This is a genomic window from Lentzea chajnantorensis, from assembly GCF_054300775.1.
In genome coordinates, this window is sequence record NZ_JBSDZT010000002.1 from 1,861,288 (window position 1) to 1,915,620 (window position 54,333).

Annotated in this window: 61 protein-coding genes and 1 pseudogene (2 of these 62 cut by a window edge); 29 read left to right on the plus strand and 33 right to left on the minus strand. The window is 70.2% G+C overall.

Annotated elements, in window-relative coordinates:
- Positions 1-693, plus strand: the 3' portion of a protein-coding gene (yhjD, locus tag ACVDFE_RS09925; RefSeq protein ID WP_458430249.1) for an inner membrane protein YhjD. The gene continues 294 nt to the left of window position 1, outside the view; only the last 693 of its 987 coding nucleotides appear in the window; the start codon falls outside the window, past its left edge; it ends in the stop codon at positions 691-693.
- Positions 694-697: 4 nt separating this feature from the next.
- Here the strand turns inward: yhjD and ACVDFE_RS09930 are convergent, their stop codons facing one another.
- Positions 698-1,633 (minus strand): hypothetical protein, encoded by a 936-nt coding sequence (locus tag ACVDFE_RS09930; protein WP_458430250.1) that lies wholly within the window; start codon positions 1,631-1,633, stop codon positions 698-700.
- A 40-nt stretch (positions 1,634-1,673) separates the two neighbouring features.
- The gene (locus ACVDFE_RS09935; RefSeq protein WP_458430251.1) at positions 1,674-1,895 is read right to left on the minus strand and encodes an LPXTG cell wall anchor domain-containing protein; all 222 of its coding nucleotides are present in this window, start codon (positions 1,893-1,895) and stop codon (positions 1,674-1,676) included.
- Here ACVDFE_RS09935 and ACVDFE_RS09940 point away from each other — a divergent pair.
- Complete coding sequence (locus ACVDFE_RS09940; protein WP_458430252.1) at positions 1,873-2,367, plus strand: hypothetical protein; 495 nt, start codon at positions 1,873-1,875, stop codon at positions 2,365-2,367. The genes ACVDFE_RS09935 and ACVDFE_RS09940 overlap by 23 nt on opposite strands.
- A 96-nt stretch (positions 2,368-2,463) precedes the next feature.
- Here ACVDFE_RS09940 and ACVDFE_RS09945 read toward each other — a convergent pair whose 3' ends face one another.
- Positions 2,464-2,814: a hypothetical protein gene (locus ACVDFE_RS09945; RefSeq protein WP_360395969.1), complete on the minus strand. Its 351-nt coding sequence runs from the start codon at positions 2,812-2,814 to the stop codon at positions 2,464-2,466.
- A gap of 9 nt (positions 2,815-2,823) precedes the next feature.
- A complete protein-coding gene (locus ACVDFE_RS09950; RefSeq protein WP_053737542.1) occupies positions 2,824-3,051 on the minus strand; it encodes an SCO4848 family membrane protein in 228 nt (75 codons plus the stop codon).
- Positions 3,052-3,112: 61 nt separating this feature from the next.
- On the opposite strand from ACVDFE_RS09950, the gene ACVDFE_RS09955 reads away from it, so the two are divergent.
- Positions 3,113-4,375 carry a D-alanyl-D-alanine carboxypeptidase family protein gene (locus ACVDFE_RS09955; protein ID WP_360395971.1) on the plus strand — a complete coding sequence of 421 codons (1,263 nt, stop codon included), beginning with the start codon at positions 3,113-3,115 and terminating at the stop codon, positions 4,373-4,375.
- Positions 4,376-4,499: 124 nt separating this feature from the next.
- Here ACVDFE_RS09955 and ACVDFE_RS09960 read toward each other — a convergent pair whose 3' ends face one another.
- From ACVDFE_RS09960 to sdhC, 4 genes are read right to left on the minus strand one after another with little or no spacing between them, the layout of a single operon-like run.
- Positions 4,500-5,279, minus strand: coding sequence for a succinate dehydrogenase iron-sulfur subunit (locus ACVDFE_RS09960; RefSeq protein ID WP_360395973.1), 780 nt, complete (start codon positions 5,277-5,279; stop codon positions 4,500-4,502).
- On the minus strand, positions 5,279-7,033 hold the full coding sequence (gene sdhA, locus ACVDFE_RS09965) for a succinate dehydrogenase flavoprotein subunit (protein ID WP_360395975.1): 1,755 nt from the start codon (positions 7,031-7,033) through the stop codon (positions 5,279-5,281). Before sdhA ends, ACVDFE_RS09960 begins: the two co-directional genes overlap by 1 nt.
- Positions 7,034-7,055: 22 nt before the next feature.
- The gene (locus ACVDFE_RS09970) at positions 7,056-7,463 is read right to left on the minus strand and encodes a succinate dehydrogenase hydrophobic membrane anchor subunit (RefSeq protein ID WP_360395977.1); all 408 of its coding nucleotides are present in this window, start codon (positions 7,461-7,463) and stop codon (positions 7,056-7,058) included.
- A 1-nt stretch (position 7,464) separates the two neighbouring features.
- Complete coding sequence (sdhC, locus tag ACVDFE_RS09975; RefSeq protein WP_053737536.1) at positions 7,465-7,887, minus strand: succinate dehydrogenase, cytochrome b556 subunit; 423 nt, start codon at positions 7,885-7,887, stop codon at positions 7,465-7,467.
- Positions 7,888-8,391: 504 nt separating this feature from the next.
- On the opposite strand from sdhC, the gene ACVDFE_RS09980 reads away from it, so the two are divergent.
- The 6 genes from ACVDFE_RS09980 (at position 8,392) to ACVDFE_RS10005 (ending at position 15,163) form a co-directional block, all read left to right on the plus strand.
- A complete protein-coding gene (locus ACVDFE_RS09980) occupies positions 8,392-9,525 on the plus strand; it encodes a BMP family lipoprotein (RefSeq protein ID WP_360396071.1) in 1,134 nt (377 codons plus the stop codon).
- 81 nt (positions 9,526-9,606) lie between these two features.
- Positions 9,607-11,187, plus strand: coding sequence for an ABC transporter ATP-binding protein (locus ACVDFE_RS09985; protein WP_360395978.1), 1,581 nt, complete (start codon positions 9,607-9,609; stop codon positions 11,185-11,187).
- Positions 11,187-12,260 carry an ABC transporter permease gene (locus tag ACVDFE_RS09990; protein ID WP_360395979.1) on the plus strand — a complete coding sequence of 358 codons (1,074 nt, stop codon included), beginning with the start codon at positions 11,187-11,189 and terminating at the stop codon, positions 12,258-12,260. Before ACVDFE_RS09985 ends, ACVDFE_RS09990 begins: the two co-directional genes overlap by 1 nt.
- Positions 12,257-13,510, plus strand: coding sequence for an ABC transporter permease (locus tag ACVDFE_RS09995; protein WP_360395981.1), 1,254 nt, complete (start codon positions 12,257-12,259; stop codon positions 13,508-13,510). The genes ACVDFE_RS09990 and ACVDFE_RS09995 overlap by 4 nt, the downstream gene beginning before the upstream one ends.
- Positions 13,503-13,892, plus strand: coding sequence for a cytidine deaminase (locus ACVDFE_RS10000; RefSeq protein WP_360395982.1), 390 nt, complete (start codon positions 13,503-13,505; stop codon positions 13,890-13,892). The genes ACVDFE_RS09995 and ACVDFE_RS10000 overlap by 8 nt, the downstream gene beginning before the upstream one ends.
- Positions 13,889-15,163, plus strand: a complete 1,275-nt coding sequence (locus tag ACVDFE_RS10005; RefSeq protein WP_458430253.1) for a thymidine phosphorylase — start codon at positions 13,889-13,891, stop codon at positions 15,161-15,163. Before ACVDFE_RS10000 ends, ACVDFE_RS10005 begins: the two co-directional genes overlap by 4 nt.
- A 77-nt stretch (positions 15,164-15,240) precedes the next feature.
- Here ACVDFE_RS10005 and ACVDFE_RS10010 read toward each other — a convergent pair whose 3' ends face one another.
- Both ACVDFE_RS10010 and ACVDFE_RS10015 read right to left on the minus strand, forming a co-directional pair.
- Entirely contained in the window at positions 15,241-16,674 is a 1,434-nt protein-coding gene (locus tag ACVDFE_RS10010; protein WP_458430254.1) for a serine/threonine-protein kinase, read from the minus strand.
- 187 nt (positions 16,675-16,861) lie between these two features.
- Positions 16,862-18,241, minus strand: coding sequence for a hypothetical protein (locus ACVDFE_RS10015; RefSeq protein ID WP_458430255.1), 1,380 nt, complete (start codon positions 18,239-18,241; stop codon positions 16,862-16,864).
- Between the two features lie 358 nt (positions 18,242-18,599).
- On the opposite strand from ACVDFE_RS10015, the gene ACVDFE_RS10020 reads away from it, so the two are divergent.
- Positions 18,600-19,697: an adenosine deaminase gene (locus tag ACVDFE_RS10020; RefSeq protein WP_360395988.1), complete on the plus strand. Its 1,098-nt coding sequence runs from the start codon at positions 18,600-18,602 to the stop codon at positions 19,695-19,697.
- On the opposite strand, the gene ACVDFE_RS10025 is transcribed toward ACVDFE_RS10020, so the two are convergent.
- Genes ACVDFE_RS10025 through ACVDFE_RS10040 form a run of 4 tightly spaced genes read right to left on the minus strand, consistent with a single transcriptional unit; the run spans position 19,673 to position 22,320 of the window.
- Positions 19,673-20,230, minus strand: coding sequence for a GDP-mannose 4,6-dehydratase (locus ACVDFE_RS10025; protein ID WP_458430256.1), 558 nt, complete (start codon positions 20,228-20,230; stop codon positions 19,673-19,675). The two genes, ACVDFE_RS10020 and ACVDFE_RS10025, sit on opposite strands and share 25 nt — an antisense overlap.
- A 32-nt stretch (positions 20,231-20,262) precedes the next feature.
- Positions 20,263-21,474, minus strand: a complete 1,212-nt coding sequence (locus ACVDFE_RS10030; protein WP_360395992.1) for a primosomal protein — start codon at positions 21,472-21,474, stop codon at positions 20,263-20,265.
- A gap of 55 nt (positions 21,475-21,529) precedes the next feature.
- Positions 21,530-21,967, minus strand: coding sequence for a hypothetical protein (locus ACVDFE_RS10035; RefSeq protein WP_458430257.1), 438 nt, complete (start codon positions 21,965-21,967; stop codon positions 21,530-21,532).
- Positions 21,964-22,320, minus strand: coding sequence for a hypothetical protein (locus ACVDFE_RS10040; protein ID WP_458430258.1), 357 nt, complete (start codon positions 22,318-22,320; stop codon positions 21,964-21,966). The genes ACVDFE_RS10035 and ACVDFE_RS10040 overlap by 4 nt, the downstream gene beginning before the upstream one ends.
- A 31-nt stretch (positions 22,321-22,351) precedes the next feature.
- On the opposite strand from ACVDFE_RS10040, the gene ACVDFE_RS10045 reads away from it, so the two are divergent.
- The gene (locus ACVDFE_RS10045; RefSeq protein ID WP_458430259.1) at positions 22,352-22,678 is read left to right on the plus strand and encodes a YnfA family protein; all 327 of its coding nucleotides are present in this window, start codon (positions 22,352-22,354) and stop codon (positions 22,676-22,678) included.
- A gap of 10 nt (positions 22,679-22,688) precedes the next feature.
- Positions 22,689-23,123: a limonene-1,2-epoxide hydrolase family protein gene (locus ACVDFE_RS10050; protein ID WP_458430260.1), complete on the plus strand. Its 435-nt coding sequence runs from the start codon at positions 22,689-22,691 to the stop codon at positions 23,121-23,123.
- On the opposite strand, the gene ACVDFE_RS10055 is transcribed toward ACVDFE_RS10050, so the two are convergent.
- Positions 23,105-24,304 (minus strand): C40 family peptidase, encoded by a 1,200-nt coding sequence (locus tag ACVDFE_RS10055; RefSeq protein WP_458430261.1) that lies wholly within the window; start codon positions 24,302-24,304, stop codon positions 23,105-23,107. The genes ACVDFE_RS10050 and ACVDFE_RS10055 overlap by 19 nt on opposite strands.
- Positions 24,301-24,627 carry a type VII secretion target gene (locus ACVDFE_RS10060; protein WP_360396001.1) on the minus strand — a complete coding sequence of 109 codons (327 nt, stop codon included), beginning with the start codon at positions 24,625-24,627 and terminating at the stop codon, positions 24,301-24,303. Before ACVDFE_RS10060 ends, ACVDFE_RS10055 begins: the two co-directional genes overlap by 4 nt.
- A gap of 91 nt (positions 24,628-24,718) precedes the next feature.
- Here ACVDFE_RS10060 and ACVDFE_RS10065 point away from each other — a divergent pair, with 91 nt between their 5' ends.
- Positions 24,719-25,255, plus strand: coding sequence for an SMI1/KNR4 family protein (locus tag ACVDFE_RS10065; protein ID WP_360396003.1), 537 nt, complete (start codon positions 24,719-24,721; stop codon positions 25,253-25,255).
- Here the strand turns inward: ACVDFE_RS10065 and ACVDFE_RS10070 are convergent.
- Together ACVDFE_RS10070 and ACVDFE_RS10075 are read right to left on the minus strand one after the other, a co-directional pair.
- Entirely contained in the window at positions 25,218-25,742 is a 525-nt protein-coding gene (locus ACVDFE_RS10070; protein WP_360396005.1) for a VanZ family protein, read from the minus strand. The genes ACVDFE_RS10065 and ACVDFE_RS10070 overlap by 38 nt on opposite strands.
- Before the next feature lie 77 nt (positions 25,743-25,819).
- Positions 25,820-27,574, minus strand: a complete 1,755-nt coding sequence (locus ACVDFE_RS10075; protein WP_458430262.1) for an FtsX-like permease family protein — start codon at positions 27,572-27,574, stop codon at positions 25,820-25,822.
- Positions 27,575-27,578: 4 nt separating this feature from the next.
- Between ACVDFE_RS10075 and ACVDFE_RS10080 the strand changes: the two genes are divergently transcribed.
- Positions 27,579-28,010, plus strand: coding sequence for a hypothetical protein (locus tag ACVDFE_RS10080; RefSeq protein WP_458430263.1), 432 nt, complete (start codon positions 27,579-27,581; stop codon positions 28,008-28,010).
- Here ACVDFE_RS10080 and ACVDFE_RS10085 read toward each other — a convergent pair.
- A pseudogene (locus ACVDFE_RS10085) lies at positions 27,995-28,682 on the minus strand (ABC transporter ATP-binding protein). The gene ACVDFE_RS10080 and the pseudogene ACVDFE_RS10085 sit on opposite strands and share 16 nt — an antisense overlap.
- Positions 28,683-28,791: 109 nt before the next feature.
- Between ACVDFE_RS10085 and ACVDFE_RS10090 the strand changes: the two are divergent.
- From ACVDFE_RS10090 to ACVDFE_RS10100, 3 genes are all read left to right on the plus strand, one after another.
- Positions 28,792-29,922 carry a sensor histidine kinase gene (locus ACVDFE_RS10090; protein ID WP_458430264.1) on the plus strand — a complete coding sequence of 377 codons (1,131 nt, stop codon included), beginning with the start codon at positions 28,792-28,794 and terminating at the stop codon, positions 29,920-29,922.
- Positions 29,919-30,548: a response regulator transcription factor gene (locus ACVDFE_RS10095; RefSeq protein WP_360396012.1), complete on the plus strand. Its 630-nt coding sequence runs from the start codon at positions 29,919-29,921 to the stop codon at positions 30,546-30,548. Before ACVDFE_RS10090 ends, ACVDFE_RS10095 begins: the two co-directional genes overlap by 4 nt.
- Before the next feature lie 391 nt (positions 30,549-30,939).
- On the plus strand, positions 30,940-31,146 hold the full coding sequence (locus tag ACVDFE_RS10100) for a helix-hairpin-helix domain-containing protein (RefSeq protein ID WP_360396014.1): 207 nt from the start codon (positions 30,940-30,942) through the stop codon (positions 31,144-31,146).
- A 4-nt stretch (positions 31,147-31,150) separates the two neighbouring features.
- Here ACVDFE_RS10100 and ACVDFE_RS10105 read toward each other — a convergent pair whose 3' ends face one another.
- The 6 genes from ACVDFE_RS10105 to ACVDFE_RS10130 form a co-directional block, all read right to left on the minus strand.
- Positions 31,151-32,014 (minus strand): aldehyde dehydrogenase family protein, encoded by an 864-nt coding sequence (locus ACVDFE_RS10105; protein ID WP_458430265.1) that lies wholly within the window; start codon positions 32,012-32,014, stop codon positions 31,151-31,153.
- The gene (locus tag ACVDFE_RS10110) at positions 32,007-33,434 is read right to left on the minus strand and encodes an aldehyde dehydrogenase family protein (RefSeq protein ID WP_360396017.1); all 1,428 of its coding nucleotides are present in this window, start codon (positions 33,432-33,434) and stop codon (positions 32,007-32,009) included. The genes ACVDFE_RS10105 and ACVDFE_RS10110 overlap by 8 nt, the downstream gene beginning before the upstream one ends.
- A 3-nt stretch (positions 33,435-33,437) precedes the next feature.
- Positions 33,438-34,394: a deoxyribose-phosphate aldolase gene (gene deoC, locus ACVDFE_RS10115; RefSeq protein ID WP_360396019.1), complete on the minus strand. Its 957-nt coding sequence runs from the start codon at positions 34,392-34,394 to the stop codon at positions 33,438-33,440.
- Positions 34,395-34,495: 101 nt separating this feature from the next.
- Complete coding sequence (locus ACVDFE_RS10120; RefSeq protein ID WP_360396021.1) at positions 34,496-35,140, minus strand: DUF1707 SHOCT-like domain-containing protein; 645 nt, start codon at positions 35,138-35,140, stop codon at positions 34,496-34,498.
- 19 nt (positions 35,141-35,159) lie between these two features.
- Entirely contained in the window at positions 35,160-35,354 is a 195-nt protein-coding gene (locus ACVDFE_RS10125) for a hypothetical protein (RefSeq protein ID WP_360396023.1), read from the minus strand.
- Positions 35,355-35,525: 171 nt separating this feature from the next.
- Positions 35,526-36,518, minus strand: a complete 993-nt coding sequence (locus tag ACVDFE_RS10130; RefSeq protein WP_458430266.1) for a Gfo/Idh/MocA family protein — start codon at positions 36,516-36,518, stop codon at positions 35,526-35,528.
- 100 nt (positions 36,519-36,618) lie between these two features.
- Between ACVDFE_RS10130 and upp the strand changes: the two genes are divergently transcribed.
- Entirely contained in the window at positions 36,619-37,242 is a 624-nt protein-coding gene (gene upp, locus ACVDFE_RS10135; protein WP_360396027.1) for a uracil phosphoribosyltransferase, read from the plus strand.
- A 95-nt stretch (positions 37,243-37,337) separates the two neighbouring features.
- Positions 37,338-38,636, plus strand: a complete 1,299-nt coding sequence (locus ACVDFE_RS10140; protein WP_458430267.1) for a glycoside hydrolase family 18 protein — start codon at positions 37,338-37,340, stop codon at positions 38,634-38,636.
- A 101-nt stretch (positions 38,637-38,737) separates the two neighbouring features.
- Here ACVDFE_RS10140 and ACVDFE_RS10145 read toward each other — a convergent pair whose 3' ends face one another.
- On the minus strand, positions 38,738-39,337 hold the full coding sequence (locus ACVDFE_RS10145; RefSeq protein ID WP_360396031.1) for a TetR/AcrR family transcriptional regulator: 600 nt from the start codon (positions 39,335-39,337) through the stop codon (positions 38,738-38,740).
- Between the two features lie 56 nt (positions 39,338-39,393).
- Between ACVDFE_RS10145 and ACVDFE_RS10150 the strand changes: the two genes are divergently transcribed.
- The 4 genes from ACVDFE_RS10150 to ACVDFE_RS10165 are packed head-to-tail and all read left to right on the plus strand — an operon-like array spanning position 39,394 to position 41,393.
- Positions 39,394-39,600 (plus strand): ribbon-helix-helix protein, CopG family, encoded by a 207-nt coding sequence (locus ACVDFE_RS10150; protein ID WP_053737502.1) that lies wholly within the window; start codon positions 39,394-39,396, stop codon positions 39,598-39,600.
- Between the two features lie 32 nt (positions 39,601-39,632).
- The gene (locus tag ACVDFE_RS10155; protein ID WP_360396033.1) at positions 39,633-40,019 is read left to right on the plus strand and encodes a type II toxin-antitoxin system death-on-curing family toxin; all 387 of its coding nucleotides are present in this window, start codon (positions 39,633-39,635) and stop codon (positions 40,017-40,019) included.
- Positions 40,020-40,053: 34 nt separating this feature from the next.
- Positions 40,054-40,431 (plus strand): MerR family transcriptional regulator, encoded by a 378-nt coding sequence (locus tag ACVDFE_RS10160; RefSeq protein ID WP_360396035.1) that lies wholly within the window; start codon positions 40,054-40,056, stop codon positions 40,429-40,431.
- Positions 40,432-40,478: 47 nt separating this feature from the next.
- Positions 40,479-41,393 carry an aldo/keto reductase gene (locus ACVDFE_RS10165; protein WP_458434307.1) on the plus strand — a complete coding sequence of 305 codons (915 nt, stop codon included), beginning with the start codon at positions 40,479-40,481 and terminating at the stop codon, positions 41,391-41,393.
- A gap of 70 nt (positions 41,394-41,463) precedes the next feature.
- Here the strand turns inward: ACVDFE_RS10165 and ACVDFE_RS10170 are convergent, their stop codons facing one another.
- Positions 41,464-41,913 carry a flavodoxin family protein gene (locus ACVDFE_RS10170; RefSeq protein ID WP_458430268.1) on the minus strand — a complete coding sequence of 150 codons (450 nt, stop codon included), beginning with the start codon at positions 41,911-41,913 and terminating at the stop codon, positions 41,464-41,466.
- A gap of 206 nt (positions 41,914-42,119) precedes the next feature.
- Between ACVDFE_RS10170 and ACVDFE_RS10175 the strand changes: the two genes are divergently transcribed.
- Positions 42,120-42,779: a pentapeptide repeat-containing protein gene (locus ACVDFE_RS10175; RefSeq protein ID WP_458430269.1), complete on the plus strand. Its 660-nt coding sequence runs from the start codon at positions 42,120-42,122 to the stop codon at positions 42,777-42,779.
- Position 42,780: 1 nt separating this feature from the next.
- Here the strand turns inward: ACVDFE_RS10175 and amcA are convergent, their stop codons facing one another.
- Both amcA and amcB read right to left on the minus strand, forming a co-directional pair.
- On the minus strand, positions 42,781-42,921 hold the full coding sequence (gene amcA, locus ACVDFE_RS10180; RefSeq protein ID WP_458430270.1) for a multiple cyclophane-containing RiPP AmcA: 141 nt from the start codon (positions 42,919-42,921) through the stop codon (positions 42,781-42,783).
- Positions 42,863-44,050 (minus strand): cyclophane-forming radical SAM peptide maturase AmcB, encoded by a 1,188-nt coding sequence (gene amcB, locus ACVDFE_RS10185; protein ID WP_458430271.1) that lies wholly within the window; start codon positions 44,048-44,050, stop codon positions 42,863-42,865. The genes amcA and amcB overlap by 59 nt, the downstream gene beginning before the upstream one ends.
- A 150-nt stretch (positions 44,051-44,200) precedes the next feature.
- Between amcB and ACVDFE_RS10190 the strand changes: the two genes are divergently transcribed.
- Positions 44,201-45,298 carry a helix-turn-helix transcriptional regulator gene (locus ACVDFE_RS10190; protein WP_360396045.1) on the plus strand — a complete coding sequence of 366 codons (1,098 nt, stop codon included), beginning with the start codon at positions 44,201-44,203 and terminating at the stop codon, positions 45,296-45,298.
- 640 nt (positions 45,299-45,938) lie between these two features.
- Here ACVDFE_RS10190 and ACVDFE_RS10195 read toward each other — a convergent pair.
- Positions 45,939-46,403, minus strand: coding sequence for a hypothetical protein (locus ACVDFE_RS10195; RefSeq protein WP_360396047.1), 465 nt, complete (start codon positions 46,401-46,403; stop codon positions 45,939-45,941).
- 20 nt (positions 46,404-46,423) lie between these two features.
- On the opposite strand from ACVDFE_RS10195, the gene ACVDFE_RS10200 reads away from it, so the two are divergent.
- Both ACVDFE_RS10200 and ACVDFE_RS10205 read left to right on the plus strand, forming a co-directional pair.
- On the plus strand, positions 46,424-47,047 hold the full coding sequence (locus tag ACVDFE_RS10200) for a class I SAM-dependent DNA methyltransferase (protein ID WP_458430272.1): 624 nt from the start codon (positions 46,424-46,426) through the stop codon (positions 47,045-47,047).
- A 21-nt stretch (positions 47,048-47,068) separates the two neighbouring features.
- The gene (locus tag ACVDFE_RS10205) at positions 47,069-47,404 is read left to right on the plus strand and encodes a hypothetical protein (RefSeq protein WP_360396051.1); all 336 of its coding nucleotides are present in this window, start codon (positions 47,069-47,071) and stop codon (positions 47,402-47,404) included.
- Between the two features lie 9 nt (positions 47,405-47,413).
- Here ACVDFE_RS10205 and ACVDFE_RS10210 read toward each other — a convergent pair whose 3' ends face one another.
- From ACVDFE_RS10210 to ACVDFE_RS10220, 3 genes are read right to left on the minus strand one after another with little or no spacing between them, the layout of a single operon-like run.
- Entirely contained in the window at positions 47,414-49,024 is a 1,611-nt protein-coding gene (locus ACVDFE_RS10210; RefSeq protein WP_458430273.1) for a phospho-sugar mutase, read from the minus strand.
- Positions 49,021-49,812 carry a purine-nucleoside phosphorylase gene (locus ACVDFE_RS10215; RefSeq protein WP_458430274.1) on the minus strand — a complete coding sequence of 264 codons (792 nt, stop codon included), beginning with the start codon at positions 49,810-49,812 and terminating at the stop codon, positions 49,021-49,023. Before ACVDFE_RS10215 ends, ACVDFE_RS10210 begins: the two co-directional genes overlap by 4 nt.
- Before the next feature lie 9 nt (positions 49,813-49,821).
- Positions 49,822-51,447, minus strand: coding sequence for a serine/threonine-protein kinase (locus ACVDFE_RS10220; RefSeq protein WP_360396057.1), 1,626 nt, complete (start codon positions 51,445-51,447; stop codon positions 49,822-49,824).
- Between the two features lie 90 nt (positions 51,448-51,537).
- Here ACVDFE_RS10220 and ACVDFE_RS10225 point away from each other — a divergent pair, with 90 nt between their 5' ends.
- Together ACVDFE_RS10225 and scpA are read left to right on the plus strand one after the other, a co-directional pair.
- Positions 51,538-53,346, plus strand: a complete 1,809-nt coding sequence (locus tag ACVDFE_RS10225) for a methylmalonyl-CoA mutase family protein (protein ID WP_458430275.1) — start codon at positions 51,538-51,540, stop codon at positions 53,344-53,346.
- Positions 53,343-54,333, plus strand: partial view of a methylmalonyl-CoA mutase gene (gene scpA, locus ACVDFE_RS10230; RefSeq protein ID WP_458430276.1) — the start only. Its footprint extends 1,145 nt past the window's final position; the window shows 991 of its 2,136 coding nt (coding positions 1-991); the start codon lies at positions 53,343-53,345; the stop codon falls past the right edge of the window. Before ACVDFE_RS10225 ends, scpA begins: the two co-directional genes overlap by 4 nt.

Sequence of the window (54,333 nt, forward strand, 5' to 3'; positions counted from 1 at the left end):
ATCATCGGTCTGCTCGGCGCCGCCTACTCCGGTCTCGGCTGGATGAGCAACCTCCGCGACGCGCTGACCGCGCAGTGGGGTCAGGCCAAGGGCGACCTGCCGTTCCTGGGAACGCTGTGGCGGGACCTCCTGTCGCTGGTCGGGCTCGGGCTGGCGATCGTGCTGTCCTTCGGCATCACGGCCGCGGGCTCCGGCTTCGCCGAGCAGGTCCTGAAGTGGCTGGGGTTCGAGGACGCCGGCTGGGCGCACGTGCTGCTGCGGATCGGCACGATCGTGCTGTCGCTGCTCGCGAACTGGATGGTGTTCCTGTGGGTGCTCGCGCGCCTGCCCCGCAAGCCCGTGGGCTGGCGGAGCGCCGTGCGCGGCGCGCTGGCGGCCGCGATCGGTTTCGAGGTGCTCAAGCAGGCCGCCACGATCTTCCTGTCGTTCACGACGAAGTCGCCGACCTCGGCCGCGTTCGGGTCGGTCATCGGCGTGCTCGTGTTCGCGAACCTCGTGGCGCAGTTCATGTTGTTCATCACCGCGTGGACGGCGACCGCGAAGGAGAACCGGGAGCCCGAGGTCGTGCAGGCCCCGGCTCCCGCGGTGATCTCGCCGGTCGTGTCGGTGCGGCCGGGGCCCTCTCCTTCGCTGATGGTCGGGGTCGGCGCCGTGCTCGGCGCGCTGGTGGGACTGAGGTGGAAGAGGCGGTAGCCGCTCACCACCCCCGCGGCGCGGCCCGGTCGTCCGGCGCGATCCGCACCGCAGGCCGAGGCCGGGCCCCGGCGGCCTCGTAGGCCCGTCTCAGCTCAGTCGCCACCTGGTCCGGGTGCGTTCTCAACCGCGCCGGCAGCGTCTGCACGACGAGAATCCCCGCCGCCGCGTACCTCGTGTTGCGGGCGAGCGTGCGCTCGTAGTCGCGAGCTCCGCAGTGGAACGCGCGCGAGTCGATCTCCCAGGCCAGTGCCACGTCGTCGAACCACGCGTCCGGTCTGCCGACGACCTGGCCGCGCGCGTCGACGACGGTGGCGTTCCAGTGCGGGGTGGTCAGGCGGATGCGGCGGGAGAGGCGGCGGGCGTCCCGTTCGGCCACCGACTCGGCCCGGCCCAGGTCGGCGAGGACCGAGCGGACCAGCTTCGCGCCGAAGCGGTGGGTGCGGGCCTCCTCGCGGAGGGCCTCCGGGGTGCAGCGGCCCCTCTGGATCGCGGCGGCGACCAGGGCCGTCACCTCGTCCGCCGACCGGAGCTGACGGCAGGCGTCCACGACCGCGCGGGCCGGGCGCACCAGGGGGAAGCCGTCGACGGTCGTGGTCGGCGGCATCGGGGACGCGCGTTCGACGACCAGCCGGCCGCTGCCGCGGACCGGGGCCGGTGCGAGCAGGTGGAGCTCGCGGCCGCAGGCGGGCAGGCCGTGGCGGCGGCAGGCCTCCGCCCCCGTCACGGCGGCACCGGGGCCCGCGCGCAGCAGGGCCGCCGTGAGGTGCTGGTCCTGGGTGGGCGGGCCGTTGTGCAGCAGCACGACACCGGGGTACATGCGCTGCCACGGCCCGCCCGAGGCGCACCGGTGCCAGGGGTTCGAGACGCCCAGGGACTTCAGGGTCGCGGTGGTGATGACGCCGAGGTCGCTGCGTTCGCGCAACTGGTCGATTCGCACGTCACCAGTGTGACGAGGACCACCGACAGTTCCGGAGCGGTCAGCGCCGGGCGGGCCTGGTGCGGTTCAGCAGGAGCAGGAGCGCGCCGGCGAGGAGCAGCAGCGTGCCCAGTGCGGCCAGCCAGCCGGTCGAGGCGCCGGTGGAGGCCAGGTGGCCCTCGTCGTGGCGCGGTGGCGCGGCGACGGGCTTGGTGGTCGTGGCCGGCGGCGTCGTCGCGTTCGTGGCGGACGTCGTCGTGGTGACCGGCGTTGTCGTCGTCACCGGCGTCGTGGTCGTGACCGGTGTCGTGGTCGTGACCGGTGTCGTGGTGGTGCTGGACGTGTCGGTGGTGCTGGTCGTGCTCGACGGGGTGGTGGTCGTCGTCGAGTCCGTGGTCGACGTCGTCGTGGACGTCGTCGAGCCGGTCGTGGTGGTCGAGCCGGTCGTCGTGGTCGTCGAACCGGTGGTCGTGGAGTCCGTGGTCGTGGTGGTCGCACCGGTGGTCGTCGTGGTCGAGCCGGTGGTGGTGGTCGTGCAGTCGGTCGTGGTCGTCGTGGGGGTCGTCGTGGTCGTCGACGGCTTGGTCCACGAGGTCTTGGTCGTGGGTTCGCCTCTTTCCACGGGGGCGAGGCGTTCCTGCGGGCACCACGAGGCGGCGCACACCTGGCCGTCGCCGGAGGCGGAGGCCTCCGGCGACGCGCCGTGCAGTCCGGCGAACGTCAGCACCGCGCCCGCGGTGAGCACACCGATGTAGGCGATACGAGACATGCCCGCGATCGTGTCGCCGCCCACATCGGGCCGCGCGTGATCTGGGACAACGTCACCCGCGAGTGAGCAGGACTTCCCTCGATCAGGTCCAGAAGACCGCGATGCCCACGTTCAGCACGACCAGCGAGGCGGCGGTCGGCAGCAGCCAGGACGGGGCCTTGGGCTTGTTCACGGTGATCGCGACGACCACCGCGATGGCGACGACGACGGCCAGCTTCACGCCGATCTTGACGTGGTCGTACTTCACCGAGTCGACGAGCGGGTCGATGCCGACCAGCGCCAGGCCGGTGAGCAGCTGCAGGGCGGCGCCGTGCAGCCAGCCCTTGTTCACCGGGGCGTCCTTGCCGGCCCTCGCCTGCAACATGATCATCGCGACGAGCATGCCCATGCCCAGCAGGTGCAGGAAGACCAGCACCAGGCGTACGAACTCCACAGCGTTTCCCTATCGACGTCGGGTGGCGAGGAAACCCCGCACGCCCAGCACGCCGATGACGGTGCCGAAGACGAGCGAGGCGATCACGAGCACGAGGTGCACCGTGAAGAACGGGGTCGGTCCGTCGCTGAACGAACGCGGGTCGTTCCAGATGTTCTTCAGGAACGTGGGCCAGATCACCCACGACCACACTCCGAAAGCCACCAGGAAGAGTGACATCGGGCGCGAGAGCTTCACGGCGACCAGTATCGGACGTGGTGCGTGCAAGACGTTGAACGGGGGTGGATAGCCTGGGGGCGTGCCCTTCACCCATCGGCTCATCGTCGCCCTGGTCCTCGCCCTGGCCACAGCCGCGTTCGCCGCACCGACCGGCACGGCACAGCAGAACCTCGCCGCCCAGTGCGCCAACCGCGAGACCCCGCCCCCGCCCGTGGACACCTCCGAGCAGCCGGCGCCCGGTCAGAAGGCCCCCGCACCGCTCGAGGTGCCCGAGAAGCCGATCGGTGGTGACCGGCTCGGCGAGTGCGGCCTGATCCTCCCGCCGAACTCGGCGCAGCCCCCGAGCGGCAACACCGCGGCCTCCTGGCTGCTGGCCGACATGGACAGCGGCGCCGTCATCGCCGCGTACGACCCGCACGGGCGCCAGCGCCCCGCGAGCGTCATGAAGGTCCTGCTCGCGCTCGTCGTGGCCAAGGAGCTGCGCGGCGACATGGTGGTGACCGCCTCCGCGGAGGACACGCAGCAGGAGTGCACCTGCGTCGGCCTGCGCGACGGCGGCCAGTACACCGTCCGCCAGCTGCTGCACGGCCTGCTGCTCACCTCCGGCAACGACGTCGCGCACACCCTCGCCCGCCAGCTCGGCGGCGTGCCGAGGGCGCTGGGCAAGATGAACGCCATGGCCCGCGAGCTCGGCGCCCTGGACACCCGCGCCGTCACGCCGTCCGGTCTGGACGGCCCCGGCACCAGCACGTCGGCCTACGACGTCGCCCTGATCTTCCGCGGCGCCATGAAGTACGACGAGTTCGCCAGCGCCATCAAGCTGAAGCAGTCGCAGTTCCCCGGCCGCAACGGGGGCACGATCATGCTGACCAACGACAACCGCCTCCTCTCGAACTACGAGGGCGCGATCGGCGGCAAGACCGGCTTCACCGACGACTCCCAGCACACCTACGTGGGTGCCGCGGAACGCAACGGCCGCCGCCTCGTCGTCGTGCTGCTGCGCGGCCAGCAGACGCCGACCCCGATCACCACCCAGGCCTCGAAGCTGCTCGACTACGGCTTCGCGATGGGCCCCGGCGGCGTCGGCAAGCTCGTGGACGGCGCCCCGCAGCCCAAGCCGAGGGTGACCTCCACCCAGAACGCCGACGCGGACGCCGTGGCGGCACCCGGTGACAGCGCCAACGGCCGCCCGGCCCCGACCATGTTCGGCACCGTCGGCCTCCCCATCACGGCCGCCGCCGGCGTGGGCCTGCTGGCCGCCGTGTTCCTCTACCTCCGCAACAAGAGGGCCAAGGCGGCACGGGCACGCCGCCAGGCCGCCCAGGCCGCACAGGGCTTCTGAGAGCGTTCTTCCACGAGGGCCCCGGCGCACATCGCGCCGGGGCCCTCGTCGTCGGCACACCGGGTGCAACGACACGGCGCCGCGTCCCCGAGGGGAACGCGGCGCCGTCGTCGAACGGGGGAGATCAGGTGCGCTTGAACAGCAGCGCGCGCTTCACTTCCTGGATCGCCTTGGTGACCTGGATGCCACGCGGGCAGGCGTCCGTGCAGTTGAACGTGGTGCGGCAGCGCCACACGCCGTCGACGTCGTTGAGGATGTCGAGCCGCTCCTCGGCGCCCTCGTCCCGCGAGTCGAAGATGAAGCGGTGCGCGTTGACGATCGCGGCGGGACCGAAGTACGAGCCCTCCGTCCAGTACACCGGGCACGAGGTCGTGCAGCAGGCGCACAGGATGCACTTGGTGGTGTCGTCGAAGCGCTCGCGGTCGGCGACCGACTGGATCCGCTCCCGCGTCGGCTCGTTGCCGTAGGTCACGAGGTACGGCTTGACGGCGCGGAAGGCCTCGAAGAACGGCTCCATGTCGACGAGCAGGTCCTTGTTCACCGGCAGGCCCTTGATGGGCTCGATGGTGATGGTGGTCTGCTTGTCCTTGAGCAGCAGGTCCTTCAGCAGGACCTTGCACGCCAGGCGGTTGACGCCGTTGATGCGCATGGCGTCCGAACCGCAGATGCCGTGGGCGCAGGAGCGGCGGAACGTCAGCGTGCCGTCCACGTACCACTTGATGTGGTGCAGCAGGTTCAGCACGCGGTCCGACGGCAGCGCGGGGATCTCGAACGAGTCCCAGCGGGGCTCGTCGTCGACCTCCGGGTTGAAGCGCCGGATCTTGACGGTGACCGTGACAGCGCCGTCCGGAACCGGCGGCTGGGAGCCGCGCGAGCCAGCAGTGGTTTCAGCGGTGGCGGTCATCAGTACTTGCGCTCCATCGGCTTGTACCGGGTAAAGGTCACGGGCTTGTAGTCCAGCCGGATGTCCGCGGCCAGGCCCTCGCCCTGCTTGTAGAACATGCTGTGGCGCATGAAGTTCGTGTCGTCGCGGTTCGGGTAGTCCTCGCGCGCGTGACCGCCGCGGGACTCCTTGCGCGCGAGCGCGCCCACCACGAGCACCTCGGCCAGCTCCAGCAGGAAGCCGAGCTCGACGGCCTCCAGCAGGTCGGTGTTGAAGCGCTTGCCCTTGTCCTGCACCTGGATGTGCGCGTAGCGCTCCTTCAGGGCCTGGACGTCGTGCAGCGCCGTCTTCAGCGTGTCCTCGGTGCGGTAGACGGACGCGTTGGCGTCCATCGTGGCCTGCAGCTCGGTGCGGATGTCCGCCACCCGCTCCTGGCCGTGCTCCGACAGCGCCAGGGCGACCTGGGCCTCGACGGCGGCGGCCGGGTTCTCCGGCAGCTCGACGTGCGACTCGCGGGAGAGCGCGTACTCGGCTGCGGCGATGCCGGCGCGGCGGCCGAAGACGTTGATGTCCAGCAGCGAGTTCGTGCCGAGGCGGTTCGCGCCGTGCACGGAGACGCAGGCGCACTCGCCGGCGGCGTAGAGGCCGGGGACGACGTTGTCGTTGTCCCGCAGCACCTCGCCGTGGATGTTCGTCGGGATGCCGCCCATCGCGTAGTGCGCGGTCGGGTAGACCGGTACGGGCTCGACGACCGGGTCGACCGCGAGGTAGGTGCGGGCGAACTCGGTGATGTCCGGCAGCTTCGTCTCCAGGACCTCGGCACCGAGGTGCGTGCAGTCCAGCAGCACGTAGTCCTTGTTCGGGCCGGCGCCACGGCCTTCGAGCACCTCGAGGGCCATCGAGCGGGCCACGATGTCGCGCGGCGCCAGGTCCTTGATGGTCGGGGCGTAGCGCTCCATGAACCGCTCACCAGAGGCGTTGCGCAGGATCGCGCCCTCGCCGCGGGCACCCTCGGTCAGCAGGATGCCGAGACCGGCCAGGCCGGTCGGGTGGAACTGGTAGAACTCCATGTCCTCCAGGGGCAGGCCCTTGCGGAAGACGATGCCCATGCCGTCACCGGTCAGCGTGTGGGCGTTCGACGTGGTCTTGAAGACCTTGCCGAAGCCACCGGTCGCGAACACGACGGACTTGGCCTGGAAGACGTGGATCTCGCCGGTCGCCAGCTCGTACGCGACGGCACCGGTGCAGACCGGGCCGTTCTCCGTCTCGGTGAGGCAGATGTCGAGCACGTAGAACTCGTTGAAGAACTCGATGCCGTGCTTGACGCAGTTCTGGTACAGCGTCTGCAGGATCATGTGACCGGTGCGGTCCGCGGCGTAGCAGGCGCGGCGCACGGCGGCTTCACCGTGGTTGCGCGTGTGACCGCCGAACCGGCGCTGGTCGATCTTGCCCTCGGGCGTGCGGTTGAACGGCAGGCCCATCTTCTCGAGGTCGAGAACGGCGTCGATCGCCTCCTTCGCCATGATCTCGGCGGCGTCCTGGTCGACCAGGTAGTCGCCGCCCTTGATCGTGTCGAAGGTGTGCCACTCCCAGTTGTCCTCCTCGACGTTGGCGAGGGCGGCGCACATGCCGCCCTGGGCCGCGCCGGTGTGGGACCGGGTGGGGTAGAGCTTCGTCAGCACCGCGGTGCGGGCGCGCTGGCCGGACTCGATCGCCGCGCGCATACCGGCACCACCAGCGCCGATGATGACTACGTCGTACTTGTGGAACTGCATTGTGGTGGGCTCCCCGCGCGGGTCAGTTCGAGATGTTCGGGTCGAAGGTGAAGATCACGAACGTGCCGAGCGAGATGATCAGCACCATCGACACGTAGAGCAGCATCTTCAACCAGAACCGGGTGGAGTCCTTGCGCGCGTAGTCGTTGATGACCGTGCGCAGGCCGTTGCCGCCGTGGAGCTGAGCGAGCCACAGCATGGAGAGGTCCCAGAACTGCCAGAACGGGGACGACCAGCGGCCGGCGACGAAGGCGAAGTTGATCTTGTGGACGCCGCCGTCGAGGATGTTCATGATGAACAGGTGGCCCAGGACCAGGACCACGAGCAGCAGGCCGGACAGCCGCATGAACAGCCAGCTGCGGAGCTCGCCGTTGCCGCGGCGGGCCGCGGGGCGGCGCGGCGAGCGGGGCTTGTCGAGTGCGAGAGACATGTCAGTGACCCCCAACCAGGTCGGAGATCGTGCGCTCCATCATGAAGTAGAAGCCGGGGATCATCACGACGACCCAGACGGCCAGCACGACCCAGAGCATGACCCGCTGGTACTTGGCGCCCTTCTCCCAGAAGTCCACCAGCATGACCCGGATGCCGTTGAGCGCGTGGTAGAGCACCGCGCCGACCAGGCCGACCTCGAAGAGGTTCACGACCGGGTTCTTGTAGGTCTCGATCACCGCGTCGTACGCGTTCGGTGACACCCGCACGAGTGCGGTGTCGAGCACGTGGGTGAAGAGGAAGAAGAACGTGAGGACACCGGTGATCCGGTGGGCGACCCAGGACCACATGCCCAGATCACCGCGGTAGAGCGTCCCACCCCCTCGGGTGGTGCCCGACCGCTCGGGTGCGCCTGCGCTGGTCATGCGCCGCGGCCTCCAACGTCAGTGGTGGTGGTCGGCGAAACGGTTCATCCCGACCATGACCGGAAAATCGTAGTCCTGCACGTTGGGACGGACCCAGCAGGCGTACCCGCTCTGTGACTGACGAGACACGCTGTCGATCGGCCAAGCGGTCTTTATCGATACGGAAATGCGGTCCACGCCACAGCTACCGGCGAGTACGCCAGCTGGGCGGTGTGAAGCCGTAGCAGAAGTTTCACAGTTGCCGGACCTCTCTTCGGGCCGCACCACTGGGCCGTTGGGACGACGACCAAGGCCCGGAAGCGGCCGAAGCGGACTTTTCCGCCACGCGGCGAACACGGCTGATCACCACTCGTGCGGTCAAAGCGTCGAATGCGTAACCGATAGGGGTCTTTGTAGGTGCTGGCGGCAACGGGGTTGGTTACTAAGAGGTACGGTGCCGCGTCTAGGACCCAACAACGTCGTTGGGGAGGAACCTCAGGGAGGAGACGAGCCGTGCGTCGTCGTATGCGTGGTGTCGCGGTCGCCGCGATCGCGTTGACCAGCGTGATGACTATGGCCGCCTGCGCGAAGGACTCGGGTGGCGGAAGCAACAACTCGAGCGCTGGTACTGGTGCCGCCTGCGAGTTCGCCGCGGCTCCGCCCGCGCCCACCACCTCGAACACCAGCGCCGCCAACGGCGCCAAGGTGGATGCGAGCGCGCTGAAGATCGGTCTGGCCTACGACATCGGTGGCCGTGGCGACGCGTCGTTCAACGACTCCGCCGCCGCCGGTCTGGACAAGGCCATCTCGGACATGGGCGTGAAGAAGGAGAACACGCGCGAGCTGTCCGCCGCCCCGAACGAGGACGAGTCCGCCAAGCAGACCCGGCTGCGCCAGCTGGCCGCCGAGGGCTTCAGCCCGATCATCGGTGTCGGCTTCGCCTACGCCGAGTCGATGAAGCTCGTCGCCGCGGAGTTCCCGAACGTCAAGTTCTCGCTGGTCGACGGCTCCGTCGACGGTGCGGCCAACGTGACGCCGCTGCTGTTCGCCGAGCAGGAGGGTTCCTTCCTCGCCGGTGTCATCGCCGCGTACCAGAGCAAGAAGTGCCACGTGGGCTTCGTCGGCGGCGTCGAGATCCCGCTGATCCAGAAGTTCGAGGCCGGCTACTTCCAGGGTGCGCAGACCGCCGCCCCGAAGATCAAGGTCGAGAAGAAGTACATCACGCCCGCGGGTGACTTCACCGGCTTCCAGGACGCCCCGAAGGGCCAGGAAGCCGCGAAGGGCCAGATCGACAAGGGTGCGGACGTCATCTACCAGGCCGCCGGCGCGTCCGGCAAGGGCATCTTCTCCGCCGCCAAGCAGGCGGGCGTGCTGGCCATCGGCGTCGACTCCGACCAGTACAACCAGGCGACCGTCGCCGACACCAAGGACGTCATCGTGTCGTCCATGCTCAAGCGCGTCGACGTCGCGGTCTACGACTACATCGCCGCCGTCGCGAAGAACGACCTCGCGTCGCTGCCGAAGGTCTTCGACCTGAAGGTCGACGGCGTCGGTTACGCCACGACGGGTGGCAAGATCGACGCGAAGCTGCAGGGCATCCTCGAGGGCTACAAGGCCCAGATCATCGAGGGCAAGATCACGGTCAAGGACAAGCCGTAGTCCGGAAGCCACGAACACCGCCGGGCCCTGTGAGGTTTCGCCCTCACAGGGCCCGGTGCGTGGTAGGAGGAGCACTCGACGATGAGCAGTTCCACGTCCGTCGGCACGGACGAACACCCCGCGGTGGTGCTCACGGGCATCACCAAGCGATTCCCCGGTGTGGTCGCCAACAGCGACGTCCACCTGACCGTCCGCCGCGGCGAGGTGCACGCGCTCTGCGGTGAGAACGGCGCGGGCAAGTCGACCCTGATGAAGATCCTCTACGGCATGCAGCCGCCGGACGAGGGCACCATCGAGGTGAACGGCGAGCAGGTGCGGTTCCGCACCCCGTCCGACGCCATCAAGGCCGGCATCGGCATGGTGCACCAGCACTTCATGCTCGCCGACAACCTCACGGTGCAGGAGAACGTCGTCCTGGGCGCCGAGGCGCTGCACGGCATCGGCAAGAAGGCCCGCGCGCGCATCATCGAGCTCTCCGGCAAGACCGGTCTCAACGTCGACCCCGGCGTGCTCGTCGAGCAGCTCGGTGTCGCCGACCGGCAGCGCGTCGAGATCCTCAAGGTGCTCTACCGCGGCGCCAGGGTGATCATCCTGGACGAGCCGACCGCCGTGCTCGTGCCGCAGGAGGTCAACGAGCTCTTCGACACCGTCCGCGGCATGCAGGAGCAGGGCTACACGTTCCTGTTCATCTCGCACAAGCTCGACGAGGTCCGCGCGATCGCGGACTCCGTCACGGTGATCCGCCGCGGCACGACGGTGGGCAGCGCGGACCCGAAGACGGTGTCGTCGCGCCAGCTCGCGGAGATGATGGTCGGCAGCGAGCTGCCCAGCCCGGAGACCCGCGAGTCCACCGTCACCGACCGGGTCGTGCTGGCGGTCGAGGGCCTGCGGCTGATGACCCCGGACGGCGCGCGGCCGATCCTCGACGACGTCGACATGGTCGTGCGGTCCGGCGAGGTCGTCGGCATCGCGGGCGTCGAGGGCAACGGCCAGACCGAGCTCGTCGAGGCCGTCATGGGCATGCGCAAGGCCGGTGGCGGCACGATCACGTTGCAGGGCAAGGACATCACCAAGCTCGGGACGCTCGCCCGGCGCGAGGCGGGCATCGGCTACGTGCCGGAGGACCGCCACCGCCACGGCCTGCTGCTCACGCAACCCCTCTGGTACAACCGCATCCTCGGCTACCAGACCCGCAAGCCCACCTCCAGGGGCATGTGGCTCGACATCGACGGCGCCAAGAACGACACCGAGCGGATCGTCGCGGACTTCGACGTCCGCACGCCCGGCATCGACGTCCCCGCGGCGGCGCTCTCCGGTGGCAACCAGCAGAAGCTGGTCGTCGGCCGCGAGCTGTCCGGCGACCCGGTGCTGCTGATCGCCTCGCACCCCACCCGCGGTGTGGACGTCGGCGCGCAGGCGTTGATCTGGGACGAGATCAAGCGCGCCCGCGCCGCCGGTCTCGCCGTCCTGCTGATCTCCGCCGACCTGGACGAGCTGATCGGCCTGTCGGACACGATCAAGGTCATGCTGCGCGGCCGCCTGGTGGCCGACGCGGACCCGAACACCGTCACGCCCGAGGACCTCGGCAGCGCGATGACGGGTGCGGGCAGCACGAGTGCCGCGGTGCACGAGACCGCCGCGGTAGAGGAAGGCGAGCACTGATGGGACACCTGCGCGGCAAACTCCTGCCGCCCGCGTTGGCGATCGTCTTCTCGATGCTGTTGTGCGGCGTGGCGCTCGTCATCTCCGGTGCCAACCCGCTCAAGGCGTTCGGCGTGATGGTGACGCAGGTCGGCAAGGGCACGACGTTCGTCGACATCATCAACTCGACGGGCATCTACTACATCGCGGCGCTCGCGGTGGCGATCGGGTTCCAGATGAACCTGTTCAACATCGGTGTCGAGGGTCAGTACCGCGTCGCCGCCGTCATCGCGGCGGTCGTCGGCGGCTCGATCGTGCTGCCGCCCGGCATCCACACGCTGGTGATCATCATCGTCGCCGCGCTCGCCGGTGCCGCCTGGGCCGCGATCCCCGCGATCCTCAAGGTGACGCGCGGCGTCAACGAGGTCATCTCGACGATCATGATGAACGGGCTGGCGATCGGCCTGTCCGCCTACCTGATCCGCCGCGACGTCTTCGGTGAGCTGCGCGGCAACAACATCCGCACCGCCGAGATCCCGGAGTCCGGCTGGATGCCCGGCATCTCGTTCGGCGGCAGCGGCACGATGTTCGGCTTCATCTTCGTGGCCATCGCGCTGGGCGTCGGCTACTGGGTGATGATGAACAAGACCCGGTTCGGCTTCGAGCTGCGCGCGTCCGGCGAGTCCTCGACCGCCGCGTCCGCCGGTGGCGTCAACGCCAAGAAGATGGTCCTGGTGTCGATGCTGCTCTCGGGCGCCATCGCGGGCCTGATCTCGCTGCCGGAGCTGCTCGGCCGCGACCACACGTTCAGCCTGAACTTCACCGCCGGCATCGGCTTCTCGGGCATCGCGATCGCGCTGCTCGGCCGCAACCACCCCGGTGGCATCGCGTTCGGCGCGCTGCTCTGGGCGTTCCTCGACAAGTCGGGCCTCGCGCTCGACAACGTCGGCGTGCCCAGGGAGATCGTCACCATCATGCAGGGCTCGATCGTCCTGTCGGTCGTCGTCGCCTACGAGGTGGTGCGCCGCTTCGAGCTCGCCGCCGAACAGCGCCGCGTCGGCCGTGAGCTCGGAACCGTTGGAGGTGCCGCGTGATCTCGACGTTGGAGGAGAAGCCGCACATCCCGGCAGCGCCCCGCAAGCGCAGGGTTCCCGGGTGGGCCGTCGGCATGCTCGGCGTCGCCGGTGCGATCGCGCTGCTGTCGATCACGTCGATGCAGACCGGTTTCCCGCAGCTCACCTCGTCCGGCACGACCCAGACGGCGGTCCGCCTGGGCCTGCCGATCCTGCTCGCCGGCCTCGGCGGCCTGTGGGCGGAACGCGCCGGCGTGGTCAACATCGGCCTCGAAGGCATGATGATCATGGGCACCTGGGGCGCGGCGTGGGCCGGCTACCAGTGGGGCCCGTGGGTCGCGGTGCTCGCGGCCGTCGTGTTCGGCGCACTGGGTGGCCTGCTGCACGCGATCGCCACCGTCACGTTCGGCGTCAACCACATCGTCTCCGGTGTGGCGATCAACCTGCTCGGCGCCGGTCTGACGAAGTACCTGTCGACACTGGTGTTCTTCCCGCTGTCGAACAACCCGCGGCAGTCGCCGCCGGTGCAGCCGTTCGACACGTTCTCCGCGGCGGGCCTCGACGACTGGCTCGGCGAGCTGGAGGCCGGTCAGCGCCTGTTCATCTCGGACGTCGCCGGCATCCTGCGCGGCCTCGTCACCGGCGTCTCACCGCTGACGATGCTGGCGATCCTGCTGCTGCCGCTGTCGTACTACCTGCTCTGGCACACCCGCTTCGGCCTGCGCCTGCGCTCGGTCGGCGAGAACCCGCACGCGGCGGACTCGCTGGGCGTGAAGGTGTACTTCCACAAGTACGTCGCCGTGATCGTCTCCGGTGGTCTCGCCGGTCTGGGTGGCGCGGCGCTCGTGCTGAACCCCGGTCAGCTGTCCTACCTGGAGGGCCAGACCGGCGGCCGCGGCTACATCGGCCTCGCCGCGATGATCTTCGGCAACTGGCGGCCCGGTGGCCTGCTCGGTGGTGCGGCGCTGTTCGGCTACGCCGACGGCCTGCAGCTGCGGTCGGGTGGCGACACGGTGCTGGCGCTGGTCTACGGCGTCGTGCTGCTGCTCGGCGTGATCGTGGTGTGGCAGCTCATCCGCCGCAAGTGGTTCTCCGCGGCGGCGGCCATCGTCGTGGCCGTGCTCATGTACCTGCTCTACATCAGCCTCGACGAGATCCCGAGCGAGTTCGTGGCCTACGCGCCGCACATGGTGACGCTGGCCGTGCTCGCCGTCGCCTCGCAACGACTCCGCATGCCGGCGGCCGACGGTGAGGTGTACCGCCGTGGCTGAGGTCGACTGGGACGTGCTGCGGGCACGGGCGGTGGAGGCGGCGCAGTCCGCCTACTGCCCGTACTCGGGGCTGCGGGTCGGTTCCGCGGCGCTGTGCGACGACGGCCGGATCGTGACGGGCTGCAACGTCGAGAACGCCTCGTACGGCGTGGGTCTGTGCGCCGAGTGCGCGATGGCCGGTCAGCTGCAGCTCACGGGTGGCGGCCGGTTCGTCGCCGTGGCCTGCCGGTCCGGTGCCGGTGAGCTGCTGATGCCGTGCGGCCGGTGCCGCCAGGTGCTCTACGAGCTGGGTGGCCGGGACTGCCTGGTGGACACGCCGTCCGGGGTCCTGCCGATGTCGTCGGTGCTGCCGGACGCGTTCGGACCGGAGGACCTGCCATGAGCTTCTCGGCGGTGGACGTCATCCGCGTCAAGCGCGACGGTGCGGCGCTGACGTCCGAGCAGATCGACTGGGTGATCGACGCCTACACGCGCGGCGCGGTCGCCGACGAGCAGATGTCCGCGCTGGCCATGGCGATCTTCCTGAACGGCATGACGCCCGCGGAGACCGCGCGCTGGACGCAGGCGATGATCGCCTCCGGCGAGCGGTTGTCGTTGCACGTCGACCGCCCCACCGTCGACAAGCACTCGACCGGTGGCGTCGGCGACAAGATCACGCTGCCGCTGGCACCGCTGGTCGCCGCCTGCGGTGCCGCGGTGCCGCAGCTGTCCGGTCGCGGGCTCGGGCACACCGGCGGGACGCTGGACAAGCTGGAGTCGATCCCCGGGTGGCGGGCCGCACTGTCCACTTCGGAGATCCTCGACCAGCTGTCGTCGGTCGGTGCCGTGGTGTGCGCTGCCACGGAAGGACTTGCTCCCGCCGACCGCAAGCTCTACGCGTTGCGCGACGTCACCGGGACGGTCGAGGCGATCCCGCTGATCGCGTCCTCGATCATGTCGAAGAAGATCGCGGAGGGCGCCGAGTCGCTGGTGCTCGACGTGAAGGTCGGCTCCGGTGCGTTCATGAAGGACCTCGCGTCCGCGCGGGAGCTGGCCTCGGCGCTGGTGTCGATCGGCGTCGAGCACGGCGTGCGGATCTCGGCGCTGCTGACGGACATGTCGGTGCCGCTGGGCCGGGCCGTGGGCAACGCGGTCGAGGTGGCCGAGTCCGTGGACGTGCTGCGCGGTGGCGGTCCGGCCGACGTGGTCGAGCTGACCGTCGCGCTGGCCGCGGAGATGCTGTCGCTGGCCGGGATCTCCGCCGACCCGGCCGCCGTGCTGGCCTCGGGTGAGGCCTACGAGGTGTGGGCGCGGATGATCAGCGCCCAGGGCGGCGACCCGGAGGCCGCTCTGCCGGTGGCCGCGCACAAGCACGTCGTGACGGCACCGGCCGCCGGTGTGCTGTCCACGTTGGACGCCTACGGCGTGGGTGTCGCGGCGTGGCGGCTCGGTGCCGGCCGCGCGCGCAAGGAGGACCCGGTGCAGGCCGGTGCCGGCGTCGTGTGCCTGGCCAAGCCGGGTGACGTCGTGGAGGCCGGTCAGCCGTTGCTGGAGCTGCACACCGACACCCCCGACGCGGTCACCGGTGCTCTGCAAGCCCTCGAAGGTGCCTGCAGCGTCACGGACTCCGCGCCGGAACGGTCACCGCTGGTGATCGACACCATCCGCGGCTGACTGGCAACCCCGCCCCTGGCTTCCACGGCATCTGCAAGTACCGAGTACTTGCAGATGCCTGGGCCAGCAGGGGGAGGTCAGTTGACGAGGGAGCCGGCCAGGGGAGACCTGTCCTGTTTCCAGAGCACGCACAGGACCTCCTGGCGGCCTGGTGCGGTGGCGTCCTGCCAGGCCTCCCACTCCTTCTGGGTGGGCACGAGGCCGGTGAAGCCGAGCGGCTCCTGGATCTTCGGCTCGACCACCCTGAACTGCTCGGTGCAGTAGTCCTTCGTGAAGTCGGCCAGCCACTTCGTGCCGGGGTACGGCGTCTCCTTGGGCTTGTCCCACAGCGGCGTCGCCGCGGAGAACAGCTGGATTCCGTGCGGTCCGTCGCACGGCACGTTCGTGCGCACCGGCGAGCCCTGCGTGAGGAAGTCCTTCCCGCACTGCGTCCCCGACAGGTTCCACTCGGGCACGTCACCACCACGGCCGAACGTGGCGATGCGGCGGGCCGGCAGCGGGGCGCCCACCGGGAGCTGCGAGGCCTCCGCCCACTCGGTGGAGCTCTGCCCGCTGGGTGCGGAGCCCGTGGTGCCGTCGGGCTTGAAGGCCTGGTAACCGGCGAACGCCGCCCCCGCGAGCACCAGCGCACCGAGCGCGACCGCGCCGACCACGACGAGCCTGTTCTTGTTGCGCGGCAACGACACCGGCGCCGTGCCCTGCACGATCGCGACCAGCATCTGACGTGCCTGGGGTGCGGTCAGGCGCCGCGCGGGGTCGACGGTCAGCAGCCCGCGGATCACCTGGGCCAGCGCGGGTGACGCCCGCCGCAGCACCGGCGGCTCGTTCATGACGGCGTGCAACGTGGACGCCGTGGACGTCCGCTCGAACGGGCTGATGCCCTCGACCACGTGGGCGATCGTGACGCCGAGTGCCCACAGGTCCGACGCGGGCGAGGCCTCCCAGCCGCTCAGCCGGTCCGGTGACATGTACGCGGGCGACCCGACGATGCCGCCGTTGTGCGTGAGCCGCGGGTCGTCCACGGCCTGCGCGATGCCGAAGTCGGTGAGCTTCACCGTCCCGTCCGGACGCACCATGACGTTGCTGGGCTTCACGTCCCGGTGCACGATCCCGGCCTGGTGCGCGGCCTCCAGCGCCCCCAGCACCTGCAACGCGACCCCGGCCATCCAGGTGGAGTCGCGCGGCCCGTTCCGCTGCACGATGCTCGCGAGGTCGAGCGCGTCGACCAGCTCCATGGCGAGGTAGGTGCGGCCGTCCTCGCGGACGACGTCGTAGACGGTGACGACCGCCGGGTGGTTCAGCCGGCCCGCGGTCCGCGCCTCGCGGAGCATGCGCTCCTCCAGCACGGTGCGTTCCTCGGCGGCGATGCCCTGCGGCGGGTGCAGTTCCTTGAGCGCGACCGCCCGGCCCAGCAGCTGGTCCTGGGCACGCCACACGACACCCATCGCACCTCTGCCGAGCTCGACGAGCAGGGTGTAGCGGTTGGCGACGACTCGCTGTTGCTGCTGCACGGACTTCCCTTCCGGACGCCACCGGCTGCCCTTGTGGTCACCCCCAGCCGGCGCGAGCATAACCACGGCTTGTGTGAGCGCTCTCCCCGTGGGCACGTGCGTCGCACGGCAACCGGTTCACCGCAAACGCGGAACGGCCCCGGAGCGACGTTGCTCCGGGGCCGTTCCTGGTGGGGGTCTCAGGCGCTCAGGCGCCCTCGGCCGCCAGGTCGTCGTCGTCCACGTCCTTGCCGCCGTTGGCCGGCTTCGGGCCGCCGTTCTTGCGGGTGCGGCGCTGCGGGCGGGGCAGGGCGGTGGGCGGCGGGGGAGGCGTGGGCGAGCCGCCGCCGAGGATCAGCTCGGCGAAGGTGGCCATGGCCTCGTCGAGCTGGCCGCCGATGCGCAGTTCCGACTCCTGGTTCGACCGGCGGACCAGGGACTGCAGCGCGTCGGTGTCCGGGCGGGCGCCGACGGTCTCCGCGACCTTGGAGAGGCTCGCGTCGACGGTGCCGCCGAGCTCGGCGATGCGCGCGGCGAAGCCGTCCTCGACCTTGTCGAGGCGGTTGGTCATGGTGTCGAGCTGCGAGGTGACCAGCTCCAGGCGGCGGGCCAGCGCCTCCAGGCGGTCCGCGGAGTCGACCTGGTCGCGGGACTGCTCGATCGCCGCGTACAGCGCGGTGCGGGCCTCGTCGAGCTTGCCGTTGACGACGTCGCGCGTGTCGGCGACGGCGGAGGTGAGCTCCGCGCGGGTCTCGGCGAGCGAGCCGGCCAGCGAGTCGCGGGTCTCCACCACGGCGCCGGCGAGCTCGGAACGGGCCTGCGACAGGGAGCCGGCGAGCGAGTCGCGGGTCTCGGCCAGCGACGTCGAGATCTGGGTGGTGCGGTCCGCGAGCGAGCCGGCGAGGGAGTCGCGGGACTCGGTGATCGCGGCGGACAGCTCGGCGCGGGCGGCGGCGAGGGTGTCGCGCTGCTCGTCGGCGCGGCCGTGCAGGCCGGAGAACGACTCGGCGAGGATCTTCTGCAGGGCCTCGCGGGTGCCGTCGAGGTGCTCGTGCACGCCCTCGTCGACCTCGTCCAGGCGGCCGCGCAGCGCGGCTTCGAGGGCCTCGATGCGCTCGCGCAGCGGCGTCGTGACGGCGGCGGGGAGCGCCTCGACCTTGCCGTCCTGCTTGTCCAGGTGGCCGTCGAGGTCGTCGATGCGCTTGTGGATGCTGGAGAGCTTGTCCTCCAGGCCGTCCATGCGACCGGCGACGCCCTCGAAGCGGCCGGCGACGCCGTCGAGGCGGCCGTCGAGCTGGGCGAAGGGCTTGGCGAGCTTGTCGACCAGGCCGTCGACCGCGCGGCCGATGTCCTGAACGGCGTTGTCCTGGGCCTCCAGCTTGGCGAGTGCCTCGTCGAGACGTTCCGCGAGCACGCTGACCTCGGTGCGGTCCGGCAGCTCCGACAGGCGCTTGCGGACCGAACCCAGCGACTCCAGAGGCGACATCCGGGCGTGGATCTCGTCCAACGCGTCGAAGATCTGCTGCTGCTCGCTCTCACGGATCTCCGCGGCGCGCGTGAGCATGTTGCGCATCCGATCGAAGGACATCGTGGAGTTGTTGTTCTCTGTCACGGCTGAGTGCCTTCGTCCAAGGGGAGGGGAGACCACGGGAGCCTATCCGCGTCATGGCGTGGCTCCGTACCACCCCCGCCGGAAAAAGGCCGTGCGCGGATGGGCGACCAGCCCGGTCGGGCTAGCGCGCTGGACCGAACGCCAAGTCACTGGCCGCGAGTGGGCGGTAGCGAGAAGTGATGTTCCTACCTTGGGGTGACGTGAGCCTCGCCCTGGTTGCAGAAAGTTGCTGATCACGGATCGGCAACATCTGAGAACGACTCCTGAGCATAGCGCCGCCAAGATCATTTCATCCGGCTCTGAAGCGGCGTGTCGCCTGGAGTAACGTGTAGTGATGTCCACGCCGCTTACCTTGGAGACCATCCGCAGCGCGCCGAAGGTCCTGCTGCACGACCACCTCGACGGTGGCCTCCGCCCGCAGACGGTGATCGAACTCGCCGATGCCACCGGCTACCAGGGCCTGCCCACCACCGACGCGGGCGTCCTGGGCGGCTGGTTCCGCGACAACGCGAACTCCGGGTCCCTCGTGCGCTACCTGGAGGGCTTCGCCCACACGTGCGGGGTCATGCAGGACGAGGCGTCCCTGGTCCGCGTCGCCGCCGAGGCCGTGGAGGACCTCGCGGCCGACGGCGTCGTCTACGCCGAGATCCGCTACGCCCCCGAGCTGAACACCGAGAAGGGCCTCTCGCTGGAGCAGGTCGTCGAGGCCGTCCAGGAGGGCTTCCGGGTCGGGTCCGCCCGCGTCGCCGAAACCGGTCGCAAGATCCGCGTCGGCACGCTGCTGTGCGCCATGCGCCAGAACGAGGGCTGGCTGCGCATCGCCGAGCTCGCCGTCCGCTACCGCGACCTCGGCGTCGTCGGGTTCGACATCGCGGGCCCCGAGGCCGGCTTCCCTCCCACCCGCGGCCTCGACACGTTCGAGTACCTGCGTCAGCAGAACGCGCACTTCACCATCCACGCCGGTGAGGCGTTCGGCCTGCCCTCGATCTGGGAGGCGATCCAGCACTGCGGTGCCGAACGCCTCGGCCACGGGGTGCGGATCGTCGACGACATCAAGGTGTCCGACGGCGACGTCGCCGGCGCCGAGCTGGGCCGCCTGGCCGCGTACGTGCGCGACCGCCGCATCCCGCTGGAGATGTGCCCGACGTCGAACCTGCAGACCGGTGCCGCTCCGACGCTCGCCGAGCACCCGATCGGCCTGCTCGCGAAGCTGCGCTTCCGCGTCACCGTCAACACCGACAACCGCCTGATGAGCGACTGCTCGCTGTCGAGCGAGTTCGCCGCGCTCGCCGAGACGTTCGGCTACGGCTGGGCCGACCTGCAGTGGTTCACGATCAACGCCATGAAGTCGGCGTTCATCGGGTTCGACGAGCGGCTCGCCATCATCAACGAGCTCGTCAAGCCGGGCTACGCGGCGCTCACCGCGCGGTAGTCCATGCGCTCTCGTCGACCGGGCTGAGCGTCCGCAACGGCTCCCACCACGCGCGGTTGGCCGCGTACCAGCGGATGGTGTCCCGGACACCGGCCTCGAAGCCGATCTCCGGGCGCCAGCCCAGCTCGCGGCCGGATCTCCGGGCGCCGGCCCAGTTCGCGGCCGATCACGCGGGAGTCGAGCAGGTAGCGGCGGTCGTGACCGGGCCGGTCCGGCACGACCTGTTCGCGCGACTGCGGCAGCACGTTCCCAGGCAACTGGTTCGGCCCGTAGTTGTCGGCGCAGTTGGTGATCGTGACCGGCAGCCCGAACGTCTCGAAGTACGACCGCACCGCGTGGTCGCCGCCTGCCTTGGAGGCGTTGCACGGCGTGCGCGGCCGGTAGGGCGAGTCCCCGTGGAACGCCTCGGTGGCGTCGACGCCGGCCAGCTCGGCCTCGCTCTCCATCGACCCGGCCGGGCCGTGGTCGCCGAGCGTGCTGCGGTCGCGGAGGTCGGCGGCGAGCCGCTGCGACGAGGAAGGGGCCGCTCGCATCGCGCGAGCGGCCCCTTCCCCGTGCCGGAACGTCAGTTGACGTTGAGCCGGTCCTCGAACTTGGCCTGCAGCTCGCGGAACGACGCCACCTCCGCGTCGTACGGCGCGGACGGCGCGAGCCGCGTCGGGTCCGGCGCGACCACGAACGACACCAGCCAGCCCAGCGACTCCGAGGTGGCCAGCGCCTCCTTCACGGACTCGTCGCCCGCCCACTCGGCCGCGTCCTCGAACAGCTCGACGGCGAGGTCGAGCTGCTGCGGGTCGAGGGCGTCGGGGCCCTCCTCCATGTCCTCGGCGATGCCGGTGAGCACGTAGACGTTGTCGTCGTCCACCTCGGCGTCGAGCTCGCCCGCGGTGGCCTTGACCTTCACGTCGTTCCAGGTCTCGACCTCGGCCAGGTCGTGGTCGTCGTTCTCGGCGACGAACCGGCTCAGCGCGCGCGACGAGGTGAAGACCTCGATCTTGCCGCGGCGGCCCAGGAAGATCGGGTCGTCGCCGAGGTAGCAGCGCAGCGTGTAGAACTCGCCGGCGGACGTGATGATCTTGATGGGGTCGATGCCGACCTCGGCCCAGAAGCCGGTGGGCTCCGCCTTCTCCTCGTCGCCGTCCTCGGTGACGTCGTCGACCTCGGCGGGCTGGGCGGCTTCGAGCTCCGCCAGCTCCTCCTGCGCGAGGGTGAGCTCCTTCTCCGGCACCTCCGGCGTGTTGACCACGCTGTCGATGGCGTCGAGGACCTCGTCCCACTTCTCCGAGACGACCGAGGACAGCTCGTCCCACAGCTTCGCCCCGTCACGGCCGCTGAACGGCAGCGTGCCCTGCGGCAGCAGCGAGAAGCCCTCCGCGGAGTCGAGCACCTCGTGGATCTTCTCGAGGTCGCAGACGTCCGCGAGCGACCGGACGATCGCGATCACGTCCGCGAGCTCGCCGATGGTCCAGGTGTCCGGGTCCTCCGCGACCAGCTCGGGCACGCCCACCAGGTCGAACTGGTGGTTGTCGTCCGGCGAGAGGTCCGCGATGCCGAGCTTCGGCACGATCGGCCACGCCGGGTGGTCGGTGAGGTCGTGTTCGCCCGCGGTGCGCACGAAGGCGGCGAGGTGCGCGGCGTCGGGGAAGACGAACAGGTCCTCCTCGTCACCGAGGAAGGCCTCCCACTCCTCACCCTCCTCACGCCACCGGGGTGCCCACAGCGTGACCACGTCACCCTGCGTCAGCCCCAGCTCGATGGGGACGATGTCCTGCGCCATCACTGACCTCCCGGTCATGCCTGCCGAATGCCGTGGGCGAGCCTAACGGTGCTGATCACCGGCGCCCAAAGGGGTTCTCGAAGAAGGCGTCCTCGTCCGGGTCGTCGACGAGGGGCGTCCTCGGCTGCCTGGGCGCAACCGCCTCAGGAGCTGCAACGACCGGGGGCACCACCGGGTTCCACGTCGCGCGGAACGGCGAGTCGCCGGCGATCGCCTCGACGTTGATGGCCATGCCGTCGCCCAGCGCCAGCGCCATCCTGTTGAAGCTCGTCTGCACGGCCGCGTTCGTCGCGAGCCGCGCGGTCTCGGTGGCGACCTGGCCGACCGCCCGCGCACCCCGGCTCAGCAGCGCGGGGTGCAGGTGCAGGGCCCTGAGCTCACCGCTCGCCGTCGCCGTGGCGGTGCACAGGCCGCTCGGGTGCTCGACGGTCTCCGCGGTCATCGCGAGGTCGCGCTGGAGCTGCTCGACGGCCCGCATGCGTTCCTCGTTCACCGCAGCCACCCCTGCTGCTGCTCGTCGTCGTGGCCGCGTTCGAAGCCCATCGCGTTCAGCTCCCGCGGGTCGACGACCCGTTCCAGCGTCTCGTGCAGCCGCGAGCCGGCGCTGAGCCGGGCCTTCTCGGCGACGCGCACGATCTCGGCGGCCAGCCCGTGCGGACCCATCCGCAGCGCGGCGGCGCTCACCGAGATCTCCAGCGGCGGACCACCCGGTGTCCCGACCACCGTCACCGCGCCGTCCGGCGAGGACGCCCGTCCCGTGACGGGACCACTGCGCGTGACGTGTTCCGACACCGCCTGCCCGACATCGCGCACCTTCCGAGCAGCGCGCTCGACGTCGTCGTCCACCTGATCACCCCCTACTGCGACAGTGTGCCGCATGATCCTGCGTTCGGTCGCGTTGTTCGCGCTCGCCGCCCTGCTGGAGATCGGCGGTGCCTGGCTGGTCTGGCAGGGCGTCCGGGAGGACCGCGGCTGGTCGTGGATCGGCGGCGGGGTGATCGCGCTCGGCGTGTACGGCTTCGTCGCCACGCTGCAGCCGGACGCGAACTTCGGCCGCATCCTCGCGGCCTACGGCGGTGTGTTCGTGGCCGGGTCGCTGGCCTGGGGCATGGTGCTCGACGGGTACCGGCCGGACCGCTACGACGTCACCGGCGCGCTGATCTGCCTGGTGGGCGTGGCCGTGATCATGTACGCGCCTCGCTAACGTCATGGCCGTGACGAACCCGAGCGACGTTGTCCTGGCGCTGCTGCGCGCCACCGAGACCCTCGACGAGAACGCCGTCGTGCGGCACATGGGCGACGAGGTGGTGTGGCGGAACATGCCGTTCCCGCCCGCTCGCGGCAAGAGGACGGTCGCCCGGCACCTGCGGCTGATGAACAGGGCCGTCACCGGCGTCGAGGTCCGCGTCCACCACATCGCGGCCAACGGCGGCGTCGTGCTCACGCAACGGACCGACGTCGTCCGGCGCGGCGGGTTCGAGGCGGCGTTCTGGGTGTGCGGCACGTTCGTCGTCAAGGACGGCAAGGTCGTGCTGTGGCGCGACCACTACGACCACGCGTACGTCGCGGGCGCCTTCCTGAAGGGCCTGGCCAAGCTCGGCCTCGGCGCCCTCAGGAAGGCGCTGTCCGGTCAGCCCGTCGGGCGGTAGAACCCGTAGAACGACATGCCGGAGTTCGTCGTGCGGATCGGCTGCACCTGCACGGGGTCACCGGCCTCGACCATCTGGCCGTTGCCGATCACCATCGCGACGTGGCCGTCCCACACCACGAGGTCGCCGGGCAGCACCTGGCCCGGCGGCACCGAGGCGCCCATCGCCTGGTCGCAGGCGGGCCGCGGGATGTCGAAGCCCGCGCCCTTGTAGGCCCACTGCGTCAGGCCGGAGCAGTCGGTGCCCTGCGGCGGGTTCGCGCCGCCCCACACGTACGGCGTGCCCAGCGCGGACAGCGCGTTGCGCACGGCCATCGCCGCGGTCTCGTTCGGCGCCTCGGCGCTGCTGCCGTCGGGCAGGTTCACGCCGACGCCGTCGCCGGGCTGCGGCGGGATCGCGACCGGCAGCCGCGGGCCGGAACCACCGCCACCACCACCGTTGCCGCCGCCCCCACCGCCGCCGCCTCCGCCACCACCGCTGCCGGAGCCACCGCCGCCGCCACCGCTCGAACCGCCGGAGCCGTTGCCGTTGCCGTTGCCGGACGGAGCGGCCTCCTGCTTCGGGGAGTCGGAGACGCCCGACGTCGAGGTCGAGCCGTCGTCACCGCCCAGCGGCTCGCCGAGCTTGCCGAGAGCGCCGGTGTCGGGTTTCTGCATGCCGTTCAGCTGGCCGACGAGCTGGGTGAGCTGCTCGCGGACCTTCTGCAGCTCGGCCGTGGTCTTCGCCTGATAACCGCTGGCCATCCCGGCCAGGTCGGCGAGCGCGGCCAGCACGACGCCGGGGCCCGCGACGAGGCTGGCGGCCACCGCGGCGGCGAGCCGCGGGGTGGCCTTGGCGGTGAACTCGTCGATGAGGCCCTGGATCGCGGTGCGACCGCCGGTCACGGCCGAGACACCGGCCGAGGCCACCCCCTTCACCGTCGAGGCGTTCTGCACGAGCACGTTCGTGGCCGCGGCGAACGTCGCCACGCGGCCGGTGAACGCGTTGGCCTTGTCGCCGGACCACGTGTTCAGCACCGCGGTGGAGGCCGAGCTGTGCCGGCCGCCGAGGTCGGCGAGCGCGGTCTGGGCGCGGTCGAACGCGTCACCGGCCCGCTGGGCACCGCCGGTGTCGCCGTCCAGCTTCGCCAGGTCCTGCTTCATGGGCGCGATGAACTGGCCCAGCAGCCCCTCGACGCTCACGTGCGGGCCGCCTTGTTCAGCGCGGCGGCGTTCGCGTCTTCCTGCGCGATGTAGGCCTCGCGGGCCTTGGTGACGGCGGTGCCGAGCCCGGACAGCCCGGTGGACGCCGCCTTCAGCGCGTCCAGCTGCACCTGCGCGGCCTGCTGGAAGGCCGCGCTGAGCCCGACCTCGTCGCCGATCTTGCCGAAGCAGTCGCCGGGCAGCGCGGTGGTGCCGCTCAACGTGCCGGTGCCGACCGTGCCGATCTCGTTCGCCAATCCGCTGACCGCCGACGCATATCCGGTCAATGCGTCGAGATCGACCTTGAGACCCTGTTCTGCCATCTGAAGCCGCTTCCCCCGGTGTGACCTGTTCGCGTTGATCCTGCCCCGATGAGCGGTACCTCGCCCGTCGTTCCGCCAAGATCATGGAACAGTGGGTGTCATCGAGCACTGGAACCGGATCCTGGCATGGCTGGCGGAACACGCTCCCGCTACCCGAGCCGTGCTCCGTCCGAGGTACGACGCACTGCCTGAGCTGAGGGTTCCCGACGACCTGCAGCTGTGGTGGAGCGTCTACGGCGGAACGGACCCCGACCTCTTCGCCGAGATCCTGCCGCCCTTTTACACACCGCTGGGTGCTGAACGGGCTTTTGTGCTGAGGGAAACCCACGTCAAGAAGCCGGCGGATTCTTCGGAAGCGGGTTCGCCGACGATCGGATTCCACTCGGAATGGCTTCCGATCGCGTTCGACGGCACCGGTGACGTGCTCGCCGTCGACCTCCGTCCCGGCGTGCTGCGCGGCTGCGTGGTCGAGTGGGACAAGGACCGCAACGAGATGTCCAAGCCGGAGTGGACGTCGATCGTCGAGATGTTCGACCAGGTCGCCACGGCACTGGAGACGCGCAGCGCGATCGGGCACTGCACGGCCGAGGTCAACTCCGCTGGTGAGCTGGGCTGGCGGACCAGCTGACCCGGTCGGCGACGCCGGTCCAGACCTTCACCGCGGCCACCGCGCAGAGCCACCCGAGCGCGGTGCCGGTGGTGTTGGCGACCAGGTCGTCCACGTCGAAGATCCGGTTCGCCCACAGGAGCTGCGAACCCTCGATGACGAGCGAGACGCCGCAGCCGATGAGCGCCGTCTGGCCGATGGTGCGCTTGCCCCAGAACATCAGCATCGCGCCGAGGGGCACGAACAGCAGCACGTTCAACGTCATCTGGTCGAAGGCGATCCGCCCGTCGCGGAGCGTGTCGGCGACCCACTGGAACGGGACCAGCTGCACGGACTGGCGCGGCGGCACCGTCTGCAGCGGCAGGAACGTCGCGGCGAACAGCATGCTCGCGTAGCCGGTGACGAGCGCGCTGCGCCAGGTGAGCTGACGGAAGAACAGCTGCGGCGCAATGAAGACCACGGAGAGGAAAAGGCCCCACTGGATGCTGGCGAGCTGTGCATTCGTCATGAATCCAAAGTAGGAAAACGGCCCTCCGCGCACATCGCGCTGAGGGCCAGTTCCCGCCTCGTACTTCCGGCCGAGTGCTACTCCGCCGCGTAATCCCGCGGGCTGATGCCGCGTAGTACCGGGCCGCACGCCAACGCCGCTACCAGCGCGACCACCACTCCGACGGCGACCGGTGCCACCACCCACGGCGTGAGCGGCATTTCCCCGTGACCCACCAGTCCGCGCGCCAGGACGAGCAGTCCGAGACCCACGGCGACTCCCGCCCCGCACGCCGCGATGGTGACGGCGAACACGGGAAGAACCACTTCCCGGCGCAATGCGCGACCCAGCACGCGAATCGGCGTTCCGGCCGCTGTCAACGCGCCGAAGGTGCGCCTGCGGTCGATCACCGAACCGGCCGCCGCCACCGCCGCGCCGATGCCGCCGAGCACCGCCGCGATCGACAGGCCGATGACCGTGGCGCGCCGGAGGTCCTCCATCAGCGTGTCGCCGTAGAGGCCGCGCTGCTCACCGTCGGCAAGCCGCGCGCCGGGCAACGTGCCGACCAGTGCCGTGTGCACGACCTCGCGGTTCTCCGCCGTGGTCGGCACGCCCACCATCGACACCCGGCCCGCCAGCTGGGGCAGCACCTCCGGGTCGATCACCGCGAAGATCCGTCCCGCGCCGGTGAACGCCCGCGTCTCGTACCGCCGCGGCAGCGGCACGGTGACCTCGTCACCCGGCCCGGCGGTGCGGAACCGGTCCCCCCGCAGCTCCTCGGGGGCGTAGACGGCCGGGCCCGGCCGGCAGTCCAGGCCGGTGAGGACCGTCGCGACCTCCGCGCACCTGCCGACGACGACGTAGTGGCCGGAGCGGCCCTCCTCGCCGTCGCTCACGAACCCGTCGAGCATCGGCACGACCGGCGCCGAGGTGGCCGCGCGCAGCGGTCCGAGGTCGCTCGACACCTGCTCGGCGACGATCGCGCCCCCCTGCCACGTCGCGTCGCGGAACGGCACCTGGCTTTCCAGGCCGGGCAGCATCGTCAGCGCCATCGAGCCGGTGAACACCGCGATCACCACGCCTGCCGAGCCGCGGAACGCCGCCACCGGGTCACCGGCGAGCCTGCGCCCGGCGAGCAACGTCGACGGCGTGCGCCACCGGCCCACGAAGAACCGGCCGACCTGCGCCGTGAGCACCGGACCGGCCAGCACCAGCGCCAGCGCCACCGCGCCGAGCCCGAGCAGCACCACGGTGAACTGGCTGTCACCACCGGCCTGCTGCGCGTAGACGATGCCGAGGAAGAACACGCCCAGCGCGACGGCGATCGACACCAGCCGCCACGACCGCACCCGCCGTTGCTCCTCCGCGGCCAGCGGGCGGTTCACCACGCGGCGCAGGCCCATGATCGCGGCCGCGATGACCAGCACCGGTGCCAGCAGGGCCACCGCGGCGACCACCGCGGTCGAGGGCACGAAGTCGCCGGGGTACCAGGTCCCGCCCTCCCACGGGATCTTCGCGGTCAGGTGGCTGAACGGCTGGGCCGCCAGCACGCCGAGCACGCTGCCGACGACGGCACCGACCGCGGTCTCCACGGCCGTCATCACGACGACCTGCCCCGGTGTCGCACCGGCCAGCCGGAGCGCGGCGAGGCGCCGTTCCCGTTTCGCCGCCGTCAGCCGCGCGGCCGAGGCGACCAGCACCAGGCACGGCACCACCAGCACGACCAGGCCGACGCGGGTGAGCAGGTAGAGCATGCCGTGGTGGTCGTCGCGGTAGGAGCCCGCCGCGTTGCGCAGCGCGTCGGTGCTGAACCCGTTCACGCCCGCGCGTCCGACGACGGCGACGAAGCTCACCGGGGTGCTTGAGCGCCTCCGGCCCCAGCACGCCGGCGACCGTGCCGGGGAAGCGGTTGCCGAGTTCCTCGGCCGGGTGCGCGCGCACCAGGTCGGCCAGCGCGGGGGACAGCAGGACCTCGCCGGCCTCCGGGAACCTGCCGAGACCGGCGGCGACCGGCACGTCACCCGGCTCGTTGCGGGAGACCTCGAACCGCTCGACGAGCTGCCCGCGGAACGAGTCGGTGGTGTGGTCGACCGTGATCCGGGTGCCCTGGTTCACCGCGTCCCGCCACGCGGTGCGGTCGGCGCGCGCCTGCAGTCCGTTCGGTGCGGCGACGAGCCACAGCACCAGCGACACCGCGATCATCACGCCGAGCGCGACCAGCACGGTGGCGACCTGGCTGCGGCGGTCCCTGCGCAGCACCGCGAGCGCGATCCTCATGCCGGCACCTGACCGCGGTTCGGAACGGCGATGCGGCCGTCCTGGATGTCGACGACCCGGTGGGCCCGGTCGGCGATCGCCTTGTCGTGCGTGACGATCACGACAGCGGCGTTCGTCTCCCGCGCGGCCTGCAGCAGCGCGGTCATCATCTCCTGCCCGGTGCGGGTGTCGAGGGCACCGGTCGGCTCGTCCGCGAACACCACCCGCGGCCGGTGCGCCAGCGCCCGTGCGATGGCGACCCGCTGCGCCTGGCCGCCGGACAGCTCACCGGGCCGCCGCTGCTCCATGCCCTGCAGGCCCAGCCGCGCGAGCCACAGCCGGGCCGCGCCGAGCGACTCCTCGCGCGAGCGCCCGCCGAGCAGCATCGGCAGCGCGGCGTTCTCCTCGGCCGTGCAGCTCGGCGACGAGCATGCCGGACTGGAACACGAACCCGAACGCCGTGCGCCGCAGCTCGCTGCGCCCCGTCTCGCTCAGCTCCCCGATCGCGCGCCCGTCGAGGAACACGTCACCGCCGTCGGCCCGCAGAATTCCGGACAGCACGTGCAGCAGGGTCGTCTTGCCGGAACCGGACGGGCCGACCACGGCCAGCACGTCACCGGGCGAGATGTCGATGTCCACCCCGGCGAGCGCGTGCACGTCGCCGTAGGTCTTGACGAGGCCACGAGCGGCCAGAACCGAATTCATGGTGCTGACGGTGCCGGGTCCGCGCCGGGGAAACCTCAGCCTTGACGACACACCGGATCAGCCGGATGACCGAGGCCGGAACGGTTCGGTGGTCCTACCGTTGTCTCCCGTGGACAGTCATCGGGGCCAATGGCCGATCGCCGCCGGGCTCGCGCTGCTGATGCTCGCCGAGCTGATCTTCATGTCGGGGCCGACGAGCTCGCAGGCCCTGGTGTGGCTGCTCAGCGTGCCGCCCTGCATCGCGGCGGTGGCGTCGTTCAAGTCCCGCGCCTTCACCATCCCGGTGACCGTGGCGTCGATCTTCGTGGCGTCGTTCGTGGTCCGGCTGTTCGACGTGAACCTGCCGACGGTCCTCAGCCCGCTCACCGTGGCCGAGACCGCCGCCTGCCTGGTGCTCACCGCCGTGGTCGTGCGCGAGGAACCCCGCCGCTCCGCCACCTGGTCGGTCGGCTCGCTGATGGCCGTGAGCGTGTTCGCCGCGATCATCCGCGACAACTGGCTCGCGTCCTACAACTACAACGAGGTCCTCGGCTCCCTCGTCCTCGGCTTCCTCGCCGTCGGCACCGGCCTGTACTTCCGCGCCCGCGACTCCGAGAGCGGCCGCCTGATCGCCGCCGCCGTCACCGACGCGCAGAAGGAGGAGCGCATCGTCCTGGCCCGCGAGCTGCACGACGTCGTCGCCCACCACGTCACCGGCATGCTCATCCAGGCCCAGGCGGCGCTGGAGGTCTCCGACGACGACCCGCGCGCCGCCCACCGCCTGCTGCCCGGCATCGTCCGCAGCGGCACGGAGGCCCTCGGCGCGATGCGCCGCCTGGTCGGCACCCTGCGCCAGGGCGAGAACGACGTGGCCACCACCGACCTCGCCGCCGACGTGATCGCCACCGTCGAACGCACCCGCGAGCTCGGCTTCACCACCCGCCTGCGCATGGACCTGCCCGAGGTCGTGCCCCCGGAGCTGGGCCGCTCGGTGCTGCGCCTGGTCCAGGAGTCCCTGACGAACGTGCACAAGCACGCCGAGTCCCCGACCGCGGTCGACGTCGACATCTCCCGCACCCCCGCGGGAGCACTGCGCGTGGTGGTCGCCGACGACGGCCGCCCCGGCGAGCTGAACCAGGGTGGGTACGGTCTGGTGGGCATGCGTGAACGCGTCGACCTGCTCGGCGGCCTGTTCTCCGCCGGCCCGCGCGAGAACGGCTGGCAGGTGCTCGCGGAACTGCCACTGGAAGGAACCAAGTGATCTCGGTCCTCATCGCCGACGACCAGGAGATGGTCCGCGTCGGGTTTCGGATGATCCTGGAGAAGCAGCCCGACATCACCGTCGTCGCCGACGTGCCCGACGGCGTGACCGCGGTGACCGCCGCCAGGGAACTCCAGCCGGACGTGGCGCTGCTGGACATCCGCATGCCCGGTCTCGACGGGCTGGAGGTCACCAAGAAGCTGTCCGTGACCTCGACCAAGGTCGTCGTGGTGACGACCTTCGACCTGGACGAGTACGTGCACACGGCTCTGGAGAACGGCGCTTCGGGATTTTTGACCAAGGACGCCGGGCCCGCGCTGCTGGTGGAGGCCGTGCGGGCGGCAGCCGCCGGGAACGCGCTGATCTCGCCGCAGGTGACCGTGCGGATGCTGGAGCACTTCGCGCGGCCCGCGTCGCGGCCGGACCTCGGGCTGCTCACGGCTCGGGAGCAGGACGTGGTGCGGGAGGTCGCCCGCGGGCTGTCGAACCAGGAGATCGCCGGGGCGTTGTACCTGTCGTTGTCGACGGTGAAGACGCACCTGGCGTCGGTGCAGACGAAGTTGAACGTGAAGAACCGGGTGGGGATCGCTTCGTGGGCCTGGCGGGCGGGGCTGGTGAACTCCTGAGCCGTCGCGGCTGTTCCTGGGGCTCGTCGGCTGTTCCTGGGGCTCCGCCCCAGACCCCGACACTCCCAAAGAAGCCGCCGGCGCCGTTCGTGGGTTGATGGCACGCCTGTTGCTTTGTGCGGCTGCCGGTTGCGTTGTTGGTTGCGTTGCGGTGGGCGTCTGCCCCGCCTAGCGCACCAGAGCGCGCCAGACCTGGGCAGGGATGTCAACCGGGCGAAGAGCGTGCCCGGTTGACATCCCTCCCCAGGCCCGGCAGGACGATCGGAGCGCTAGACGGGGAAGCCACCCACCGCGGAACCGCCCGAGGAAGAGCTCTGGACGCCTCGCCTTCGGCTCGGTCACGAACGCGAGCCTTCGGTTCGACAGGCGTCCACAACGCCAGAATGTGGCCATGACCGAACAGCCTGAGACCGAGTTCCCGCGTGCCATCGGCAAAGTCGCCACCCGTGAGCTGGCCGCCCACGGCTACACCACGTTCGACTCCCTCACCGAGGTCTCCGCGAAGACCCTGCTGAGCATCCACGGCGTCGGCCCGAAGGCGGTCCGCATCCTCGGCGAGGAGCTGGCGGCGCAGGGCAAGACCTACGCCGCCGGCTGAGGTCTCACACCCCCATCGGGTGCCAGACCGTCTTCGTCTCCAGGTACGCCCGCAACCGGGACAGGTCCGGCTCGCGGGTGAAGTCCTCGTCGGGCCGGACGCGCAGGACCCGCTTCACCGTTCCCGCGGCCGACCGTTCCAGGTCCGCGCGCAGCGACTCGGGGGCGCCGGTCAGGTCGAGGGCGTTGACGTCCGCGTGCGAGGCGAGCCACGGGGCGATCTCCGCCGTGTGGCCGGTGATGATGTTGACGACGCCGCCGGGCAGGTCGCTGGTGGCCATCACCTCGGACAGCGTGATCGCCGGGAGCGGGCGGTCCTGCGAGGTGATGACGACGCAGGTGTTGCCGGAGGCGATCACCGGGGCGATGACCGAGACCAGGCCCAGCAGGGACGACTGCTGGGGGGCCAGTACGGCCACCACGCCGGTCGGTTCCGGGGTGCTGAACGAGAAGTACGGGCCGGCGACCGGGTTCGAGGAGCCCAGGACCGCGGCGATCTTGTCCGTCCAGCCCGCGTACCAGACCCAGCGGTCGATGGCGGTGTCCACGAGGGACTGGGCCTTCTTCACCGCGACGCCCTCGGAGACGGCGACCTCGGTGGTGAACTGCTCGCGGCGGCCCTCCAGGACCTCGGCCACCCGGTACAGGACCTGGCCGCGGTTGTAGGCCGTGGCGCCGGACCAGGGGCCGAACGCCTTGCGGGCCGCGGTCACGGCGTCGCGGGCGTCCTTGCGGGAGCCGTGGGCGGCGTTGGCGAGGAAGGCGCCCTTGGTGTCGGTCACCGGGTAGGAGCGGCCCGACTCGGAACGCGGGAAGGCGCCGCCGATGTAGAGCTTGTAGGTCTTCGCGACCGAGATGCGATCAGACATCGAGGTAGGCCTCCAGACCGGTGCGGCCGCCCTCGCGGCCGAAGCCCGACTCCTGGTAGCCGCCGAACGGGGCGGTGGGGTCGAAGCGGTTGAACGTGTTGGACCACACCACGCCGGCGCGCATCTTCGACGCCATCCAGAGGATGCGCGAGCCCTTCTCGGTCCACACGCCGGCCGACAGGCCGTACGGGGTGTTGTTGGCCTTGGCCACGGCCTCTTCCGGGGTGCGGAAGGTCAGGACCGACAGCACCGGGCCGAAGATCTCCTCACGGGCGATGCGCATCGCCTGCGAGACGTTGGAGAACACCGTCGGGGCGAAGTAGAAGCCCTTGTCCGGCAACGGGCACGAGGAGGTCCAGCGGACCGCGCCCTCGGCCTCGCCCGACTCGGTCAGCTCCTGGATCTTGGTGAGCTGCTCGCGGGAGTTGATGGCGCCGACGTCGGTGTTCTTGTCGAGCGGGTCGCCGACGCGCAGCGTGGACACGCGGGCGTGCAGCTTCTCCAACAGCTCGTCGGCGACGGACTCCTGCACGAGCAGGCGGGAACCGGCGCAGCAGACGTGGCCCTGGTTGAAGAAGATGCCGTTGACGATGCCCTCGACGGCCTGGTCGAGCGGGGCGTCGTCGAACACGATGTTCGCCGCCTTGCCGCCGAGCTCCAGGGTGAGCTTCTTCGCCGTGCCGGCCAGGTTGCCCTGGATGATCTTGCCGACCTCGGTCGAGCCGGTGAAGGCGACCTTGTTCACGTCCGGGTGCTCGACGAGGGTCGCGCCCACGTCACCGGCACCGGGGAGGATGTTGACGACGCCCGGCGGCAGCTCGCACTGCTGGATGATCTCGGCGAGCACCAGCGCGGTCAGCGGGGTGGTCTCGGCGGGCTTCAGCACCACGGTGTTGCCGCAGGCCAGGGCCGGGGCGATCTTCCACGCGGCCATCAGCAGCGGGAAGTTCCACGGGATGACCTGACCGGCCACGCCCAGCGGGCGCGGGTCGGGGCCGTAGCCCGCGTACGAGAGCTTGTCCGCCCAGCCCGCGTGGTAGAAGAAGTGCGCGGCGGCCGTGGGGACGTCGACGTCGCGCGACTCCCTGATCGGCTTGCCGTTGTCCAGCGACTCCAGCACCGCGAGCTCACGGCCGCGTTCCTGGATCTGGCGCGCGATCCGGTAGATGTACTTGGCGCGCTCGGCACCGGGCATCTTCGACCACACGCGGTCGTAGGCGCGGCGTGCGGCCGTCACCGCGGTGTCCACATCGGACTTCGACGCGGTGGAGACCTCGGCCAGCACCTCCTCGGTGCCGGGGTTGATGCTCTTGAGCGGTTCGCCGGAGCCCTCGACGAACTCGCCGTCGACGAACATCCGGTAGTTCGGCTTGAGGTTCGCGATGGCCCGCGACTCGGGCGCGGGGGCGTATTCCCACATGTGTCAGTCCACCGTCACGTAGTCCGGGCCGCTGTAGTGGCCGTCCAACTGGGTCCGCCGCTGCATGAGCAGGTCGTTCAGCAACGTCGACGCGCCGAACCGGAAGAGGTGCGGGTCGAGCCACTCGGGCCCGGCCACCTCGTTCACGGCCACCAGGTACTTGATCGCGTCCTTGGTCGTGCGGATGCCACCGGCGGGCTTGACCCCGCGCAGCTCGCCGGTCTGGGTCTTCCAGTCCCGCACCGCCTGCAGCATCACGTGCGTGACCGGCAGCGTCGCCGCGGGCTGCACCTTGCCGGTCGAGGTCTTGATGAAGTCGCCGCCGGCGAGCAACGCGAGCCACGAGGCGCGGCGGACGTTGTCGTAGGTCACCAGCTCACCGGTCTCCAGGATGACCTTGAGGTGCGCGTCCCCGCAGGCCTCCTTGACCTTGACGATCTCCTCGAACACCAGCCCGTAGCGGCCGGAGAGGAACGCGCCGCGGTCGATCACCATGTCGACCTCGGCGGCGCCCTGCTCGACGGCGAACCGGGTGTCGGCGAGCTTGACGTCGATCGTGCTGCGGCCGCTCGGGAACGCCGTCGCGACGCTGGCGACGCCGATCCCGCTGCCCTGCAGGCCGTCGACGGCCGTCTTCACCATGTCCGGGTACACGCAGACAGCGGCGACCTGCGGCACGTCCGGCCGCTCCGGGTCGGGCCTGCGGGCCTTCGCGGCGAGCGAGCGGACCTTGCCGGGGGTGTCGGCGCCTTCGAGCGTGGTCAGGTCCACCATGCTGATCGCCAGGTCGATGGCGTGCAGCTTGCTGGCCTTCTTGATGCTCCGCGTGCCGAGGCCCGCGGCTCGTTGCTCGACGCCGACCTGGTCGACGCCGGGAAGGCCGTGCAGGAAGCGCCGCAGCGACGATTCGTCGCGCACGGCGTCCGCCAGGGCCGACGGCAGTGTCGTAGGAGCAGCCATGGTCCGGAGTCTAGGCGGAATGGGACGCCCGTCCTAAGTGAGCGGGTTCGCGCAGGTCAGCGCCGTTTGCGGCAGCCTCGGGCCCGCTGTCGGGGCCGATGTCAGTCCAGGAGCTCGCGCAAGATCTTGGACTTCTTCTTCTTGGGCCCCTTGACCTCGACCCCGCCCATGATCGCGAGCCCGGTGACCCGCACGGTCGGCGCGCCGGGGATGTACCGGCGGCTCGGCGCCTTGTCCTCGAACCCGCCCAGGAGCCCGAACCCGTCGACCTTCACGTTGATGTCGTCGGGCACGCGCACCTCGACCCCGCCCCAGAACGCGAAGACGCTGATCGTGACCTCCTGCTCGGCGAACCGCGCGTGGGTCAGGTCGAGCTCGACGCCACCCATGACGGCCACGGCGTTGTGCAGCCGCGGCACCACCCAGTCGCCCTTGCGGTTGACGCCGGACCAGAACGCCACCGACACGGCACTGCCGGGCTCACCGCCGACGCGGTGGTCGACAGCGGAGTGGTGCTGCGGTCCCACCGCGGGCTGCGGCAGCCCGTTGAGCACCAGGTCGGCGGTGATGGGAGCGAGCTCACCGTAGGTCTTGGCGGCGTAGACGGCGGTCAGCCGCTCGTCCAGCTCGTGGATGTCGAGGCGCCCCTCAGCGGTCGCCTCGTGCAGCACCTGCGCGATCCGTTCCCGGTCCGCGTCCGAGGCGCGCAGGTGACTCTGGTCAGCCGGTACCAGCTCGTCGCTCACCCGATCGAGTCTAGAACCCTCACTTGCGGTTCGGTGCGTACTTGACCGTGATCGCGAAAGCCGCGACCAGGAGCAGCGCGAGACCGCACGCGAGGGCCGGCTCGTGCAGCCACAGCCGCGGCAACGCGCCGATGAGCACCCCGAGGGTGACCGACACGACCAGGATGAGCAGCGGCGACTCACACCGCTGCCGGACGGGCTTCTGCTCGATCATCACCGTTCACACCTCCGCGTCTTGTCTGGACTCCAAGAACTTCGGAGGTGCGGAGCGGGTTCTTGACTCCCGGAACGGGTGGGGCAGGACCCTGATCAGGTGGTCCGCCGGTCGCTCTCCTCGACGGGGCGGGCGAGGCGGGCGGGCGGACGAGGTGGGCGGGGCGGGAGCTCAGGCGCTCGGCCGGCGCACCGGCAGACCGGCGGCCCGGTAGACCGCGTCGATCACCGCCATGTTCCGCACCGCGTCGTCCGCCGTCGTCGGGAACGGCTTGCCGTGCAGGACCGCGTCGGTGAACGCGTCGAGCTGGTGGGCGTAGGTGGAGCGGCGGCCGAACGTCTCCACCGAGCGCCTGTCCTTGAGCCGCAACGACAAGCGGTGGGCGAGCTGCGGGCCGAGCGGGTTGAGCACGGTCAGCACGCCGTCCTCGCCGACGGCCCTCATCGACAGCTTGAGGACGGTGGCCGACCACAGCGAGGCGTGCACGGAACCCGTGTGGCCGGAGGGGAAGCGCAGGGTCGCGCGCATCGCCCGGTCGATCGCCGGGGCGCGCAGCAGGGCGTGGGCGGAGCGGACCGCGGGCTCCTCGCCGCCGAGCAGGCGGGCCATGTGCACTGCGTAGCAGCCGGCGTCCATCATCGCGCCGCCCGCGAGCGCGTAGTCGTAGCGGATGTCGGAGAACACCGGCAGCGGGAAGCAGACGGAGGCCTCGACGTGGCGCAGCGGGCCCAGTGCACCGGACCGCACGATCTCGGCCGCGCGCTGGGCCAGCGGGTGGTAGCGGTAGTGGAAGGCCTCCATCACCACCAGGCCGGAGGCCTCGGCGGCGGCCGCGACGGTGGCGGCTTCGGCGGCGTTGGCCGTGAAGGGCTTCTCGCACAGCACGTGCTTGCCGGCTTCGAGCGCGGCCAGGGTCCAGCGGCCGTGCAGGCCGTTGGGCAGCGGGTTGTAGACGGCGTCCACGGCCGGGTCGGCGAGCAGGGCCTCGTAGGAACCGTGCACGCGGGCGATGCCGTGCCGGTCGGCGAACGCCTGCGCGCGGTCGGTGGAACGGGCCGCCACGGCGACCACCTCGGCGGCGGTCGAGGAGCGGGCGGGGCGGATGACAGCGGTCGGCGCGATCCTGGCCGCGCCCAGCACTCCGATGCGCACGTGGTCCGTCACGCGGCTGACCCTACACCCGCCGAGTTAACGGTGTTCACGACGGCGGCCTGGTCCACTCTGGACACCTTGCCGGGTTCGCCCAGCGGTTACGGTGTCGGGCATGGACGTCCTCGTCGTCGATCACCCGCTCGCCAAGGCGAGACTCACCACCATGCGCGACGCGCGCACGGACAACGCGGCGTTCCGCGCGGCGTTGCACGAACTGACCGTCATGCTGGTCTACGAAGCGATGCGGGAGGCGCCGCTGAAGGAGGACCGCACGCACACGCCGGTCGCGCGGACCACCGGCTTCAGGCTCGCGAACCCGCCGCTGCTCGTGCCGGTCCTGCGGGCCGGGCTGGGCATGGCCGACCAGGCGCACAAGCTGATCCCCGACGCGCAGATGGGGTTCGTGGGGCTCGCGCGCGACGAGGAGACGTTGCAGCCGACGCCGTACATGGAGTCGCTGCCGGAGGACCTCGCCGGGCGGCCGGTGCTCGTGCTCGACCCGATGCTCGCGACCGGTGGCTCGATGGCCTACACGATCCGGCTGCTGACCCAGCGCGGCGCGACGGACGTGACGGCGGTGTGCGTGCTCGCGGCTCCCGAGGGCATCAACCACCTGGAGGACTCGAACCTGCCGGTGCGCCTCGTCACGGCGTCGGTGGACGAGCGGCTGAACGACTCCGGCTTCATCGTGCCCGGCCTGGGCGACGCCGGTGACCGTCTGTACGGGGCGGTTTAGGACATACCTCCGATCGGACGTAGCAATGGTCTAGACCTCAGGCCTATCGTGCTGTGGACCGCATCGCCGCTGCCGCGATCTGACTGAGGAGTCACATGTCCAGACGGAGATGGGGTGTCGCCGCACTCGCGGTCGGCGCCCTGTCCGCGTCGCTGGCTTCCGCGCCCGCGAACGCCGACGTCGAGACCAACGGGCACCACGGGTACTCGAAGACCCGCACGGTCGGGTACTTCATCCAGTGGGGCGTGTACGACCGGAACTTCCGGGTCAAGAACCTCGTGGACAGCGGGGCCGCGGCCCGGCTCACGCACCTGAACTACGCGTTCGGGTTCCTCGACGAGTCGGGCAAGTGCGTCAGCGCCGACCCGTGGGCGGACTGGCAGATGCCCCACACCGCCGAGCAGTCGGTGAGCGGCAAGGCCGACGAGGCCGGTCAGGTGCTCATGGGCAACCTGAACCAGCTCAAGCAGCTCAAGGCCAAGTACCCCGGGTTGAGGGTGAACATCTCCCTGGGCGGCTGGACGGGGTCGCGGTACTTCTCCAACGCCGCGCTGACCCCCGAGTCGCGCGCCGCGCACGTCAAGTCGTGCACCGACATGTGGATCAAGGGCAACCTGCCGGGGCTGCCGGCGGGCGCCGCGAAGGGCGTCTTCGACGGCGTCGACCTCGACTGGGAGTGGCCGGCGAGCGAGGGCAACCCGACGCCGCCGAACGTCGTGCGCCCCGAGGACAAGCAGAACTTCACCAAGCTGCTCGCCGAGTACCGCAAGCAGATGGGCTGGAACCGCGACCTCACCGCGTTCCTGCCGGCCGACCCCAGGCAGGTCGACCGGGGCTTCGAGGTCGCGAAGGTGTTCTGCTACCTCACCTTCGGCACCTTGCAGGGTTACGACTACCACGGTGCGTGGGACGCGGCGGCGAACCAGCAGTCCGCGCTGCGCGTGCCCAAGGGCGACCCGTCGGAGTTCGAGTTCAGCTCCGAGGTGACGGTGAACGCGTGGCTCTCGCGCGGTGCCCCGCGCTCCAAGGCCGTGCTCGGCGTGCCGTTCTACGGCCGCGGCTGGGACGGCGTCGCACCCGGCACCCGCAACGGCCTGTTCGGCACCGGTGTGCCCGCGCCCGCCAAGTACGAGAACGGCTACGAGGACTTCCACCGCATCAAGGCGAAGCTCTCCGAACCCGGCAACACCTACAAGGTCTACCGCGACGAGCGCGCGGGCTTCGCGTGGATCTACGACGGCAAGACGTGGTGGACCTACGACGACGCGACCGAGATGAAGCGCAAGGCCCGCTTCATCAACGACCGCCGCCTCGGCGGCGCGATGATCTGGTCGCTCGACGGTGACACCGCGAACGGCGAGCTGATCAAGGCGCTGGACGGCGCCCTCAGGTAGACGCCGCACCACAGGCGAACTGTCCCGTTGGGACAGTTCAGCGGGTCCGGGGAGGTTTCGCGGCGGCCGCCTCCCCGGATTCCGTCATTTCCGCGACGGGATCACTTCCGCGACGGGGTCTCCGCCAGCCAGCCGCGGCCGTGCGCGCGCAACGCCAGCTCGTACGTGGCGGCGGCGTCCACTCCGCGCGGCAGGTTCCCGTTGAGCTCCAGGCTCACCAGCCCGTGCGCGATGCCCCACATCGACATCGCGATCTGCTCGGGGTCCTCGTCCCGGTAGACGCCCAGCTCGATCGCCCGCCGCACCGCGTTGCGCACCGGCGCGAACGTCCGGCCGGCCGCGCGGCTCATCTCCTTCGTCGGCTCGACGACCTTGGAGTACAGCACCGAGTAGAACCGCGGGTCCGCGAGCGCGCCGCGCCGGTAGGCGAGACCGATCTGCAGCAGGTCCTCCGCCGGGTCGTCGGTGGTCGGCACCGCGGCCAGGTTCGCCCCGAACCGGCTGAACGCCTCGTCGTGGAGCGCTTCCAGCAACGCCGGCTTCCCGCCGAAGAGGGAATAGACGGCGGTGGTGGAGGTGTTGACGTCGGTGGCGATCCTGCGCAGGCTCACCGCGTCGGGTCCCCTGGTGCTGAGCAGCTCGCCCGCCCGCTCGAGCAGACGCCGGCGCAGTGCGTCGTCGTGGGTCTTGGGCCTGGGCATCACGCAATCCTAATGGCCCCTGGCCTGAGTGGTATCACATTGGTACCGTGCCGGGAATGGCGATGACCTTGCGGTTGACCGAGGAGGAGAACCTGCGGCTCGCGGAGCTCGCGGCGGCCGAGGGGCGCTCCAAGCAGGAGGTCGTGCGGTTGGCGATCGCGGATCGTTACCAGCGCATGCAGCAGGAGGAGAAGCTGGGCGAGGTCCTCGGGAGGGTGCTGCCCAAGTACCGAGGTCTTTTGGATAGGCTCGGATCTTCCTGAAACTGTCGGACGTCTGTGATCAACTGGGTGCTGTGATCTCCTACCTCGACGCCGGGGACCTCTTGGTGCTGGCCACGGCTGTGACCGGTGGTGACCTCGTCGTGAGGGACATCGGGCTGCTGGACACGGCGGCGTACCGCCCCCGAGCGACCGTGCTCGGCGTGGAGGCGTACGACACGCTGTGGCTGAAGTCGTCCGCACTCCTCGACTCGATCGTCCGCACCCGCCCTCTCGTCGAGGGCAACTGGCGGCTCGGCTGGGTCGCCGCCGTCACGATGTGCGACATCAACGGCTACTGGATCGACGCCGACGAGGACGACGCGCTCGACCTCGTCCGCGCCCTCGGCCGGGACAAGATCGACGTGGCCGAGATGGCGGGTCACCTCCAGGCGTGGGGGCTGCCCAAGGATTCCGCTTGACCTAGAGTGCACTCCAGGTCTTAGCGTCGATTTCGTGAGTTACTCGATAGCCCAGGCCGCGCAGCGCAGCGGGTTGTCCATCGACACCCTGCGCTACTACGAACGAATCGGGCTCGTCGACCCGCCCGCCCGCGACTCGGGTGGCCGCCGCGTCTACTCGGAGGAAGACCTCGGCTGGCTGGCCTTCGTGACCCGCCTGCGCACCACCGGCATGCCGATCCGCATGATGCGCGAGTTCGCGCAGCTCAGGCACCGCGGCGAGCACACGGCGGGCCGCCGCAAGCAGATCCTCGTGGAACACCGCACCGACGTCCGCGCCCGCATCGCGGAGCTGCAGTCGTGCCTCGAGGTGCTGGACTACAAGATCGACCACTACGCCGTGGTCGAGAGCGATTTGGAGGCGACGGCGTGACCCGTCAGCTCGGTTCACTGGAGGTCGGGCCGCAGGGGCTCGGCTGCATGGGGATGTCGGAGTTCTACGGTGCCGGCGACGACACCGAGTCGATCGCGGTCATCCACCGGGCCCTGGAGCTCGGCGTGACGCTGATCGACACGGCCGACATGTACGGCCCGCACACCAACGAGCAGCTGGTCGGCCGCGCGATCGCCGACCGCAGGGACTCGGTGGTGCTGGCCACGAAGTTCGGCATCGTCCGCGACGGCGACCGCCGCGGCGTGCGGGGCGACCGCGCCTACGTGCGGCAGGCGGTCGAGGGGTCGCTGAAGCGGCTCGGGGTCGACGTGATCGACCTCTACTACCTGCACCGCGTGCCCGCGGACACGCCCATCGAGGAGACCGTCGGGGCGATGAGCGAGCTGGTGGCCGAGGGCAAGGTCCGCCACCTGGGCCTGTCCGAGGCCGGCGCCGAGACGCTGCGCCGCGCCCACGCCGTCCACCCGATCACGGCGCTGCAGAGCGAGTGGTCGCTGTGGTCGCGCGACATCGAGGCGGAGATCGTGCCCACCGCACGCGAGCTCGGCATCGGCCTGGTGCCGTACTCGCCGCTCGGCCGCGGCGTGCTGACCGGCCGGTTCGCCTCCTCCGCCGACTTCGTCGAGGGCGACTTCCGCGCCGCGAACCCGCGGTTCTCCGGCGCGAACCTCGACGCGAACCTGAAGATGGTCGCCGACCTGCGCGCCCTGGCCGACGAACGCGGCGTCACCGCGGGCCAGCTCGCGCTGGCGTGGGTGCAGCACCGCGGGTCCGACGTCGTGCCGATCCCCGGCACCAAGCGGCTGAAGTACCTGGAGGAGAACGTCGCGGCGGCCGCCCTGGAGCTGTCCGAGGCCGACCTGGCCGCGATCGAGGCCGCAGTTCCGGCGTCCGCGGTGGCCGGCGACCGGTACCCGGACATGAGCTCGATCGGCCGTTAGAACACCTGTTCGAATCCATCCCCAGGGTTGTCCACAGGGTGGGGACAAGTGGCTGTGGACAACTCTGGGGTCATGTGGACAACTGAGCCGCGACGGTGGCCCCGGCTTCCCAGCACGCCTCCAGGTCGGCCTTGCCCGGCTCGCCCGTGACGACCACGTGCTGGGCCGCCTTCACCCAGTCCAGGCCGGTCGTGGCGGTCTCCACGCTCCTGACCGCACCGGTCGTGTCGTTGTTGCCGTGCACATAAAGCCCGAACGGGCGACCGCGCGTGGAGTCCAGGCACGGGTAGTAAACGGTGTCGAAGAAGTGCTTCAGCGCACCGCTCATGTAGCCCAGGTTCGCGGGCGTGCCCAGCAGGTAGGCGTCCGCTTCCAGGACATCCACAGCGGTTGTGGACAACGCGGCCTTCCGCACCACTTCGACGCCCTCGATCTCGGGGGTGGTGGCGCCGGAGACGACCGCCTCGAACATCGCCTGCAGGGCGGGCGAGGGCGTGTGGTGGACGATCAGCAGCCTCATGACCCCAGTTATAGCCAGTGCCGTGGTCAAGCGGTGCATGGGCGAGGTCACCGCCGCGCTGCGCGGCCTTGCCCGAGTGAGCCCGTGCCCGAAAATCTGTTCCGCTGATCTATGGATTCGGAATGTGCAGCTTGGTCGTCTGCGCAACATTCTTCGCAACGGAGTGCATTTGTGTCCAACTTCGTTGAGTGCGCTACCGTGTCCGTATGGAGTTCCTGAAAGTCGCGGGCAAGACGATTCAGCGGCCGTCGATCGAGGAAGAAGACCTCGTCGGTGAAGTAGCCGCGTTCCGCGGTGACTTCGAACTTGAGGCAGTCAGCGTCCGGCAAGGTGACCAGTCGGGCGTAACCGGTGAGGGGTCTGTTGCTGGTGCGCTCGTCTCCGACATGGACCTGTCGGAATCGCATCTGGCTCCGCTCGTGCTTTCCGACGTCAGGTTCGAAGAGGTGAACCTGGCGAACGCCGTCCTCGCCGATGTGACCGCGCGGAGGGTGGACTTCCTCCGCTGTCAGGGGATCGGGCTTCGACTTTCGCTGAGGCAGGCTTCGGACATCTATGCGGAGGACTGCCGGTTCGACTACGCGACCATCAAGATCGATCAGGTCAAGAACGCCGTCGTCTTCCGTCGATGCTCATTCCGTGAAGCGGTTTTCGTGGGAGACCTCTCCAACGTGGTTTTCGATGAATGTGAGATGCCTCAGGTTGAATTCGAGGCCACCCGCGCGAGTGGCTGTGACCTCACGACCTCCCGGCTTGGCGACATCAGCGGTCTGTTGACCCTGCGGGGTGCGAAGATCGAAGCTGTTCAGGCCGGTTTCCTCGGTGCTCAGTTCGCCAAGGAAGCCGGCCTGACGGTTGCGGGCTGACCTACTTCTTGTCCCAGTTGTCCCACGTGGGCCGATTGTCGAATCCGCCGCCTCCGGTCACGTTGTCCCACGTGGGGTCGTTGTCAAAAGCGCTGATCCGCGTAGGTAGCTGACCGGTCCTGGTCAGCAGGTTCAGGAGCATCGTTCGACACTCCAGAATCCTGGCCTCCAGCAGCTGTTGATCGGTCAAGGCGTAATACTCCCTCCAGTAGTGAAATCTTGCTGTTCCGGCAGTAGTTGGTCGTGGTTCCATCCATGCGTCCATGCTCGAAGTAGCGGTTGGCGGGATGTCCGCCTCCGCAGAAGTCGAAGTACGGGCATGTGAGCCGGCAAGCCTTGACTCCCCGTGAGAACTCAGATACCCAGGAGTCTTCGGACGTCGATTGTTCGATGATCTCGGTCAGGGTGTTCTGCAGTACGTTTCCGCTGGAGAAGGTGCCCCGGTTCGACTCGAATCCCGCGAGTTCAGGCGAGATCAGGGTTACCGATCCGTCGTGGCCAACAGTCGGCAGAGGATCGAACAGCGTCTCATTGCGGTGCGTGGCGCTGTCACGCCTGAGCACCGCACCTGCATAGCTGAGAGCCCGCTCAAGCTCTCGGACGCGGACAGCGGGATTCTCGCGCCAACTCGCCGTGAGCGTCGTCCAGAAGTCAGTTACGACGTCTTGGCGATGAGCGTTGGTGGAGACGTTGACGCCTTCCTGCTCTTCGATGTTGACGCCCAGGTGCGTGATCCCGCACTCGACGGCGAAGGCGTAGAGCCTGCGAGCGCGCACGGGCGTTGGATCGGACACCACCGCGATGGCGTGAACCTCGTGACCATGAGCGCGCAGAAGTTCTACACCGCGCAACGCCTTCGCCTGCGTGGGCATCCGCCGCCGATCCACGCGGCTCGCGTTGTCGGCGGGCGCGCCATCGATGCTGACGCCCACGTGCACGTCCCGCTCCGCGAAGAACTCGCACCAGGCGTCGTCGATCAGCGTCGCGTTCGTCTGGACCACGTGTTTCACGTCGACATCCGCGAACGCGTCCATCAGCCGGCCGAGATGGGCTCGGCCGGTGGCCAGCGGCTCTCCGCCGTGCCAGCACACCTCGACCGTTCCGTATGCCGCCCACGGACGCACTGACGCGGCTACGGCCCGTGCCACGGCGAGCTTCATGGTGTTCCGCTCGTGCCGGAACGGCAGGTAGCAATAGGTGCAGTCGAGATTGCACAGCGTCTCCGGCTGCATGATGACCGAGGTCGGGCGAAGGAAGAGCTGCTGGTCCACGATTCCCCCTCGTTCGTGACGTGGTCCGAGCGCCGACCGGCTCATGAACCTCTCCGGTAGATCCGGTTGCCTCTGTTCCTACCGGGGTCAAACGATGTTTATGCTGATCAACGCGTTTACAAGAGTTGACAACGCGGACCGGGAGCGGGCGTGTCGGAGCTGAGTGACGCCCTCAGGGCAGCGCGCGAGGCGGCCGGGCTCAGCCTGTCCCGGATGTCTCAGCTCACCCACTACAGCAAGCCGTACCTGAGCCTGATCGAGAACGGCAAGCGCCGGCCGCTCCCGGACGTCGTCACCGCGTACGAACAGGCTCTTGGCGTTCCGCTGGGCAGCGATCCGATGCGCCGCGCGCACGAGTGGCTTGTCTCGGATTCCCCGATCGCCGTGCAGAGCCGTTCCGGCCGCAGGGTCGGCGGCTCCCTCGCGGACGCCGTAGAAGCTCGTGTGGTCGAGCTGCGGCACCTGGACGACGTGGTTGGAAGTACGGACCTGTTGCCCGCTGTGCGGCAAGAGCTGTCCGAGACGGAGTCGTTGGTGCGTGACGGTTCCTACTCCGAAGTCACGGGACGACGGCTGTTGACCGCGACGGGTGAGCTCGCCCAGCTCGGCGGGTGGGTCGCGTCGGACGCGGGCAGGTACGCGGAGGCTCAGCGGCTTTACCTCGGTGGAGTGTCCGCGGCTTCGGAGGCGGGCAACGATTCCCTTGCCGCGCAACTTTTTTCCTCGCTGAGCTACCAGATCGCGAACGTGGCCGACCCGCATGACGCGCTGTTGCTGGCGCGGTCCGCGGTGAAGGGTGCCCGCGATGCCACGCCCGTGGTTCGGACGCTGCTGTTGGAGCGGGTGGCGTGGGCGAGCGCCAAGACGAAAGACCACGAGGGAACCCGCCGCGTGCTCGATGCCGTGGACGACGCGTACGAGCAGAGGTCACCCGGCGTCGAAGAGCCTGAGTGGGTCTATTGGCTCAACAGAGCCGAAATCGATGTGATGGCCGGGCGTTGCATGATCGAGCTGGGCAATCCCGGCAAAGCTGAACCGCTGCTGTCAGCCGCCGTCGCCGCTTACCCGGAAGAGCACTCGCGGGAAGTCGCGCTCTACCTCTCGTGGCTCGCGGAGTCATACGCGCGGGTTGGTGCTCTGGACGCTGCGAGGGACACGCTGAGCCGAGCGCGGGAGTTCGCTTCGCGGATGCCGTCCGCGCGCACCGACGACCGGTTCAACCTCCTGGACAGCTTGCTCAGGGCATGAGTTGTGCGGCGCGCCGGAGACGACGGCCTTGAACATCGCCTGCATGTTCGACGATGGCGTGTGGTGGATGGTCAACAGACGCGGTATGTGTTCACGCTGACGGGTGAATCGTAGATCCGCAACTGTGGTGAGCACTGACATCGGGCAGCTCGATCAATAGAGTCACCCGTGCGAAGAGTGCCAGGATCAACTGGAGCGACGCGAGCCTTCTCGGACTTACCACCCGACGTGAGCAGAGGGCAGCGTTGTCCTCACACGCTCTTGGTGATTGACGAACTGCGTACGGCATCACAACGACCCGCTGTGCTCACTGGTGGGCTTCTTCGTTGTGGAGTCGTCATGTCGGTGTGGTGGGCTGCGGCAGGTGTGACGGCGGTACCAGCCGTCTCTCGGCTTGTCAGGCATTGGATCGAGCTGCGCTTTCTCCGTTGGGTTTACGAGCGCGGAGGCGCGAAGGACCTCAAGGTCGCCGCCGAGGCACTGCGGACGACTCGATCCCAGTCTCTTGCCAGGAAGCTCCTGCGACGCCGTGACCAGGGCGAACAGTGAATCCTGTTCCGTCGCGCCGGCACCGCTCATGTAGCCCAGGTTCGCGGGGAGGGCGTGTGGTGGACGATCAGCAGCCTCATGGCGGTCAAAGCTATAGCCAGTCGCCGTCGGGGTCGGTCGGCTCCGCGGTGTCCACGCCGATGGCCTGGAGCTGTTCGGTCGTCACGACCGTTCCGTCGTCCGGCTTGGCCAGTGCGAGGATCTCCACCGTGAGGTCGACGAGCCGTTCCTGCGTCCGCTCGTGCAGGGTGGCCAGCTCGACGCACCTGTCCATGACGTCCGTGCCTTCGAACCGCTTGACCAGCAGGCCGCCCTCCAGCACGCCGGAGAGCGGGTGGCGGTTGCCGCGGTAGGAGTACGCCACGCTGCGGAAGAAGAACTTCAGCAGCTGGTCGTCGTTCAGGTCGAAGCCGAAGAGCTGCTTCAGGCCGCGCAGCAGTTGCCGGTGGTAGGTCTTCATGCGGGCGTACAGCGACTCGGGGTCCACCTCGTGGTGCTCCGGCACCGGATACGCCTCGAGGTAGGCCAGGGCCAGGTCACGCCGGGTGTACTCCATGCGCGGCAAGATAGATGACCATGACCCGTGCCAGCTACGACATTGTTGCGGCCAGCTACGCCCGGCTCCTCCCCGACGCCCACGACGGCCGCCCGTTCGACGCCGCGATCACGCGCGCCTTCGCCGAGCTGGCTGCGGGACGGGTCGGTGACCTCGGCTGCGGCACCGGCCGCATCACCCAGCACCTGCACGAGCTGGGCCTGGACGTGTTCGGCGTCGACCTCTCCGACGGCATGCTCGCCCAGGCCAGGCAGCACCACCCGCACCTCGACTTCCGGCAGGGCGACATCACGGCGCTCGACCTGGCGGACGAGAGCCTCGGCGGCGCGGTCGTCTGGTACTCCACGGTGCACATGCCGGCGCAGGACGTGCCGTGGCGGGAGTTCCACCGCGTGCTCAAGCCCGGCGGATACCTGTTGCACGCGTTCAAAGCGGGTGACGAGAAACGGCACCTCGACCACGCGTACGGCCACGATGTGGATTTGGACGTCTACTGGCACGACGTCGACGAGACCGTGCGCAACGCCACCGCGGCCGGGTTCAACGAAGTGGCCAGGCTCGTGCGTCAGAAGGGTGTGGACGAGGCAGGACCGCAGGCGTTCCTGGTGTTGCAACGCAACCCCGCGGCCGGGAAGACGTCCTAGAAGGTGTACACAGGAGGGACCATGAAGACCACCGCCCTATTGACCACGAGTCCTCGACAGCGTCGCATCACCTGGGGTTTCGGCCTCGCGATCGGCATCGGGATGATCGGGATCGGGCCCCTCTTCGCGTCGCTGTGGCCGGGGTTCGACCACAGCCCGTGGGACGTCAACACGATGTTGCTCGGACTCGGCGTGGGGCTCTGCTCGGTTGCCTACATCTTCGGCCGGATCGCGGTCGCGGCCGTGACGGAGGGACGCCGCACCGCGGTCGCCCCGCCGACCAGGAGGGCCTACTGGGTGGCCGGCGGGGGTTTCGCCCTCGCGGTGCTGTGCCTGCTGATCGCTCTCGCCGGCTGACGCCGGGAGCTAGCTGACCAGCGCTGTCACCCGTTCCCGCAGCTCAGCCAACCGCGTCCGCGCCGCCGCACGGGCGGACTCCAGTCCGTCCGTGACCGGCTCGACGACCTCCAGGTACGCCTTGAGCTTCGGTTCGGTGCCGGACGGCCGCACGATCACCCGCACGCCGGGGGCCGTCCACCGCAGCACGTCCGCGCCGGGCAGCAGGTCCTCGGACGTGAAGTCCGCCGGCGGTTCGGCGCGCAGCCGGGCCATCGTCGCGCCGATCAGCGACAGGTCGGTGTAGCGCAACGACACCTGGTCGGTCAGGTGCAGGCCGTGGTCCAGCGCGAGCTGGTCCAGCGCGTCGAGCAACGTCCGCCCGGCCGCCTTCAGGCCCGCCGCCAGGTCCGCGGCGACGACCGCGGCCGAGATGCCGTCCTTGTCCGCCACGAACTCCGGGTCGACGCAGTTGCCCAGCGCCTCCTCGTAGGCGAACACCAGGCCGTCACCGGCACGCGCGAGCCACTTGAAGCCCGTCAACGTCTCCGCGTACCGCGCGCCGTGCGCCTCGGCGATCGACTTCAGCAGCGACGACGACACGATCGTCGTGGCCACCAACGGGTCCGCACTCTCCACAGTGGACAGCACGAGCGAGCCGAGCAGCACGCCCGTCTCGTCGCCGCGCAGCATCCGCCACGCCGACCCGTCCCGCACGCCCAGCGCACAGCGGTCGGCGTCCGGGTCCAGCGCGATGGCGAGGTCGGCGTCCACCGAGTCCGCGAGCGCGAGCAGCTCGTCCGCGGCACCGGGTTCCTCGGGGTTCGGGAACACCACCGTCGGGAAGTCCGGGTCCGGCACGGCCTGCGACCGCACCACGTGCACGTCGGTGAAACCCGCGCGCCGCAACGCTTCCACGGCGAACTGGCCGCCGACGCCGTGCATCGGCGTCAACGCGATCTTCAACGTCCGCGCGGTGCCGCTGGGCAGCGACGCGACCCGGTCCAGGTAGGCGTCGACGTCCGCGTCCGGCACGACCGAGTACGTCGAGGCGCGCGGCACCGACACCGCGGCGGGCACGGCCTCGATCGCCCGCTCGATCTCCGCGTCCGACGGCGGCACGATCTGCGATCCGCCGGCCAGGTACAGCTTGTAGCCGTTGTCCGCGGGCGGGTTGTGCGACGCGGTGATCTGGATGCCCGCCACCGCACCGTGCGCTCGCACCAGGAAGGCGAGCACCGGCGTCGGCAGCGGGCCGGGCAGCACCCGCACGTCGAAGCCCGCGGCCGCCATGACCTCGGCGGCGGCGACGGCGAACTCCTCGGACCCGTGGCGCGCGTCCCTGCCGACGAAGACGAGCCCCGCAGCGCCGGACGCCTTCAGCCAGGCGGCCAGACCGGCCGTCGTGCGGACCACGGTGGCGACGTTCATGCCGTTCGTGCCCGCCCGCACCGGACCGCGCAGCCCGGCCGTGCCGAACGTCAACGGTCCCGCCATGCGGTCGGCGAGGTCCTCGCGCGCCGCGGCGTCACCGCCCATCGCCCGCGCCAGCACCCCCTGCAGCTCCTCACGGGTGGCCGCGGAGGGGTCGTCGGCGATCCACCGGAACGTCGCGTCGCGCAGTGCCGGCGTCAGGCTCATGCGCGGTCCACCAGCTCGCGCAGCAGCGTGCCCATGCGCTCGGCCGCGGCGGCACCGGCGTCCAGCACCTCCTGGTGGTTCAGCGGCTCACCGGTGATGCCCGCGGCGAGGTTCGTGACCAGCGACAACCCGAACACCTCGACGCCCTCTGCCCGCGCGGCGATCGCCTCGTGCACGGTCGACATGCCCACCAGGTCGGCACCCAGGGTGCGCAGCATGCGGATCTCGGCCGGCGTCTCGAAGTGCGGACCGGGCAGCCCCGCGTACACGCCCTCCTCCAGCGACGGGTCGATCTCCTGCGCGACCTCGCGCAGCCGCGGCGAGTACAGGTCCGTGAGGTCCACGAACCGCGCGCCGACCAGCGGCGACAGCGCGGTCAGGTTGAGGTGGTCGGAGATCAGCACCGGCTGCCCGACGGACATGCCCTGGCGCAGGCCACCGGCGGCGTTGGTCAGCACGACCGTCCGCACGCCCGCGGCCGCGACGGTGCGCACGCCGTGGACGACCTTTTGCACGCCCTTGCCCTCGTAGCCGTGGGTGCGGCCGAGGACTACGAGGACCTTCTTGCCGCCCACCTCGACGGACCGGATGGTGCCGCCGTGGCCGAGCGCGGTCGGCGCCTCGAACCCGGTCAGCTCCCCGACGGGGATCTCCGCGACCGGCTCGCCGATCACGTCGGCGGCGGGTCGCCAGCCGGATCCGAGCACGATCGCGATGTCGTGCTTCGCCACGCCGGTGCGGTCCTGGATCTCTTCCGCGGCCTTGCCGGCCAGCTCTTCTGGAGTCACCGCGAGAGCTTAAACCGGGGCGAATGTCGATGCGATCGCGTCGAAGAGGCGCTCCCGTGCCGCGTCCTCCTGTTCGGTCGGGACGGTGACCTCGACCACCCACAGGTCGGTGCCGTGGGGGAGCACGCGGGAGAAGTGCGAGCGCCGCAGCCCGGTCGCCTCGTCGCCCTCCACGGTCCGGTAGACGAACTGGATGCCGTCCTCCGACCGCGGCCCTGCGAGGTTGGGCGTCGGCACCTTCTCGCCGCCGTAGAACCGCGTCGCCCACCGCGCCTGCACGGCCGCCACGTACTCGGCGATCCGGCGCTTCGGGTAGAAGTCGGGGAACCGCTGCACCGCCACCTCGTACGCGCCGGGCGGCGACACGAAGTGCACCACCGCCGAGGCCGGCACGCGCTGGTCGGCCGCGCGCTGCTCCGCGTACTTCGTCCAGCTCTTGTCCACCTTCAGGGTGAACTTGCCGCCCTGGTCGCCGATCGCGGTCACCGCGTCCTCGGTGCGCTGCTCGAACGTCGGCGAGGCCGGCAGCGTCGGCAGCGTCGGCGCGCCCTGCTGGGCCGGCGGCAGCAGCGGCGCCCCGGCCACGAGCCGCGTCAGCGCGAACCCGCCGCCTGAGCCCACCAGGAACAGCAGGACCGCCGCGACCAGCACCAACGTCCTGCCCACCGGCGTGCGTTCCGGCGCCGTCGACCGCGTGACCAGGAACGGCAACGGCCCCGGATCGGCGGCCAGCGGCGCGTCCGGCTCGATCCTCGGCTTCGGCCGCACGATCACCGGCGGCGTGCGCGGCGCACGCGCCTCGAACGCGTCCGTGCCCGGTTCCGGCAGCAGCGGGTACACCTTGCGCCGCACGTCGACCAGCGACATCCGCTGGTCCGGGTCCTTCTGCATCAGCCCGCTGATCACCGGCGCCAGCCGCCCGGCCCCCGCGGGCACCGGCACGTCGCCGTGGATGACCGCGTTGATCGTCTGCATGACGTTGCGGCCCACGTACGGCGGCTCACCGGCCATCGCCGCCCACACCGTGGCGCCCAGCGACCACCGGTCGGCCGCCGCGGACACGTCACCGCCCTGCGCCACCTCGGGCGCGATGTAGGCGGGCGTGCCGAGGGTGATGCCGCGGGCGGTCATGGTGGCCTCGGCGACGTTGCGCGCGATGCCGAAGTCCGTCAGCTTCACCCGCCCGTCGTCGGCGATCAGGACGTTGCCCGGTTTGACGTCGCGGTGCGTGATCCCGACCCGGTGCGCCGACTCCAGCGCCGCCGCGACCGCGTCCAGCACCGCCGCGCCCTGCTTCTCGGTGAGGCAACCCTGTTCCTTCAGCACCTCGCCGAGGCTGCGCGAGGGCACCAGCTCCATCACCACGTACGGGTCGCCGTCGTGCTGGACCACGTCGTAGAGCGTCACCAGGTTCGGGTGCGACAGCGCGGCGACCGCGCGCGCCTCCCGCATCGTGCGCTCGCGCAGCTGGGCGGCCTCGGCGTCGGGCATGCCGGGCGTGTGCAGGATGCCCTTCACGGCCACCTGCCGCCCGAGCACCTCGTCGTGGGCGGCCCAGACCGTGCCCATGGAACCCTGGCCGAGCAGGTGCAGCAGCCGGTACCTAGCCGCGATCAAGCGCTCCTGGTCGTCCACCGGTCCATTGTTCCTGAGACACTTGCTGCATCGTTAACGGCGGTGAACCTCACATAGCCGAGCGCGTACCGGTCGGTGACACTGCAACGCATGATGGAGTTGGCCTTGCCCGCCGAATTCCGCCCGAACGAGTTCCCCGCGGCGTCGCGGGAACAGTGGCGTGACCTGGTCGACGCCGTGCTGAGCAAGACCGGCGCCAGTTTCGACTCCCTGGTCACCCAGACCTACGACGGCTTCTCCCTCCAGCCGCTCTACACCGCGGACGACGCGCTCGGCACCCCCTACGCGCTCGCGCCGGTCAAGCAGGGCTGGGACGTCCGCCAGCGCCACGCCGTGCCCGACCCGGTCGCGCTGATGAACGACCTCGAAGGCGGCGTCACGTCGCTGTGGCTCGCCGTGCCCGCCGCCTCGCTGGAACGCCTGCTCGACGGCGTCTACCTCGACCTCGCACCGGTCGTGCTCGACGGTGACGTCGAGGCGGCGCGGACGATGCTGCGGATCTACGACCAGGCACCGCTGCTGGCCGCCGACGTGCGCGGCAACCTGGCCCTGGTGCCGTCGGCGGACACCTTGCCGGTGATCCGGGACGCCGTGTCGCGGTTCCCCGGCCTGCGGACGGTCGTGGTGGACGCGTTGCCGTTCCACGACGCGGGCGGGTCGGACGCGGAGGAACTGGGTGCGTCGCTGGCCTTGGCCGTGTCGTACCTGCGTGCTCTGGTTTCCGGTGGTCTGTCGGTCGAGTCGGCGTTCGCGCAGTTGGAGTTCCGCTTCGCGGCCACGGCGGACCAGTTCGCGACGATCGCGAAGCTGCGTGCGGCGCGCCGGTTGTGGGCGCGGGTGGCCGAGGTGTCGGGCGTGGACGTGCCGCAGGTGCAGCACGCGGTGACGTCGTCGGCGATGATGACGCGCCGTGATCCGTGGGTGAACATGCTGCGCACCACCGTCGCCACCCTGGCCGCCGGTCTGGGCGGTGCCGACGCGGTGACGGTGCAGCCGTTCGACGCGGCGATCGGGCTGCCGGACGAGTTCGCGCGCCGGATCGCGCGCAACACGCAGAACCTGCTGCTGGAGGAGTCGCACCTCGGCGCGGTGATCGACCCGGCGGCGGGGTCCTGGTACGTGGAGCAGCTGACCGAGTCGCTTGCCGTGGCGGCGTGGACGTGGTTCCAGGAGCTCGAACGGGCCGGTGGGCTGCCGGACGCCTCTGCGCTGGTCGCCTCGCGGATCGCGGAGACGTGGGCGCGGCGGTCGGCCCGGCTGGCGGACCGCAGCGACCCGATCACGGGGGTCAGCGAGTTCCCGGACCTGGCCGAGAAGCCCGTGGTCCGCCCGCCCCACGCACCCGCGCCTGCCTCGGCCTCCCCGGTGTCTGTGACCCCGCCCTTCGGAATCGATACCGACTCGCAGGCCCCCAGGGGGGACGCACCCCCCATCCCGATCATCTCAGGCGGGTCTGACAGTTTCGGGCTGCCGCGGGTGCGTTATGCACAGGCCTTCGAGGAGCTGCGCGACCTCGCCGACGCCCAGCCCGAACGCCCCGTGGTCTTCCTCGCCACCCTGGGCCCGGTCGCCGCCCACACCGCACGCGCCACGTTCGCGGCCAACCTGTTCAACGCCGGCGGTTTCGCCACCCCGAGCGCGGGCCCGACGAAGACCGCCGACGAGGTGGCCGACCGGTTCCGGGGCTCGGGCGCCAAGATCGCGGTCGTGTGCGGCAGCGACTCCAGCTACGCCGAACTGGCCGTCGACACCGTCGAAGCGCTGCGGAAAGCCGGTGCGGCACGGGTGCTCCTGGCCGGCAAGAAGACCGATGCCGACGTCGACGGCCGCGTGTACGCGGGCTGTCCGGCGCTGGAGATCCTGAACAGCACCTACGACTTCCTGGGAGTGCAGCGATGATCCCCGACTTCGCGGACGTCGACCTCGGCTCGCTCCCGTCGGCGAAGTACGAGACCGATCTGCCCGTGTGGGAGACGCCGGAGGGCATCGCGGTCAAGCCGGTCTACGGGCCGCAGGACCTCGACGGCCTCGACTTCCTGCGGACCTATCCCGGTGTCGCGCCGTTCCTGCGCGGCCCATATCCGACGATGTATGTCAACCAGCCGTGGACGGTGCGCCAGTACGCGGGGTTCTCGACGGCGGAGGAGTCGAACGCTTTCTACCGGCGCAACCTCGCGGCCGGTCAGAAGGGCTTGTCGGTGGCGTTCGACCTGGCCACGCACCGCGGCTACGACTCGGATCACCCGCGGGTGGCCGGTGACGTCGGCATGGCGGGGGTGGCGATCGACTCGATCTACGACATGCGCACCCTGTTCGACGGCATCCCGCTGGACAAGATGTCGGTGTCGATGACGATGAACGGCGCGGTGCTGCCGATCCTGGCCCTGTTCGTGGTGGCCGCGCAGGAGCAGGGGGTGCGGCCGGAGCAGCTCACGGGGACCATCCAGAACGACATCCTCAAGGAGTTCATGGTCCGCAACACCTACATCTACCCGCCGCAGCCGTCGATGCGGATCATCTCCGACATCTTCAGCCACACCTCCGAGCACATGCCGAAGTTCAACTCCATCTCGATCTCCGGCTACCACATGCAGGAAGCGGGCGCGACCGCCGACCTGGAACTCGCCTACACCCTCGCCGACGGCGTGGAGTACCTGCGCGCAGGCCAGGCAGCCGGGCTCGACGTCGACAGGTTCGCACCGAGGCTGAGCTTCTTCTGGGCCATCGGCATGAACTTCTTCATGGAGATCGCCAAAATGCGGGCCGCGCGCCTGCTCTGGGCCAAGCTGGTCAACGAGTTCCAGCCGAAGAGCCAGAAGTCGCTCAGCCTGCGCACCCACTGCCAGACATCCGGCTGGTCGCTGACCGCGCAGGACGTGTTCAACA

Excerpts from the sequence above, each read along its gene's own strand:
- ACVDFE_RS09960 (WP_360395973.1), bottom strand. The coding sequence starts at position 5,279 with ATGACCGCCACCGCTGAAACCACTGCTGGCTCGCGCGGCTCCCAGCCG.
- sdhA (WP_360395975.1), bottom strand. The coding sequence starts at position 7,033 with ATGCAGTTCCACAAGTACGACGTAGTCATCATCGGCGCTGGTGGTGCC.
- ACVDFE_RS09970 (WP_360395977.1), bottom strand. The coding sequence starts at position 7,463 with ATGTCTCTCGCACTCGACAAGCCCCGCTCGCCGCGCCGCCCCGCGGCC.
- sdhC (WP_053737536.1), bottom strand. The coding sequence starts at position 7,887 with ATGACCAGCGCAGGCGCACCCGAGCGGTCGGGCACCACCCGAGGGGGT.
- ACVDFE_RS09980 (WP_360396071.1), top strand. The coding sequence starts at position 8,392 with ATGCGTGGTGTCGCGGTCGCCGCGATCGCGTTGACCAGCGTGATGACT.
- ACVDFE_RS09985 (WP_360395978.1), top strand. The coding sequence starts at position 9,607 with ATGAGCAGTTCCACGTCCGTCGGCACGGACGAACACCCCGCGGTGGTG.
- ACVDFE_RS09990 (WP_360395979.1), top strand. The coding sequence starts at position 11,187 with ATGGGACACCTGCGCGGCAAACTCCTGCCGCCCGCGTTGGCGATCGTC.
- ACVDFE_RS10005 (WP_458430253.1), top strand. The coding sequence starts at position 13,889 with ATGAGCTTCTCGGCGGTGGACGTCATCCGCGTCAAGCGCGACGGTGCG.
- ACVDFE_RS10015 (WP_458430255.1), bottom strand. The coding sequence starts at position 18,241 with ATGTCCTTCGATCGGATGCGCAACATGCTCACGCGCGCCGCGGAGATC.
- ACVDFE_RS10020 (WP_360395988.1), top strand. The coding sequence starts at position 18,600 with ATGTCCACGCCGCTTACCTTGGAGACCATCCGCAGCGCGCCGAAGGTC.
- ACVDFE_RS10025 (WP_458430256.1), bottom strand. The coding sequence starts at position 20,230 with ATGCGAGCGGCCCCTTCCTCGTCGCAGCGGCTCGCCGCCGACCTCCGC.
- ACVDFE_RS10030 (WP_360395992.1), bottom strand. The coding sequence starts at position 21,474 with ATGGCGCAGGACATCGTCCCCATCGAGCTGGGGCTGACGCAGGGTGAC.
- ACVDFE_RS10045 (WP_458430259.1), top strand. The coding sequence starts at position 22,352 with ATGATCCTGCGTTCGGTCGCGTTGTTCGCGCTCGCCGCCCTGCTGGAG.
- ACVDFE_RS10060 (WP_360396001.1), bottom strand. The coding sequence starts at position 24,627 with ATGGCAGAACAGGGTCTCAAGGTCGATCTCGACGCATTGACCGGATAT.
- ACVDFE_RS10070 (WP_360396005.1), bottom strand. The coding sequence starts at position 25,742 with ATGACGAATGCACAGCTCGCCAGCATCCAGTGGGGCCTTTTCCTCTCC.
- ACVDFE_RS10100 (WP_360396014.1), top strand. The coding sequence starts at position 30,940 with ATGACCGAACAGCCTGAGACCGAGTTCCCGCGTGCCATCGGCAAAGTC.
- ACVDFE_RS10105 (WP_458430265.1), bottom strand. The coding sequence starts at position 32,014 with ATGTCTGATCGCATCTCGGTCGCGAAGACCTACAAGCTCTACATCGGC.
- ACVDFE_RS10110 (WP_360396017.1), bottom strand. The coding sequence starts at position 33,434 with ATGTGGGAATACGCCCCCGCGCCCGAGTCGCGGGCCATCGCGAACCTC.
- deoC (WP_360396019.1), bottom strand. The coding sequence starts at position 34,394 with ATGGCTGCTCCTACGACACTGCCGTCGGCCCTGGCGGACGCCGTGCGC.
- ACVDFE_RS10125 (WP_360396023.1), bottom strand. The coding sequence starts at position 35,354 with ATGATCGAGCAGAAGCCCGTCCGGCAGCGGTGTGAGTCGCCGCTGCTC.
- upp (WP_360396027.1), top strand. The coding sequence starts at position 36,619 with ATGGACGTCCTCGTCGTCGATCACCCGCTCGCCAAGGCGAGACTCACC.
- ACVDFE_RS10140 (WP_458430267.1), top strand. The coding sequence starts at position 37,338 with ATGTCCAGACGGAGATGGGGTGTCGCCGCACTCGCGGTCGGCGCCCTG.
- ACVDFE_RS10145 (WP_360396031.1), bottom strand. The coding sequence starts at position 39,337 with ATGCCCAGGCCCAAGACCCACGACGACGCACTGCGCCGGCGTCTGCTC.
- ACVDFE_RS10150 (WP_053737502.1), top strand. The coding sequence starts at position 39,394 with ATGGCGATGACCTTGCGGTTGACCGAGGAGGAGAACCTGCGGCTCGCG.
- ACVDFE_RS10165 (WP_458434307.1), top strand. The coding sequence starts at position 40,479 with ATGGGGATGTCGGAGTTCTACGGTGCCGGCGACGACACCGAGTCGATC.
- ACVDFE_RS10170 (WP_458430268.1), bottom strand. The coding sequence starts at position 41,913 with ATGAGGCTGCTGATCGTCCACCACACGCCCTCGCCCGCCCTGCAGGCG.
- ACVDFE_RS10175 (WP_458430269.1), top strand. The coding sequence starts at position 42,120 with ATGGAGTTCCTGAAAGTCGCGGGCAAGACGATTCAGCGGCCGTCGATC.
- amcA (WP_458430270.1), bottom strand. The coding sequence starts at position 42,921 with ATGCTCCTGAACCTGCTGACCAGGACCGGTCAGCTACCTACGCGGATC.
- ACVDFE_RS10195 (WP_360396047.1), bottom strand. The coding sequence starts at position 46,403 with ATGGAGTACACCCGGCGTGACCTGGCCCTGGCCTACCTCGAGGCGTAT.
- ACVDFE_RS10200 (WP_458430272.1), top strand. The coding sequence starts at position 46,424 with ATGACCCGTGCCAGCTACGACATTGTTGCGGCCAGCTACGCCCGGCTC.
- ACVDFE_RS10205 (WP_360396051.1), top strand. The coding sequence starts at position 47,069 with ATGAAGACCACCGCCCTATTGACCACGAGTCCTCGACAGCGTCGCATC.
- ACVDFE_RS10210 (WP_458430273.1), bottom strand. The coding sequence starts at position 49,024 with ATGAGCCTGACGCCGGCACTGCGCGACGCGACGTTCCGGTGGATCGCC.
- ACVDFE_RS10225 (WP_458430275.1), top strand. The coding sequence starts at position 51,538 with ATGATGGAGTTGGCCTTGCCCGCCGAATTCCGCCCGAACGAGTTCCCC.